This window comes from Neobacillus rhizosphaerae, from assembly GCF_050477885.1.
GTDB lineage: Bacteria > Bacillota > Bacilli > Bacillales > Cytobacillaceae > Neobacillus > Neobacillus rhizosphaerae_A.
The window spans coordinates 1-40,983 of sequence record NZ_JBCNAC010000083.1 but is presented as its reverse complement, the minus strand read 5'-3'; the positions used below and the strand labels follow the sequence as shown (position 1 = coordinate 40,983).

The window sequence follows — 40,983 nt, the reverse complement described above, 5'->3', positions numbered from 1 at the left end:
CGCCGGGGGACTGTCCCCTTCTCACTACTCTTCTCTGTAATCTCTTAAGTTAAAATAGCCAACATAGCTTACTGGTCTAAATTCTACTGCTTTATATACGGGGATCATCATCTGGTCAAATTGAAATAATTTATCCACATACTCATAATCCACCGAAAATCCTTGGTAGGTATTAGGAGTCAAGTCCCTGAAATATTCATTCTTCAGTTTGTATGCCGTCTCTAATTCCATTAAACTCTTACGAATTATACCGTGATACGGAGAAAGTTCAGAAGGTATCACCATCCCTTTGAGACTTCCGACAATCTCCTCCCCTTGCTTCATACTTTCCACACGATTCAATTCAATTTCTTCTTTGGGCTTTCCTGTCGCAATCGCTGTTAAAAAGGCGGTCTCTGATTGTTTTTGTTTGCTAACAAGCTTAATAATGTCATTTTGAAAATGGATTAAAGCTACCTGCTGTTGCCGAACGGTAGAAATGCTGGCTTGCTTGTTTTTTGGTACTTGGATAAAACTTTGTACCAGAAGGAAAAGGCAACCCACTGCTAGGACCAAACTGGCTGCATATGTAAACCTTTGGATGTGTTGAGATGTTCGGGAAGATTTTTTAGATTGCTTAATTATTTTCTTTTTAATGGTCTTGGAAAGCTCTAATTCCTTAAAATAGGTATCATCGAGGCATTCCTTTAATGAACGGAGCTCATCTTCCATCATCATCCCTCGTTTCTTTTCGAACCTTCTTTTGTAAAAGCTCTTTTCCCCTTTTTAATCGCGTCCGAATCGTGTTCTCATTTAGTTGTAAAAGAAGTGAGATTTCATCTACACGGTAATTTTCATAATAAAATAGAATAATCACTTCCCTGTACTTTACAGGCAAGTTAAGCACAGCTGCAGCTAATTCCTTTTTTTGCGATCTTTCTAAAACCTGATCTAATACGCTGTCCATCACTGTGGTTTGCTTAGGAGCAAAATCTAAATAAAGCAAATTCCTAAAGGACCAGCTCTTCAAATAATCCTTACAAAGGTTGATGGTTATCGAATAAACCCAAGTTTTCAAGGAGGATTCTCCTCGAAAATGATCCCAGTTCTTAAAACACTTCAAAAATGCTTCTTGCGTGAGATCCTCTGCAACTTTTTGGTCCTTAACATATGTAAACGCAAGCTTTAGGATCTTGCTTCCCATTGTTTCCACTAGTTCCTCTAGCATGGCTTCCTTATTAATGCTCGATACATCAATAGGAGCCGGCTGCTTCGGTTTATTTATTTTCATCGGGTCCCCCGTTCTATACTTTCTATCCTAATTTATTAGACGATACTTTACCGGTTTTTTATTCAATTTTTTTACGAAACCAAAATTTATAAATTTTCGAGTTTACGAGGGAACGTGGCGATTCTGTTGGTTGTCCATAAATAATTCTTTCAATCACTGAATAAAATGCCTATGACCCTAATATTATCTAATGAAAATGAAAGTAGGTATCTGCCAATGAAGCACAAAATACATCGATGTAATTGCAGAAAGGTTTGGTCGATCCAAAACAGAAAGACAAGGACCATTGCAACCTCATTACTTTTGGATGGTTCTTGGAAAGCAGAATTGAAACCTGAAAGAAAGTATAACCCCAAGGGCTTTGTTACCACGAGTAACAGTCAGGCTATTATTTTTAATCCTCCCCACGAACTTGTGGAACAATATGAAAGGATCTCCAAACTGATTTATGACAAAAAGAATGTAGATTTTAATGTCGACCACGGAGAATATTTATATTTCACTGAAGATGGTAGCTGTTATATTCTTAGAAAAATAGACTAAGAGGTACTGCTGATGACTTATCTCTTGGAGAGTGGAACGTGATTTACTGGCGGATGGACCCAAATTACTATCGGATAACTTTTGAAAACTGTCGGATAAGCATTCAATACTGTCATAAGGCTAATTTTGAAACACAAAATGAATTTAATCAAACGTTTAATTAGTTTTTTCATGCAGGTTTCTTGCCTTTCCATAAAGAATTTAGGAAGATATCATAATTTTGCAAGGTGGTCAGTTTATGTGAATGTCTGAGTATTATCAAAAACTACGAGAGAAAGTAGGCAATGAGTTAATTTTTATGCCGAGTGTGGCCGGAATAGTTCGGAATAAGGCCGGAGACGTTTTGTTACAGAACAAAGGGAATGGCGAAAAATGGAGTCTACCTGCAGGGGCAATTGAGCTTGGAGAAGCACCAGCTGAAGCGGTTGTCCGTGAAGTATGGGAAGAGACAGGATTACTTGTTGTCCCGAAGAAACTACTAGGCGTTTTTGGTGAAAAAGACTATCGTTACCAATATCCTAACGGTCATCAGGTCGAATATAACATCTTTATGTTTGATTGCGAGATTCAGAGTGGGGAGTTAAATCCAATAGATAACGAGACTGCTGAACTCCGCTATTTTAGCCCCGACCTCATGCCAGAACTGGCTCTGCCTTATCCTAAGCATTTATTTTCACTAGAAGGGAATGCTGAACTATATTTCCAGTGGGATGAACAGTGGTTAACTAGGATTTTTAAATAAAAATAATAGTCCCCCTCCAAGCTTTGAGAGGGGGACTATTGTTACTTAACAGGGAAAGTAACAATCTAGAGGAAAATCCTACAGGTTGAGTGAATAATTCTACAAAATTTGGGAGGAATTCTACAAAATTATAATTTATTCTACAAAATCGAGGAAGGATTCTACAAAGTTTGGAAATAAATCCCCAATTCTACCTCAAAAGGGCTGATTCCCAGAGTTATTCTACACAATCGAGAGCGAATTCTACAAAATTTCAACTTATTCTACAAATTCAAGAGGGAATTCCACAAAAGGTGGAAATCCACTTCCAATTACCAATAAAAATAAAAAAGCAGAGCTACACGCCTTGCTTAAGTAAACAATATTATCTCTTTATCTATGAATAGTATAATCTTCCTTTGTTAATGCATAGATTTCGTGGTCTTCCCATACTCCGTTAATACTGAGGTACCTTAATGCGGACCCTTCTTTGCGAAACCCGTTTTTTTCAAGTATTCTAATTGAGCCTAAATTTTTTGGCATTACTGCAGCTTGTATTCTATGGAGGTTTAATTCCCCAAAAGCAAAACCTATTATTAAGGAGACAGCTTCAGTAACATAGCCCTTTCCATTTTGTTCTTTATCTAAGTAATACCCTAAATTAGCATTTTGAAAGGGACCCCGAGCTATACCAGATAAGGAAATTCTCCCCATTAGCTTATTAGAGCTTTTTGAAAAAATACCCATAGTGTAACCATTATCACTTTCTGCATCTAATCTGTATTGATGAATTTCATTCAATTGTGTCTCATATGTAAAATGTATATCAGTTCTTACCGGCTCATATGCCTGGAAAAACTTTCGATTTTGTTTTCTTAATCTTAGTAATTCATCAACATCATTTGGTTCTAGATACTTTAAATATATTTTTCCAGTTTGCATTTTTTACCACCCTTTGCTTAATTATAGCCATCGAATCATTAAGTATTAATCTATAAACTAACCTTCCTTTTAATTTCTAGTTATTGAAGTTGTGAAATCCACTGCTTTATAACCTAAAGTATAATCAAGTACAATCACTCCACCAATGCTATGCCCCACAATAAAGAGGGGCAGTTTGGCTTCTAGTTCTCAAAACTATCAGTAATTTCGCAGAAATTATTCCTTTTTCTTTCATTCTATGTTACTGTCTTTAAAAAACAAAACATTTATAAAAAGAGGGGTATTTATGAACATACTATGGGATTTCGACGGGACTCTTTTTGATACCTATCCGGCACTTGTCGAGGGATTCATCAGCTTAAGCAAACAGAATCTAGATCGCACGGAAGTTTTGAGATGGCTGAAAAAGGATTCCAAGACTGCTTTTAAACACTATAGAATCGATGAAAGTCAACGTGAAGAATACACCAGATTACATAACTATTATTCAAAAAATGAGAGCCAACCGTTTGAGCAGTTAGAAGAGGTCCTCGCATCTGTTGAAAATAATATTATTGTTACTCACCGTGATAAGGAGTCAACGATCTTCCTTCTTGAAAAATACAATTTGAAAAAGTATTTTACAGAAGTGGTTTCTGTTGAAGAGCAAGGCTTCAATAGAAAACCCCATAGTGCTTCTTATGAGTATGTACTAAAAAGTCACCATATCGATTTAGTTGTAGGCGACCGTGACTTAGATTTGATTCCGGCTAGAAAGTTAAATATTAAAACGGTAGCCTTTCAAAACCAAGACATTGAAGCTGATTTTCATATAGACAGCTATGCTGATTTTACTCCAGTGGTTCTTAACCAGCTAAAAAAAAACCTTTGATCATTGAATCAAGGGGTCTAGTTTTATTAATTAAACGTTTGATTAGTTTCGCGAACCCTTACGTATCAAGTGCTCCTAGATTTTAATCAAACGTTTGATTAGTTTTTCACCATCATTAAAAGGACATAGTAATACAATTTATTCAGCTTACCGTGCTTGCTATTTCCTCTTGAGCTACAAGTTCACTTTGAGAATAATAGCGAACTGGCTTCCCAGCGTTTGTCGCATATTCAATTTCTTTTCTAGTACTACTTCCAATATAACCATTAACATCAATAATAAAAATTTCATCGGCCAGATCCATTTTACGAAAATGAATTTTGGCAAATAGCTCTTCTTGCTCCTGTGTTATTTCTATGCCTTCACTTTGCTCAAAGAAGCCTAGACTAATCACGACGTTTCCTTGCAGTGTCAGATAGGCATTTGCTTTTTCAAATTGCTCTTTAAATTTAGTAGAACCGCATAACGTTATGACCTTCACTAACTCCAACCCACTTTCCCGTATTCCCACCCTATTTTATCTGTGATTTTTCTATATTTCCAACTAAACACTAGGCTTTCTCAAGTACTTCTGCATGATACAAGGTTACGTCAGGCCCTTTTCGGTCAAACGTTGCCGTAGCATCCACCAAGAAGGTATTAAACCCTAGATTACTCTATAAAAAATAGACGTTTTATTTCCTATATAGTTTCAACAAATAAAAAACGCCACCCGAATAGGCGACGTCATCTCCATTTTTCCACTTTTTTCTGTATCAACAGTTGAAATCCATAAATAATGAAAGAATAGCTTATGAAGGTTAAAAATATGTGTACAGGTTTAAATTTGTTTAATTTAAATAATTTTCCCTTTTGATAAAGGTAGGTTAGTGGAAAGGAAAAAAGCGAATCAATTAGTAAGTTAACTAGAAAATATCTTTTTATATTCCCGAAGGTAAAATGGAAAATCCATAATGTACCTACGAAGAAAGGTCCAAAAATAAAACTGCTCTCGTTTAGCAGTCTTGTTTTCCAACCACCTTCACTATTCCACCATTTTAATGGACCTGCCAATAAACACATCCCGCATACAAGGACTGAAGCGAAAAAAGAAACAGGCAAATAGCGCTTAAAAGACCTCTTCGGGAGAAATATAATGGAAATCCACGGTAAAGTAAGCTGAAGAATCCTAATGATCATAGGCATGAAACTCATTTCCCCCTTTTCAGCTTACTTTTCCCTACCAGGATGGGAAAAATTCTTTATTTTTTTAAACTGACCAAAAATTTACTTAATAAAAAACGCACCAACAAACATCTTCCACACCCCTCTAAAGAAAAAGGGCTTATCAAGTAGTAAGCCGTTCTCTTTTTGAGGTACCAATTGCTTAACATTATTTGTTATTTGAAAGATTGATTTCTAATTTGATTTTACTTTACTACTACATATTTTTGCTTTGCACAAGAAGTTTGGATTTGCCTGTACGTTCCCATTCTTCTACTGTTTCATATGCTTTTTCAGGAGTATACCCTTTCCCTACAAGAACTCCCATTAGAATAAATTCTTGGAGAATATGTGTAGCATTTATTCCTCTTTTAACATCCTCTAATCCTTCTTTCACCAAAAATTCCGTATGCTGTATCCATTCATCTGGAGTCCTTCCAAAAACCTCTGTATTTCCATGGTCATGACTGTTGCCTTCTTCCGCAGCCATTGCATTTGCTTTGGTACCATGAACAGTACCAAATGGATGGTTAGGAGGAGCATAGATCGAATAAAGTTTTAGCGGAATATTACCTGTATTGGTTACATTATGCCATGTTCCAGCAGGTATCATTATGGCAGAATCATCATAGACATTTCTTTGAAAGTTTAAATCCTCTTTACTCTTGCCCATTTGAACAATCCCTTGGCCTTGTTCAATCCGTAAAAATTGATCAACATTTGGATGAATTTCCAAACCGATATCTTCGCCCACATTTAGACTCATCAAAGTAACTTGTAAATGTGCCCCTGTCCATAAAGCCGTACGATACGTATTGTTTTGCTTCGATGCTTCATTGATGTTAACGACAAATGGATTCGGTCCATAATCTGTTAAAAGAACACTTCCATGACCGTTGGAAGTGCGAAATGAATCAAATCTGTTAGACTGCTCTATCCCATAAGGATAAGTCCAATAAACAGACTGTCTTCCATAGTTAGACATTGGAACATTATCATAATAAGGTTTTGGATAAGGATACATATAGGGAACATAGTACATTTTTCTCAATCCCTTCACAGTTTATAAAATTATCCTATGCACTTGTGAAGGGAAGGTACTTGGATTCAAACTTCATTTGTTAACTCTACCATTTTTTTAGCCTGTACTTGGCTTTCCCGTCTACCCCCAAATTTAAAAACAACAACCCCACCGACAATTACCAGCACACCAATTAACTGCTTAAAAGTAAATGGAACTTTTTCTAACCCTAATAACCCGAGAGAGTCCCACAATAAAGCAAATGCGAGCTGTGAGGCAAAGACGATCGAGATGGCATAGCTGGGTCCAAGGTGCTTCATGCCCTGAACGATAAAGGTGACCACTCCTATCCCCAGTAAACCACTGAACCAATACCAAAGTTTCATATTTTGTAGATGAAATAATTCTTTTCCTTCAAAGAGCAGGCCGAAAACCATGGATGCTAAGAAACCTAACCCTAGTACTAATGTGGTCGTGGCCCAGGATCCCGCTCGTTCGTTTACCTTACTGTTGAATATATTTTGTACGCTGAGTAACGCCCCAGCGATCAATGAGAATAATAGACCTAGAATCATACTTCTACTCCCCTGTTAGTTCAATTTCAAATTTATTCGTAAATATTATCTCCTGCCAACATCCGTAATCGTTCCCTGTCTTTCACCAGGATAAGACCTTTATTCCGCTCAATCAATCCGTCTTCACACAATTGAGCAATCACGCGATTTAAATGACGATAACTGGTCCCAATTAAATTCGCCGTATCTTTTATATTAATCCTTATCTGGCTTTTATTAAGTGAAACGGATTCGTCTAAAGAGACCGACATGAGATAACTGGCCAATCGAACTTCGACGGGATACATGATAGTCAGACTCATCGATTTCGATTTCACATGAAATTTTTTCGTGATGATTTCCAATAAAAATTGCAGAAATGGTGCATGGTCTTTTGCATATTTTTTCAACCAGCGATGATGAATACCTATCATACTAACCGACGAAACAGCCTCTACTGTATTAACAAAATCAATCCCCTGTACGTATTCAAGATCACCTATTACTTCAAGCGGTGTCTTGAACGATAAGATGAGGGTTTTCCCTTCCGCCGAGTTGGTATAGATTTTAACCTTTCCCTTTACAAGGACGTACAAATACTCGGAAGGTTCTCCCTGAGAACAGATAAGTTCCCCTTCTTCAAAGCTGTATAGAGTCAAATACGGGATTAATTGTTCATTGAATATGGCTTCTATTTGATATGTCTCTATATACGTTTGTAATTGCTCACGATCTTTTATTTCCTTCATCACTGCCCCCCACCCTTCCGCCTGCAAACCATTCAAATGTTAAAATCTAAGAATCAATACCCCTGCAATCATCATTCCGATACCAATAAATTGCGGCAGCTTCATTTTTTGCTTCGTTAGGCCGAACCATCCGTTACTGTCTATTATAAAGGTTAGACATAGCTGAGCAATCAGGATCACAGCAACTGTAAAGGTAACACCTATATGCTGAATAGCCGTGACGTTACTAAAAACGACAACCGCCCCGAAGGTACCGCCGACTAAATATAACGGTTTTACCTGTTTAAATCCTTGCCATTTTCCTTCACGAGTGAACATTAGTATAAGCAGTGCCACAATAAAGCCAGTAAACTGAGTGATGGTTGCAGCTTGCCATGTACCTATATCATTACTAATCCGTGTATTCGCTACTCCCTGCAGGGTAATAAACGCCCCGGCTAAAAACGCAAAAAAGATACCTTTCATCGAGTTCACTCTCCCTAGTTGATTTAACTTAATTAAAATGCATTTTGAGCTGTCTAGGGAAGGACATATGTCCTAATTGTAAAAAAAGGTATTTATTTTAGTTAAAGGAATTGTTTTTTTGAAAAAGAAGGAAGTTTATGTAACTCATTTGGGTTCCAGTTGATGGGTTCGGTCACATATAGGCGGTTTACGTTACCCATTTGATCTCTGGATGGAGGATTCGGGTTCATAGAAGTAGGCTATGCGACCTTTTCTACCTCTGGCTTGAGAGTTCGGGCTCATAGAAGCAGGCTATGCGACCGAATCCACCTTTGATTGAAGCATTCGGGCTCATAGAAGGTGCCGATCGGTGTAAAATTACACTACAACAAAGTAATCACAAAGTTTATCAGCGAATTTTAGGCCGTTATCAGCGAATTTAGGCTTTTATCAGCGAATCTCAAATTTATCAGCGAATCCGAAAATCCACCAAAAAAAGACCTTCTCAAAAAAATGAAAAGGCCTAATGTTTCACCTTATAATGCATCTGCGCAAATTGGTTAAACCGCTTTACCTCAAGCAAAGTTAACGATAATTCCGGATTGGGAGCTTTAAATAACGGAACGCCTGAACCAAGTATGTGAGGCGAAAAAGTTATAATGATTTCATCTATCAATTTTTCTTTCATAAACGCATCAAGCAATTCAGCGCCGCCAACCATCCATATTTTCGCGCCATCCTGTTGCTTTAACCTTTTGGTAAACTCAATAACATCCTCATTTACAAATTCAACGTCACCATTCGACCCCTGCTCAGATCTCGAGAACACATAACACTTCCGATCTGAATGAGGAAACGTATCAGTTACGCTTACCACATAATCGTATGTTTTCTTCCCCATAATGATGGTATCAATCGATTCATACATTTCAGAAAAACCGTTATCCCCCTCACCCTCGGTTTCGTGTAACCAATCTAAATCGTCGCCTTCTTTTGCAATAAACCCATCTACGCTTGCGGCTATAAATAAAACAATCTCTCTTGCCAAAAATTCGTCTCCCCTTTCATACGCCATTCCTAGGCATTTAGTATAAACAAAAACGTATAGTTCTACTATTAATAGAAACCCTAATAATCGAGGTGAACCTACAATATGATGAAAAAAGAAAATCAACCCAACCAAATCAAATATAGCATTTGGGATACCAAAACAGAGGAAAATCTCGACCAAATGAAAGAGGAATTGGCTGAGTTCATGGAACAACCCACAAAACCACAGCTCCCAAATGACAAAACAAGCAGCCATTAGAGGTTGCTTGTTTTGTTAGTTGTAACAAATGATTAATATGTTCCTAACAAAAATGACATAGTTTATTAATAAATTGTGGGTATAGTAGGAAATAGTGGGGATAGCGCGTGTGGCTATCATGGTATATGGCGAAGGCGGAGCCAGTACTGATTTAGAAAAGAAAACATTCCCTTTATTTCAAAAAACGTACCCTTACTTTTCCCAATTTAAAACAAGGCTTATCCTATTGGAACAGGCCAACAGGTTATCCAATAAAATAGAACTAGCTGACATGTACGATTTTTCAAAAATTGGGAGTGTGCATATGGGAATTATTACGGGGAATCATTTTTTAGACCGATTAAATAACATGAAAACTGAAATTTGGTATGACGGTGAAAAAATTAAGGGAATGCTTTCTGAACATCCTGCCTTTAAAGGCATCCTGCAAACAAAAGCATCGCTTTATGATTTGCAGAATGATAGGGAGTTTATTAATAAAATGACTTACCTATCTCCAAAAACGAATAGCTTAATAGGCCTTTCCTTCTTGCAGCCGAAAACTAAGGAGGATCTAAAGAAAAGACGAGAAATGATTGAAATCTGGGCAAGGCACACGAATGGTTTGATGGGCAGAAGTCCAGATTATATGAACACAATCTTGATGAGCTTTGCCTCCTCTTCGGCTGCCCTCTTGAAGGGAAAAGAAAACTGCTTCCCCGAAAATATTCTAGCAGTCTATGAAAAAGCTAAAGAAAACGACCTATGCTTTACACATACATTCATTACTCCTCAAACTAATCGTTCCCAATACAATTTTGACTGTTCTACAGAACCCATTTCCGCAAAAGTAATTGATCGAAATGAAAAAGGAATCATCATTAAAGGTGCTCGGCTCCTTGCTACACAGGGTGGAATAACGGATGAAGTACTAGTCTATACCGCTCCAAAGAAATTCATGGACCCAGCTGAAGCATTTGCCTTTTCGATCCCTTCTGATACGGAAGGTCTAAAGTTTATCTGTAGGGAATCATTTGTAGGCGGAGACTCTCCCTTTAACCACCCCTTAAGCTCCCGTTATGAGGAGATGGACTCCATCGTGGTATTTGATAACGTGTTAGTCCCTTGGGACCGAGTATTCTTTTATGACAATGTCGAAGCAGCATCTGACTTCATGCTCCATAGCTCTTTCCATCATTTCGCCACGCACCAAGTACTTACTAGGCAAATTGTCAAAACAGAGTTTGTCTTAGGCATTGCGGAACTTTTGGTAGAGACGATTAATGTTAAGGAATACCAGCATATTCAAGAAAAATTATCTGAAATCATCATCGGACTTGAAACCATGAAGGCTTTATTGGAGAAGTCTGAACAGGATGCAAAACTAGATGAATGGGGATACATGCGACCTAGCCTTCTTCCCCTGCAAGTGGCCACTAACGTCTTTCCGCGAATTTATCCCCGTTTCAGCGAGATTATTCAATTAATTGGGGCAAGTGGAATGGTATCATTACCGACTGAAAAAGCATTTGAGTCTGGTATTCGGACGGACCTTGACCAGTATCTCCAGGGTGCAAGTAAGGCTGCTGAAGAACGGGTAAAAATATTTCGTTTAGCTTGGGATTTGACCATGAGCTCATTTGGAACGAGACAAACACATTATGAAAGATACTTTTTTGGCGATCCGATACGGCTGTCTAGTACTCTATACCAAACTTATCCAAAAAGTGAGCATGTAAAGAACGTAAGTGATTTTCTAGATTTACACTAAAATAAGAGCTGCAATAATATTAATAATAAGACTTTCTCTTTTAAAGTTCCCGCGAGAAAAAACAAGTATAAAAACATATAAAAGCAGTGAGATTTTGCTATTGAAATCTCACTGCTTTTAGCATTTTCACAAGCGAAATATGATAAAATTCAGGTGAAAAACTTCTTAAACTAACGAAGTTTTGAATAATAGGAAGCCCCAAAAAAGCCCAACAATTTTATGTTGGACTAAACATCTGTTACATATTTTCAAATTGAATGTATTCTAAAATATTTCCGAAGGGGTCTCTAAAACTTATATATTTTCCTGGAGGACAAGTAGTTGGTTCATCTACAATAAAATTCACTTCTTTTTCTTTTAAGAGTTTAACTGTTTCATAAATATCCTCAGTTCTTAATGCTAAAACTACACCTGAAATCTTATTATCTTGATTATAGGCTACATTTTCTTTTTCCTCTATTACAATTGGTATCTCTCCGTGAACGAGTGTTACAATCTTTGAACCATATTGTTTGTTTAATTGAAAACCTAACGTATTGGTATAGAAGTCAATTGCTTTGTTTAAATTTGGTACGTAAATGCCTATAACACAAACTTGGCTACCCATTTCCAGCCCCCTATTTTTGGTATTATTATAAATATTCTACACACTCTTATGATTTCCTTTTCTGTATGAAATTTCCACCTAAAAAAAGGGGTGTCGCCATCAAATATGCATCCGTCCTTATAAAACTGATATCCAGGCTCATTCTAAAAAGTTCCTCCATTAAGAGGAACATCCACTTCCGCAACTAGAACAGCTAGACCCGCTGGAGCAACTCGAACAACTGGAACCACCATCATGACCGCCACCGTGATGGCCGCCATCATGATGCCCACCGCCGCCTTTATCATGATCATATGAAGATGTCCCACAAAAAACTGCCGTTGAGCAGCCGCTTGTATGATTCACTGTTTTCGCATACGTATACTCACTCGCATACTTCCAATAATTATCAAAGTAAAAACTAGAGAAAAATACCATAGCAAGCCCCAAATTCGTCATTTCACCATAATGTCGCTGCTTCGTAAATTGACCTTTTGAATTCATATGATACGTTTCTTCCGCACTTATGACTTGGTGCTTCATTTGCATAACAAGATACTCAACCGTCCCCCTGTTATCCTCATTCATCTTAAAGTATCTATTAATCAACCATTCATTGCTTTCTTCCTTAAACTCTTGTAAAACCTTTTGATCTAAGGGGTATCTAAAAAAATTGCCCCACGACTTCCAACTATACTCGGTAATCGTGAACAAATGAGAAAATACCCAATCAAAAAACGCTCGTTCCTGTGGTGCAGGCGTTGGTTTCGTGTTAGGTGTATGATGAAGCATTCTTCCAACAAAGCGATCTGAGAAAGTTTGATATTTTTGCGTAAAAAGCAGCATGGTATGCCAGACTTCATCCACTTCTGCACTAAACATAGGCGTTTCTTTTAACATATTGGAAAGCAAAAAATACCGTTTTAATTCAAATAGACGCCATTCGAATTCATCTTCGTTCTGTTTCGGATGCTCCTGAAGAAAACGATACTTTACTTGTTCAATATAATCAGCATTCAGGGATGAATCTAATTTTGCAAGCAATGGTGTCACTGGAACATCGGTCAGCACACCCAACCGCTCAGGTATATTTTCTTTCGCTAATTTAGGTCGATCCTTTGTCGCTGATATCGCTACTCCTGTAACGATTCCTACCAGCACAAGAGCCCCTATCACAGCTCCAAAAACCAAATGAATCACCATCCTTCCTACATAATAGTGTACTACGTATTAAAATTGGTAAAAGTTCCATACTAGATAAAAAATGACGATCCCCTTAACCAAGGATCGTCATTTTTTCTTAAACTAAGAACGCCCCTAACGCCACCATCGCCTTCTTCAGGGCTTGCTCATAGGCCTTATCCTTACCAATGATGTTGCGAAAATCTGCGACATCACGAACCGTCGAACGTCCTTCTATTTCGTATCCATTTTTAAATATTAATAGACAAATAGTGGATTTATCACTCATTCGATGAAACTTCTTCTCTACAATCATTTCCTCTAACTTTGCCCGTTTTTCATCCTTTATCGGCTGGGTACGAGAATATGGGATCACTACATGGTCATACATATGTTTATTCTTGCACGTGACTAGAAGAATTTTTTCCCCTTTATGTTCTACTTGATTGATCTCCCCACATTTCGGACAAATACTATCGATGAACATACGAATCGCTCTCCCTTTACTTGAATGGTTTGTAGGATGAATTTTTCTAAGGCTGTGTTACTTTATATATTTCATATCCATAAAAAAATACCTTCAACAAATCGAAGGTATGTCAAATTTAATCTGATTTTAATTTTCCTTGTAAAAACTACCTCATCTCCAAATTCTTAGCCGTCTTGCTCGTTTCCACTTCTTTTTCCTTTCTAAACGTACCAAATAAATAGTCAGCAAAAGGCGTACTCACGCCGTACCAGTAATTTTCATTTTTATAGTGATGAAGAATATGAACCTTCTTCACCCATCTACCAAATTTCGTTTTCGGCTTCAATGGCCGGTGGGCTACGTAGTGCTTCCATTCATAGGTTAACAACATAGTCATCAATCCTATTCCAAACGTGACCGTTCCTGTAAAATCACCCATGATGAAATAGAAGATTGCACAAATAACAAAGAAGTTTGGCAGGCTGTACCATAACGGCAGAAACAAAAGCTTTAAATCATCGGGATAAATATGATGATCGTAATGAATTCTCTTGAGAAATTTCAAAAAGTGCGGATTCTTAGGGGTTTTCAAATGGAACAAAAAGCGGTGTGTCAAATATTCACTGAAGGCAAAGGTCAATAGGCCAAGTAAAAAGTAAAAAACAAATGCTGTTTCTACTCCCACACTAACCACAAAAATCACTCCGGATAGGACCAATAAGAACATGGTTAAAATGTCAAAATGTAAAAAGAAATCTCGATACACCTTCTTCATCACACACTCCCCTTTTACTTACACATCACTAATAATTTTATAATATTCTGAAAAAAATATCACTACTATTTATTTGATCTTATCTCTGAAAAAAATAGTTTGAAAAGTGCCTCAATTTGTGTTTCGATTAAGAATAACTAGGAGGGGTTCTACATGAACGGAAAAATGAGACTCATCATCACCATGCTCATTTTTGGAAGCATCGGGGTATTTGTCAAAAAGATTGATCATCTAACTTCAAGTGAAATTGCCTTTTTAAGAGGAGTCATCGGTAGTCTATTCCTACTTATTGCTAGTTTTCTATTCAAGCATAAGCCATCGCTTAAAGCGTTAAAACAAAATGCCCTTCTACTCCTGTTATCAGGCGCGGCTATTGGCCTGAATTGGATCTTTCTATTTGAATCCTATCGATATACGACCATATCCAATGCGACCATTAGCTACTACTTCGCGCCGATCTTTGTCATGATTTTAGCTCCATGGATTTTGAAGGAAAAGCTGACAAGTGTCAAGGTTGCTTGCATCGTAACAGCGATGATTGGGCTATTTTTGGTAGTTTATACGGGTGCTGGTGGCACAAGCGGCTCTCAGAATCATGCGGTTGGTATTTTGTATGGCCTACTGGCGGCGGCGTTATATGCCAGCGTGATTTTAATGAACAAATTTATTAAAAACCTATCTGGTTTTGAACTCACATTAGTTCAATTATTGGCTGGAGCCGTGGTCCTGTTTCCCTATATCCTGTGGCAGGGAGACCTTAATTTTTCTAGTTTAGATTCAACGTCGCTCATTTTTATCCTGATCCTCGGGATTGTGCATACCGGCTTAGCTTATTTCTTATACTTTACGTCTCTTCAGGAATTAAAGGGGCAGACGATTGCGGTTCTCAGCTATATTGATCCGATTTCCGCCTTCATTATCGCAGCAATTTTCTTAAGCGAAAGCATGACATGGGTGCAAATGCTTGGCGGTGTTCTAATCCTGGGCTCTACTTTTGTAAGTGAAAGGCTTGAAGTGAAATTGGCGAAGAGTAGTCAGACTCCTACTACTTCACCATAAATCTAATAATACAAAAAGGCTGTGGAAGGTGTCCTGCAGCCTTTTAGATGTTGGTTTTGGAAATAATTTACAAAATTTGTAGAATTCTTCTTCGATTTTGTAGAATAACTTGAAACTTTGTAGAATTCCTTTGATTTTGTGTAGAATAACTTGGAGTTTTGTAGAATTCCTTTGATTTTGTGTAGAATTCTTTTAAAAACAAACAAAACCGCCCCCCATTCACCTCCAGAAAGGCTGGCGGGGCTTTATTTTTTGCAGAAAGTAATAAATTATATACGATAACGTAAAAACAAGGAAGGCATCCAACAAGTTCCATACTAAATGATGAGAAAAATGCCCCAAACCGAAAGAATTAAACAAAATATCTACAATATCAATCAATAAAACATGGACCGCATAGATTCCCAAAGCATTTCCGCCTATTTTTGTGATCCATACTCCCTTTCCGAGCTGCGGATTATTGCAGGTAAAGAAAAACAAAACTACTGTAAGCAATATAGTCGATAAAAAGTATTCTCCATGCTTGGCAGTTAATACCTTTGTTAGAAAATAGCCTTCTGTAGCCTGTAGGATTAAGAAGAAACCAATCAAAGATAAGTACGTCCCTTTTTCAAATCTAAAAGACTGTAGGAAAGGCTGCCTGTTGGCAAACCAAAATCCTAAGTTAGTATAAAATAAACCAATGAATAGGGCATCCCGTGTGACTAGAGAAACTTCATAGAAGATAGAATACGACTGCCCAAAAAGACCGGCTATATTTAAACAAAGGCTAAGGATTAATAGGAGCGTGATTTTTTTCAACCGAAAGAATAGGTAGACAACAGAAGTGCTCCATGCCAGAGAAATTACAAACCATAATTGATAACCACTTGTTCCATGCCCATAATAAAAGAGATTTAAAGGTGTTAATACCTCCAAATACTTAGATAACTCGTGTTTAACATCCCCACCATTTAAAGACATCCGTAGCACATCATAACCAATATAAAATAAAAGCCAGCAAACATATATTTTTAGTATTTTTATTACATATCTTTTAAAATAGCCTGCGGGTTGGGAATTTTTTATCACTTTGAGACCGAACAAGTACCCTGAAGCAACAAAGAAAAACGGTACAGCAAACCTAGAAAAGTTATCCAGTAAAAAGAATCCAAGCTTGTCATCGCTAGGGAATGTATGAATGATGACAACTGCCACTATCGCAAAAAATTTTATGAAGTCGATCGCATAGTTTCTTTCCATTTTTCTGCCCTCTATCCCTGTTACTTTCTTGGCTGCCTCCCTTTATTATTTCCTATACGGATAGCATTATGTTTATTTAGGTATTTGTAAATACTTCTTATTTTCAAGGATTCCACATATTTATAGAGTAAAAACACAGGACAAGGTGATTGTTATTTTTCAGAAATTAATGGCTACTATTATTGGCAGTTTATTAGTAGGAATTGGGGTAAATGGATTTCTAGTACCTAATTATTTAATTGATGGCGGGATCCTCGGAATCGCATTAATTCTTCATTACTTCTTTGATTTTCAGACAGGCATCACAATGGTAGCTTTAAGCCTCCCGATCTGTATTTTCGCATCACTGAATCAAAGAGGATATTTTTTTAGCAGTTTACAAGGACTGTTACTCTCTTCTTTGTTCATCGATTTACTGGCTCCCCTTCGACACCAATTCTCTGTTTCCCACCTCACAGGTGCATTAATAGGAGGTGGGATTATTGGTACAGGAGTGGGATTAATGCTCCGATACAAGACGAGCACTGGAGGAACCGACTTACTTGCTAAAATCATTTCAGGCACCTTTTCCATGAACATAGCACTTGTCATTATTGTTATTGATGGACTTATTGTTTTAGCAGGTTTTACTGTACTTTCATTAGACAGTTTCTTCTACTCGTGCCTGGCCATTACTATAGTGGGGATAACCACTTCCTTTTTTGCCGGTCATCAACCGTAAATTCCAGGCTCTCTTCTTTTTGTAAAAAGTATCTAGGTAAATGTCTAATCCTAGGACAATCGTAATACATAGTATGAGATTGTGTTCGTTTTAAATGTGAATATGAGGATGCTTTTTAGAAAATTAAACTAACCCGGGTAAGGAGAATGTTTCGAAATGACAGAAGAGCAAAGACAGTACCACGAAGATTTGTTGGATTGGTGTCATAACATGTATGCGAATTGGAATCTTATGAAACCGAGGTTCTCTCAAATCTTTGATACGGAAAGCCTAGAGCAGTGGGAAGGCTCCTGCCTTCAATTAACAGAGAAGTTACAGGCAGAATCCATGTCGGACTACAGTGAATATCAAACTGCTTTACGTTTATTTGAACAGTGGGAAATGTTGCTAAGTGAAACAGAGGCACGCCAAGAGATGGAAGTCACTTTTGATCATCCTATGGAGTTGGACCAACGTGAAGAACTTTACGAATCAGGCCCTATTCAAGAAATGATTGAAGTGGAGCCTGAAACCTATATGGACCTAGAGGAACCGGCCCCCCATGAGATGACGGAGGTAGAATCCGAAAATGATATGAAGCTTGAGGAACCACACTCCCATGAGGACTCTATGGAAACAAGTACTTTCCCAGAGGAGATGGAATTCGAAACCAATTATGTTATGGAATTTGAGGAACCACACCGCTACCGTGATGAACTATTAAATTGGTGCATGAACCTTTATGCAAATTGGGAAAATATGAAACCACGGTTTTCAAAACTGTTTGATCTCGAAAGCTTAGAAGAATGGGAAGATTCCTGCCGTCAATTAACAGTAAAACTACAAGCAGATAATGAAGCAGACCAAGATGACTATCAAGCTGCCATTGGGCTTTTTGAACATTGGGAACAGCTATTAAAGGAATCGTCTGCCTATCAAGAAGCTTGACATACTAAATTGGGTGAACAATTTATTTGGGATTGCATAAGCAGTCCCATAATTATTTTCTATTTAAATGATCCTTTAAAAATTACTCATGGTTATTATCTCTTCTGAAGGCCATAAGGGTTGTTTTTAATGAAGCATAGGCACCAATGGCAGCAGATCCATAAAACCACCCCATGAAAACACCTGCGAATAAGTGATGTCGGTGACTTATGAATATGGAGATACCTAATCCTAATAGTTGAGCAACAGTTGGAATGAATTTTCTTGGTAACTTCAGAAATATTTTAATAAGTTGAGTGAGCAACATAACTAAGGGAACTGCAATAACAGCATCCCAAAAATTTGTATGTATAGTTGGAAAATCCATTGATTCCACACCTTCAAAAATGATTATATACCTTAACAATATTGTATCCATTCATTATCAATCTATAATTATTTGATCAGATAAATATATTCTCTTACCCGACTTTCTTCCGTTTACAAAGGGCATAACAGAATAAATTACTTGAGAAAGAACAAAATAACACAAACTAACAGTCGTCCGTTGCAAGGGAGAAAAGTGATGTCAGGATCTTTAGAAATAATCTTTAGAACCTTTACAGCCTTTATTATTTTATGGATATTTGTACATATGCTCGGCAAACAGACCATTTTCCAAAAAACATACCATCTTTTTATCGCTACTATTACAATGGGGACCATTGCAGGGAATTTAGCCTTTAATAATCATATTAGGTTCCTCTACTTTATCCTTTCATTTGTTATTATGGGCTTAGTTATTTTCACATTGAACATCCTATCTGTGAAAAACCACCGCTTAAGGGCATGGATTTCAGGAGAGCCTACTACTTTAATTCATGAAGGAAAAATAATGGAGGAATCGTTAAAGAAGATTGGGTATTCATTAGATATGCTAAAACAGGAGTTACGCGGAAAAGAAATTTTCAACATTGAGGAAGTCGAATGGGCGATACTTGAGGTAAGCGGCTCCCTGTCTGTATTAAAAAAAGCCGAGTACCAACATATCACACGAAAGGATTTAAAAATACCCACAGCACCACATAGGGTTCCAGTGGAACTAGTCATTAACGGCAAAATACTCTACGAAAATCTGACCAACTCCCCTTATAAGGAAGATTGGTTACATGCTGAACTCCAAAAAAGGAACATTCAGATAGCTGACATCTTATATGCTGTGGTCGGGACGCAAGGAAACTTGTACATAGATTTATATCAGGATCATTAAATAACGCAGCAGTCATTAGAGGATTGCTGCGTTTCGTATGGGGCCACAAAAGTGCAGTTACGGTATAATAATGAAAGGCTATACTATACTGGAGTTGATATAAATGAGCCAACCATGGTCTCCAGAGCGAGTCATTTCAGAACAAGAAGTCAGACGGATGATTGAAAAACAATTCTCGCGGCTGAAACCCGCAAGCCTGAAGGTATTAGGAGAGGGCTTCGATAATTCGGTGTTTCTCGTGAACAATCAATACGTGTTTCGCTTTCCTCGAAGAGAAATTGCAGCCAACTTGATTCAAACCGAGAACCGGCTTCTTCCAGTGATTGAACCATTGCTTCCCATCCCCATTCCGAACCCTAAGTTTCAAGGAATACCAGAGGGAGATTATCCGTGGCCATTTGGCGGCTACGAAATCCTACCTGGAAAAACACCTGCGAGGCTGACAAAGGAACAGCGGATGCAGTCCGTTGAACCATTAGCCCGTTTTTTGCGAACGCTTCATGATTTTCCTGTAATCGAGGCGCAAAAGCTGCAGGTTCCCTATGACCAGCTCGAACGAATGAATATTATAAAAAGAATGCCCATGCTTGCCTCCAATATTGAAAAAGCAAATCAAAAAGGACTAATAGACCAAAATGCTGTGGAATTGTTGCAATCCTTCCTCTCAACCATTGAAAAGCCATTAGAGGATGACACGAAGACACTTGTTCATGGTGATCTACATATCCGCAATATGCTGGTGGATGAGAACGGCCGGGTTTCAGCAGTGATTGATTGGGGTGATACCCATATTGGACATCCAGCCGTAGATTTATCGATTGCTTATAGTTTTTTACCTGCAGAAGGCAGGGAGCAATTCTTCAACTTATATGGTGATGTTCCATCTGAAGTAAAAAAAGTGGCAAGATTTAAAGCTATTTACTCGATCCTGGTGCTTCTTTTATATGGAGAAGATTTAAAGGATAAAGACTTGGTATATGAATGCCGTTCCACGTTGCTTTTGGCATTAGAGGGTTGAAAAATCAGGTTCACCTGCATACTAGATGAATTTAATTAAACGTTTGATTAGTTTCCCCCAACCCTTATGTACCCAGGGTTTCAGCAAAATGAAAATGGTTATAAGGCAAGAAAAAACAGCAAACCAGGATTTGCTGTTTTTTCTTGATATTTAAATATTGATTATCCTTTAAATAGTGAACCCGTCAAGATTTTCTGCTGTCCTCTTTTTTACCCCATCTAGTCTTTGTTTCTTTGCCTTTCTGAAATGGAACAATTCGTAGAACGTTGGGATGACAATCAGTGTCAGTAAAGTAGACACAATCAGCCCGAAAATAACCACGACGGCAAGCCCTTTGGAAACAAGATTCATGCTCATGGCTGATTCATGTCCAAATAATAACGGAACCATGGCAAATACCGTGGCAAGTGCCGTCATTAAGATAGGACGAAGACGGACACTACCTGCTTCCATAATGGCTTCCCGAATGGTCATGCTTTCTTCGTTATGGCGGATTCGGTCCACTAAGACGATCGCGTTCGTCACAACGATCCCCACTAGCATCAGCATGCCTATTCCCGACGAGATATCAATGCTTGACTTAGATACGACTAGTCCTAATAATGAACCAATCGCGGCAAGCGGAAGGGAAAGCAAGATGGCAAAGCTTGCACGGAATGATTTCAGGGTGACCAAAAGAATCATGAATACAATACCGATTGAGAACACGGCTAGTTTTGCGAGTTCCATCAAATCATCGGATGACTGCATGGAAGACCCTGTGATTTCTGCGCTTGTTCCATCTCCAAAAGCATTGTCTTTTTCCCAAGCTACTAATTGTTTACTGATTTCTCCGGTAACGTCGACCATTTTCTTCGGATCTATTGTTGCGCTCACCTGAAGATAGTGATGTCCATCCTTGGAATAAAGCGTGCCCGGCTGCTGGATTTGTTCTACCTTGGCCACTTTTGATAACAATACCGGACCGTCTTGTGACATAATTTCTAGGTTTTCTAAGTCTTTCGCTGTGCTGATTTCCTTCAAGGCACCGAGTTTTACCGTAGTGGTACGTCCGTCGATTTTCATGCTTCCGATAACAGCCGGTTGCAGCATCGCTTGAAGTGACCCAGAAATCTCCTCAGCGTTAGCGATTTTCGCATCCACCGTAATTTTAACCGTTGGCTTTTTGTTAGCATCATTGGTTGCCACTTTTTGAACACCTTTAATGGTGTCTAATTTTTTGGTGATGATATCAGCTGCTTTTTTAATATCCGAATCGTCTTTACCTAAAACATCAACGGAGACAGTGGTTTTGTTTTCACCCATTAGCCCCGCTGTATTCGCTGTTAATTCTGCTTTAGGGAACTGATCTTTGGCTTTCCGCAATTCTTGTACGATTTTAGCAGAATCGGCCCCTTCCTTCAAAAATACCATGAACTGGACTTGATTGGCGTCCTGAAGTTCCCCAAACTGCGCCGCATCGGCATTATTGCCGACCTGAACAATGTTATTTTTCACACCTTTTTGATTGGAAAGAAGGGTTTCCATCTTGGAAAGACCGTTTTGAATGTCATCAAATTTCGCCCCGTTTTCGTACTTTAATAGAACGGAAAGATAGGCACTGTCCTTCTGGTCTACCGAACCCTTCGGAATCATGGTGAATAATCCGACCGCTCCGATCACCACAACAACAGATAAGACAATCGGAAGCCATTTATGGTTCAAAGACCAACGAAGAATGGAAGGATAAAAGGTTCCTGGTTTGTGGTCTTTAGTTTTTACATTTTTCATCAATCGTCCACTGAGTGCAGGTACGACGGTTAATGCCACAAGAAGTGACGACATCAACGAACAAGTAATAGTAATCGCAAACGGCGCGATTAAATCTTTTAAACTACCAGAAGCAAGTAGCATCGGAAGAAACACCGCTACCGTCGTAAGTGTAGATGACGTAATGGCCGCCGCCACTTCTCTTACCGCTTCCACGATAAAGGATGGTGTGAGCTCGTTACCTTGTTTCCTTCGGAAGATGTTTTCCACCACCACGATACTATCATCCACGAGTCGTCCGACGGATACGGCAATCCCACCGAGTGTCAGAATGTTTAGCGTAACTCCAAAGAAGGATAGTAGAATCATGGTAATACAAAGAGAAAGCGGAATGCTGACAATCGTAATTAAGGTCATGCGGAAGCTTTTCAGGAACAGCCAGATAATCAAAGTGGCAAATAAGGCTCCTGTCAGCACTTCTCTTGTCATTGAATTAATGGAATCAAGAACCGTATCAGCTAAGTTAATAAATATGGTTGCAGTTAACGTTCCTTTATAGTCATCGTTAATTTTCTTTGCTAACTCCGCCACTTGCTTACCAAGGGTGACAGCATTGCTCGTTGAATCTTTCTGTACCACGATTTCAATAAAATTCTTTCCATTCATATGCGTAATACTGGTGGTATTCTTCTCCATCGCCACGTCAGCAACATCTTTCAATTTGGTGCTGCTATTTAATTGAAGGTTCTGAATGTCTTCAAGACTTTCTAATTTCCCTGTCACGATGATGCTGGTTTCTTGATTATTAAGGGTTTGTTCACCTACTGCAACGGATGCATTCTTTCCTCTTAGAATCGTATACAGCTTTTCAAGAGGAAATTGGGCAGCAGCAAGTTTTGCCGTATCCACTTTGATCGAAACCTGCTGATTTTTTCCGCCGTAGGTCATGACATTTCCGACCCCTTTAACGTCTTTAAAAAGAGGAAGGATGTCGTTGTCGACGAGGTTCAGTTCTTTATTTCCGATTTCTTTATCGAATGTTAGTCCTAAGTAGACAACTGGTATCTGCGATGTATTGAGGAGAACAACATACGGTTTCATGACTCCATTTGGAAGATTGACCATCGAGATGTTTTCTTGAATCTGCTGCTTTGCTTCCTTCAGATTTGTGTCGGATTCAAACGTCACCGTCATCTGAGAAAAGTTATTGCCTGTTTCAGCCACTACATTTCGTTTACCTTTAATACCGGTTAAGGCCTTTTCGATGGGCTGTGTGACTTGTTCGTCCATACTGACGGCGTCCAAACCGTTACCTACTACCGAAATCGTAACATATGGCTGGTCTGCAGCCGGCATGAGTTCCATAGGGATACTAGTATAATTAAAAATTCCGAAGATAATAGAGGCAATGACGGAAAAAACGAGAGCCGCTCTATTCCTCAAAGCCCATTTAGTGAACCATGTCATAATTAGCCACCTCCAATATACTTTTTTGTAAAACTAGGAAAATTATACCATTACTAACGAACTATTACATCACAATTTGGAAGATTCATAAACTTTTAAATATATTTTTCCAATTAAACGTTTGATTAGTTTTTTCAGCTCAACGTACCAGAGGGCCCAATTTTAATTAAACGTTTGATTAGTTTTTCCAGCCCTTACGCACCAAGGGTTTCAGCGTTTTAATCAAACGTTTGATTAGTTTTTTCAAATAGTAACTGTTCGCACCTAAGGAAAGACATTATGATATGATTAGGAAATTATCATCATAGGAGGATTCACCTTGAACAAGGATTTACTTACGGAAGCAAAGGAATTTATTTGTTCTTTTTATAAAGAAACAAATAAATCAGCCCAGGACTTAGAAAATCGGCTAAATGAAATCACTCAACAGATACAAGGCAATGGATTTTATGAACACGCCACAGAAGAACTAGAATATGGAGCAAAAGTGGCTTGGCGCAATAGTAACCGTTGTATAGGTAGATTATTTTGGAATCATTTAACCGTTATCGATAAGAGAAATTTACATACAGAGGAAGAAATACGGGATGCCCTATTTGAGCATATGGAATTCGCAACGAATGAAGGCCGTATTCGACCAACGATTACGATTTTCCCACAGGCACTCCCAAATAAAAGGATTCGCATTTGGAATCACCAATTGATTCGTTACGCTGGATATAAGACTGAACAAGGCGTTATTGGAGACCCGGGTTCCATAGACTTTACAAAGATTTGTATGAATCTTGGTTGGGAACCGAAGAATGGAAAATTTGATGTCTTACCGTTAGTCATTCAAGTGAACGATCACACTCCGGACCTATTTGAAATACCAGAACACCTAATACTCGAAGTTCCTATACGTCATCCGCAATTCAAGTGGTTCGAAGACTTACAATTGAAATGGTATGCAGTCCCTATGATTTCTGAAATGTGCCTTGAAATCGGCGGCATCACTTATACTGCTGCTCCCTTTAATGGATGGTACATGGGTACGGAAATAGGCGCACGAAACTTAGCTGATGAGTTCCGGTACAACCTACTGCCTCAGATCGGGTCGTTAATGGGATTAGATATAAAAAGTAATATCTCTTTGTGGAAGGACCGGGCACTATTAGAGTTGAATACTGCCGTCTTACATTCTTATAAGGAGGACGGGGTTAGCATCGTAGACCATCACACCGCTGCGCAACAGTTTAAGCTTTTCGAAGAAAAGGAAATGGAAAACGGTCGGCCAGTTACCGGGGATTGGACTTGGCTCATCCCACCATTAGCACCAGCCGCCACCCATATTTTCCATGGTCATTATAATAATGAGATTGTAAAACCTAACTATTTTTATCAACCTATACCGTATGAGTGATGAACAAAAGCAACCTTAAACAGCCTAAGAGATTGGCTCATATTTAAGGTTGCTTATTTTTGGTGGAGCAAACTTGAATTCTTTTGATATACATTGGTTACAAGATTACAGAAACAAGTTTCAAGCCATGATGTGATGTATCATGGGTTTTAGAGATTTAATTAAACGTTTGATTAGTTTCACCCACCCTTATGAATCAAGAGTTCCAGCGTTCTAATCAAACGTTTAATTAGTTTTTTGACCAATACTTCTTCGGACTACAGAAATTTAATTAAACGTTTGATTAGTTTTTTCAGTCCTTACGTATCAAGGGCTCCACCATTTTTAATCAATCGTTTGATTAGTCAATATCAAAAAAATGGAATATCCTTTTTATCTATATTTATCTCTGGCAATACTTCTACCATAAACCCAACCACAACCTTCCACTCAAGCTGCTTAAATTGATCATATGAAATCTCAGCTTCATTTTGCTCCAAATCTTTAAGCCTTTCATAATCAATCGTATACCACTTCGTCTTATCCAACTTCAACCTATTCCAATTCGCTGAAAGCAAATACCTCCGACTCTATAATGACCGAATCTCCCGATTAATCGTACTCTCCGACCAAAACGGCAGCTGCCTCTGCCACTACCTATAAGTTTTGTAAACCCACTTCCTCCCCTCAACCACATGCAAACTTATCTCAACCCAATAATGAATCTGCTGCAAAACTTCAAACCCTGCTTCATCGCCAAAGACGAAACCACCATCACCGGACACTCATTCACCAACAACTAACTCATCCTATCCAAATCTCCAGTTTCAATCATTTTTTTAAGGTACTTTACCTATTCTTCCATCCAGTATGGTCCTTCCATAAGGTTATTACACCTTCACTATCTATATAGAGAAATTAGTAGAAAATAGACAGGGTAAGATAATATTTTTTCAAAAAAATAACAGAGGGTTAAATACCTCTGCTAGATAATGTAATAAAAATATGAGCATTTAGTTTTCCATACATTTTTAATACTTTAAGTTATCTTTAATTTTCTGTCTAATAACTAGAGCTAACTCTTGTGCTTTTCTCATATCCTCATGAAGCCTCTCACAGTTTTTCCAATGTTCTTCCCAAGTCTCAGACTCTACAATACTTTCAAAGTCTATTGGAACTACATTTCCCCACTTTTCATACTTTGCTAGGCGCTCAATCCTTTCCGCTAAGTCCTCAACCATTCTAGTTTTCGGAGAAAGAACAGCATCACTTACAATCCACTCATACCAAAGCTTATTTCCTTTAGATTGATTACATTTGCCACAAGCAGGAACCAAATTATATATATCTGAAATATATCCGGTGGGCTTTTTATTTTTAACAATAGGACGCAGATGATCCCATTCAGTGGATTTATCTCCACAGTATGCACAACGCAAGTCTTCTGCATTTAAGGCTAATATTTCAAGGGCTTTTTTTACCTCTAGTTCTGTCGGAAAAATATACGGAATAATCCCGTTAACAAATGAATTGGTAATACTTGAACTTCGTGCTGCAATGTTTACTTGCTTTGGCATTTTAAAAGCTTTTAGTAAACTTTCTTTTTCACTCAATGCTCTAACTCCTTTATCCACTTAATAAACTTTTGTTTATTTCTTTCAAACCATTGACTACAAACAAGATACCTTTCTCCGTTAATCAGTTCTTCATCTGCCCAATATCTGTTGTATCCATTTATTTTTCTTTGTTCTGAAAGTGGTGAATCCCAGACGGCCTTTTTCAAAAAAGGATAATTAATGTCGAATGTTATTTTACTATACCTTGTATTCTGTAATAATTTTACCTTTTCGTCCGTTAGTAATTGTGCTTTAATTATTTTTCTCAATGTTGTCCGTACTAAAATACCCACTTTAATAGAATCTTGAGTTTCTATCTCCTCGGATGTCCCATGATGTTCTTGTTCATAATCTCTTATCCACTTTTTCATGTACTTAATTTTATTCTCTGATGTTAAGTCAGTTACATCTTGTGCTAGTAAATTTAATACCTTTGCTTTAAATAGTTTTTTATCCATGATTACTCATCCTATTCATTGATATTCTTTTAGGAGGACTAATTTCCCACTTTGATTTACACATATTCCTGCCCAAACTAATATACAAGCTATTGGTGTAATTCTCCGAAAAACATTCTGGCCTAATTGCTTCCCATAAACCTTAAATGCGATTCTCCCTTCAATAGAATCAATCGGTAACCCCGTCTCACCTAATTTATAATTCATAGCGTCACCCTTAAGAGCACATCCATTTTGTTCTTTTAATAATCTAATAGTCTCTTCGAACACTTCCCACGGTAAAAAAGATTGAGTGGCCAAATTACTTACACTAATCCCTTTTTCATTTAAAATAGCTTTAAATGTTTTTTGTCCTCTAATTAAAGGGATGTCTACTGAATTATTATTCTCTAAAAATTCACCTTTTATTTTTTCTAATGCATTTATTTCAGTCAAAATTTCATTCCTCCACCGTTTTCATTCAATAATTATATGATAGAACATGAGGATTTTTTTTCCAATAACATTCTCATTATGATTGATAAACATAGGAACAAATGCAAACCATAGTAATTTTTTTCGAAAGGTAAAATGAATTGTAGATTGCAATTAGCTATTATGATTTACTTCCATAAAGAATCTTTCAGCCAATAGTGATATAGTATGACTTGTATATCAATCATCAAGGAGGGATCACAATGAAAAAGCTCATAAAAGTTGTAGCAGCAATCATTGAAAATGATAAAAATGAAATTCTTTGTGCACTTAGGTCCCCTGAGATGGCTATCCCAAATATGTGGGAGTTTCCAGGTGGAAAAGTGGAAGCTGGTGAGGATATTTTCTCTGCCTTAGAAAGAGAAATTCAAGAAGAATTAGATTGTAAAATTGAAACATTAAAAGAGGTATTTAACGACAACACCCATGAATACGAAACTTTTATTATCAATTTAATCTCTATAAAATGTAAGGTTGCCGAAGGAACTCCAACTCCAAGTGAACATTCCAAGCTAATTTGGCTAAAAAGAGAAAATCTAAATTCACTAAAGTGGGCCCCGGCGGACATACCTGTAGTAGAACAATTAATAAACGAAAAATAGTCTTCTCAAAATGAGAAGACTACACTTTTTTAGTAAACTCAGTATATAATGTGGCTGGTATTTCATGCTCTAACATGATTTTGACAGTAATAGGTTTCTCGCCCTCGTATTGGACTGTATCTCCTTTGCCAATATAAATAAAAGGCTCGTTCTTCCCATCTATTTCCCTGTACTTCCTCACGAATAAATGAAGATTAACTCCACGCGACTTATTGTGGATAATATTTTGCCCTCTTTCAGATTGCTGTGTCGTACTATTTTGTGACTGCCACTGAAAGTACCGTTCATTAATAAATTTATCTTTATAATTAATACTTTCCTTTACATCCTCTTCCTTATGCAAATCTATAAATAGAAAGTATTCCTTGCCATTTGCAAGCAACCCTGAACCTCTAAAGGAACTATGGATCTTTCGATAGTTGGAAAGTAAGGCTGCGTCCATCATTGGATATTGCTCATAAAGTTTAAAATGTGGGACACCGTAGTACTTTGACTTAAATTCTTTTTCGTAACGGAAAATACCATAGGTGATGATATCCTCAATATATTTCCTATAGTCCTGATTTTTCAATTGCTCTACAAAAATTTGAGTCTTTGTCAGTTTTCCATCCATATAATTAAATAATTTTGGCTTATTCTTTAGCTGGCCGCTATCATAATAGTTTTGATTTAAACATTCAAAGGCATGAAGCACACTATCTTCATCTACATCATTGATCATCTTTAAAATTTGGTGCTTTGCGACTTCTAGAATGATTTCCCCATGATCTATTAGGTATCGAATGATTACAAACTCATAAATCCTTTTAACCGGAAGCTTACTTGATAACTCTTTCAAGGTTGCCTCAAATGCTTCGTCCTGTAAAATACCCTTTAAATATTCATCCTTCTCCACTTTTGCTACAAAAGATAAGTATGTTTTTTCACGATTTATGAATTTAACTGGATCAGGTGCTCCATCATACTTCAGATAATCTAATAATAAATATGGAATCCGCCCCTGGTTGAGCTTTTTAAACTCAGAGTATTCTTCCTTTAGATACTTCATCGAGTTGAAGTTTTCATTGTCAATTTGAGCCAAGATTCTTTCTTGTGAGATTTTATCCATCTGGATATGCGTACACCCAGGAATATTCGCAAAGCCGGTTGCAATCGAACCTTCAAGCTTTCTTTATCATAGTAGCGACTTCCGTTTAGCGCCAATGCAATGAGAAAGGTTTTATTATGGTTTCCAATAAAATCAAGAACTGTTAAAAAGCTTTTATTCGCATGCTTACGTAATCCCCGACCGAGCTGTTGAATAAACACAATTGGAGAGTTGGTTGGTCTTAGCATTAGAACGGTGTTAACAGAAGGTATATCTACACCTTCATTAAATATGTCTACTGTAAAAATAAATTCTAAGTCGTCATGGTCTCTCTCTAAGCGATTAATAAATAATTCCCGTTTTTCTGGTGAATCGGCTCCATATAAGCAAACACTCTTATATCCTCTTTTATTAAATTCACTTGCCATATACTGTGCATGCTCAATACTCACACAGAAACCAAGGCCTTTTCTTTTCTCACCGTCATATCCATAGAAGTCCATTTTTTCAATAATAAAATCGACCCGCTCATTAACCTTTAATCGTTTTGTGATCTCATTAATATCGTCAATATCCACATCACTCAAATCAATGCCTTCTATATCTGTTATCCCGAAGTAATGGAATGGAATGACCAACTCGTCCTCTAACGCCTCATGCAATCGTACTTCTAATGCCACATTATTATCAAAAAGGTCAAATACATTATATCCATCACTCCGTTCTGGAGTAGCCGTCATTCCTAAAGTAAACTTTGGCTCGAAATAGTTTAAGACAGTTTGATAAGTTGGGCTTGTTGCATGATGGGCTTCATCGATAATCAGATAATCAAACTCATCTTTTTCAAATTCATGAAAGCATTTAGAAATCGTTTGGATTGTCGCAAACACATAATCCACATGTTTTTGCTTATGGTTACCTGTGATTAGTCCAAAAGAAAGACCTTCATTAGGTAAGAGCATTTCAAACGTATCCTTAGCTTTTTTTAATATCTCTTCCCTGTGCACAATAAATAGAAGCTTCTTGGGTTTCACGTTCTTCACATCAAAGGCAGACATATACGTTTTACCTGTTCCAGTAGCTGCAATTACAAGTGCTTTTTTCTCCCCAAAACTTCTGAGTCGATCTAAATTCTCTGTAGCACGATTTTGCATTCTATCGGGAACGATATATTGTTTATTCTCATAGATCATTTGGTGCGTTATTTGCGTACTCTTGAAGCTCTTAAGGAATTCTTCATATCTACTAATAAAATCAGGATCCGCATCCTCACTCATATGCCACAGATAATCATATTCCTTTAATACATCCTGGATAAACCGGCCGTTATCTTTCGTGATAATTTCAACATTCCACTCAATATTGCTTTTTAAAGCACTTTGAGTGATATTCGATGAACCAATAATTACCTTGTAACAGTCTTTATACTCAAATATGTATGCCTTCGTATGGAAACCAATCTCTTTATCCGTAACAAAAACCTTTAAATCAACATTATTAAATTCTCTTATTTTTTCTAATGCTTTTGCATCTGTAAAATTAAGATAAGTGGAAGTAATGATCTTACCCTTAATCCCCTTCTTTCAGCTTCCTTCAAAGGATCAAGAAGAAGCTGCAGCCCACTAAAATTAATAAAGGCCACACTAAAGTAAAACCGTTCACACTCACTCATCGATTTTACTAATTCTCTTAATAGATTCCCCTTGCCGGAATTAACGATTAGTTTCTTTTCTACCGCTTCCATTGGTTTGCCCCTGACTATAAAACGAATATCGCTCTTGATATTGTTATTTATTGGATATACAAAATTGTACAATATCTGGGGGTAAATAAAAAAATCCTCTATTCTGGAGAAAATGAGGATCCAAATAAATATTAGTGATTTGTTGCTTTAGTTCCAATTACTAGAAATAATATTATTAAAATTTCACTAAATGAATTAAAATTTTATATTCATCCAGTCAAAATTTTTCTTTTTTACATTAGATTTGAGCTTCAACAACCTATGAGTTTCGATATAAAATTTATTATCCCTTTCCAGCATGTTGCTATTTATCCCTAAATATCCGGCTATTGAAAGAATGGTTAATATAAAACTTAAACTAATTTGAAATATATGAGCTAACATCCAATAAATTGATGGAAAACTTGTAAAAGAGAAATTAAACATAGAAACCGAAAAACTATAAAATAAAAAATTAATAAAGTTACTGTACTGTGTTGCAACCATATTATGACTTAAATATTCACCACTAATAAACCTTGAAAGAAAATAATAATTAACAGAATATAAGAATATAAATTCTAATAATGTATGAACTGCTAAAGATATCCTTGAAGACTTTAACAACAAGGAATTTTTCCAACCGTGTACATAGTATGTCCTATTACCTTTTTTATTAGAAAAAATTTTATCATTCACATTAGCAATATCTTTATAAAAAGCGTATATTACTTCTATTCCCCTAGATATTGTTCTCAAAATTATTAGTAAATAAATACTGTATAGTAGCCAATCAATAGATAGTCTATACAATATTGAAGATATTAATAAGACTATTGAGATTATAACGTTACCCCAGTTTGAAAACTCTATAAAAAATTTATTTTTTATTTTAATGTAATCCCAAGCTTTTAAGCAAATTCCAAATCCATCATTATCTCTCAAACAGTAATCGTTACACCAGTTTTCGTTACAGTTTTTATTATTTTCCTTTATTGTATTTTTAAACAATAAGGCATAAAAATAATCAGGTGAAAAGAGTAAAAAAACTATTTTACTTAAACCTCTAACATAAAAATATTTGTAAGGTTTGTTTTCCACGTTTTTATATGCAAAGAAGTGAAGAAAAAACGAGATAATATGGTTAGTAGTATATGCAATCAACAAACTAAGAATATAGCGTTGATTACCTATGGTATTTTCAAATATATAAGAGTTATCATGATAGGTTTGCCAAACAATAATAGCCAAGAACGAACCCAAAGTAAGTAGTTTAATATTATTTAATGTTTTTAGCCTTCTTTGTAATTTTACGTACAATTCGACGGCTTCTTTATCAAAATTTCGATATCTCGAATCAGTATAAAGAGAATTATAATCATCCATATTTATTTTCCTTGTCTAAAATTAATAAATGCATGTGGTGAATTAATTATCCAAGATAATACCTTACAACCTTAGTAGAACTCGCCCCACTCGGTGTATCATGAATAATTTCAAATCGATAAACACCTAGTGAAACCATCGCATTGCAGACAGGTGGCATTCGATTTTCTAACTTAAGGATTTTATGGATATCACCAGACTTAAGGTCAATTGAAGTAATTCCATCTTCTTTTGCCTTAATCAATCTACTAATGATATACTCTCGAATACTATCCGTTAATCCCGGATTTTTAATAGATTTGGGCATAACTAATCCTCCATTTTTGAATTTCCGAATTCTATTGTTAGCATATGTAGAAGCAAATTCCTCAATCTTTACTAGCTCACTATTATTTTCATCAATAGTATCCATCAAAAAGCCAACCTGCCAAAAATACATATCAATCAACTTCATTGGAGTATAGTAAGTTCCGTCTTCACTAAATAATTGGTGACATTTTTCGAATTCATCTCTATTAAAATTGTAGAAGTCAACCAATTCATTTAATGAAGCTTCATTAAACTGTGTGCTAATTCCATGCAGCTTTAAGGCATCTTTTAAATAGCGATCATAAGCAGGTACATTGCCGTATACTCCAAGTAATATTTTTGACGCAAGCGTGTCAGTAACACTTACTAATGTGTCCTCTCCATTAATCTGAGAAATATTACTTATGTATGATTCAGTTGTTTCCTTGATAAGTGGATCAATTCCAACAACACTATCCCTATTCATGTTTAATTGGAACTCACGGTCATAGTATCGAGAGAATTTAGTAGCCATTACAACATTATTCAAAAAATACTCATGTATCCGATAATCCTTTTGGAGTAAAAATGCTCCACCTCTCAGCATACCCCAGCTTGCTAGATAGAAGGCCAAATGAAGACAGCCATGGTCAAATATTTTCTCATCTTTTAAGGATTTATAGTTAGTACTAAAAAATTGAAAGCAGTGCTCCCAAGATTTAAATCGATGATGCTTATCGAATCTTGAAAGTTTGTGATATTTTGAGATCACTTCGTAGATCATGAATTGTCCACCTTTTAGGATGCTTTAATGATTTTTGGGTTAACTAAATACTTTTGATCATTCCCTTGCACTTGAATATGCTGCTCCCAAACAAATAGTTTCCAATGTTCACCAACCGCATAATTGTTAAGTGTGATGTCAGATGTCATTAGTTTTCTTAGTTTTTTAAAGTTAATGATATAAACCTTATTCCCCTCAAGGCGAATAGCTAGAACCGCAGTATCTGCACCATCTAGTAAATCAACTTGAATTGTAGTCAAATCAAACCAACCATTACCATTAATATGGATTTTAGAAGAAGGTGTGCAAACTACTACTCTCTCTTCATTTCTCCTACCTTCATACATTATTTGTTTTCTCTTAATAGGTAATAGGGTACACCCTAGCTTCCTACTTAACTTTGCCATAAGTTTCTTTTTATCAGGAATAGTCAACACAATCCCTCCTAAAGATTGTAATCTTCTTCCATCCTATCATATGAGTATGTTGCCTGCACTTAGCAATTTAATTACTAACAGCCGTTAATAACTTATTATTATCAACATGACACAACCGTAAAGGGCTGGCCACTATCTAAGTTTAAAACTATTTGAGTTTTAACTAGCACTGCTTATGGGCAAAATAAGCATATTCTCTCTTGTAAACTTTCTAAAACTTCTTCTGGCACTTCCTTGACCTTGATATCACCACCTAGGAAAAGTAGCCAATTTGTAATTTCGGCCAATTCTTCGGGATTAGTAACATTGATAAAATTCTTTAGAATGGCTGTGGTTTGGTAAGGGTCCATATAGGAGATTGAAAATTTTAAAGGATGGTATTTTTTGAACTGGGCAATCGCTTTTGGACCAAGTTCAAGGACAAGGTTAATCTCTTCTTCCTGCTTACTTAGTTTTTCTAAAATCTTTTTCTTCCGTAATCTTTTTTTCGTCGGGTAGGGTTCGACATTGGTAAGGTTGTCGACAGGAATTATCTGTTTCTTTTCTGCCTCTAAGTTGAAGCCTTCAATTAACCAAAGGCTTTTTTCACGATAAAGGTGTAAGAGATAAATGGGATAAGACTTTATTAGATTCTCTTCTATGATGGTAATCAATAAATAGCTATCCAAAAGAAGGATTTGGATGAGCTTTTCTAACATGGGATGGGGGAGATCTGACAGATCAAGCAGGTCAGGATTATTCGGGTTGGTCCCTTCAAACAGCAAGATTTGGTTTAAATGAACAAGGTCCTCTTGCTGATTTTCTGTGATGAGGCCTAGTAATTTTTCAGCTAAAGACTGACGACTCTTTAGATAAGGGAGTTGTTGATTTCTTGTGGCCATAAAGGCAATAAAAAGAGCTTTAATCTCATTATCGGTAAAGCGGACAGTGGGCAGGACAGAGTTGTTCATGACAAAATAACCCCCATCCCTTCCAACCTCAGCGACAAGTGGCATTCCCATGGCTTCAATTTCTCTGATATCTCGAATAGCTGTCGAACGAGAGATGTTAAACTCTCGCATGATTTCAGAAATGGTAAAGTTGGCGCGGTTGTTGATATACCGCATGATGGTATTAATTCGTTCAACTTTTTTCATCGGGATCTCCTAAACAGTATCATTTTTTGACATGATTAAAGACTATTATAAACTCATCAAGTGAAAAGACAAATCATTTGAAAAATTAATAAAAGAGGATGGTTTGAATATGGCAAATTATACATTAGAAGAAAAAGATAGCTTTACCGTTTTAGGTATTGGAACTGAGCTTAAGAGCCACTACACAGACTATGCTGGCATAAACAAGGAAAAGGCAGACTTTTGGTCGGCCGTCAAGGAAGATGGAAGGCTTGATAAGTTAAAATCTGTTGCCACAAATGACTATATTTTTGTCGTGAATGAAGCGGTGAATAACAAGATGATGCATTATGCCGGAGTCATGACAGAGGCTTCCTTACCAGAAGCATCCAGAGTGATTCAATTTCCTAAAGGAGATTACCTGGTTGTAACAGGGGAAGCAGAGACAGCTGAAGAGTTGAGTAATATGGTTACTGGCATTGCCTTTGGTCAAGTCCTGCCGGAAGCAAAGAATTTTGCCTATGTTGGCGGGCCAAATACAGCGGTTATAATGGGGCAACGAAACGGTTTAGTATTTGGTGAAATGTGGATTCCTGTTGTTAAGAAATAAAAGGAGCGATGGAATTGTCTTATATGGTTGATTTTAAAAATGTGTCTACCGTTGGTTTAGAGTCTTCACCTGTAGCAGAAGCGCTTGCTGGTCTACGGGCGAATGAAGCCCGATATTTTATGAACAAATACAAGCATGAATTTACGGTTGTTCCAGCTAGCGAAAGTCAGGATACCCTTGAATATGTGAACCGAATTTTGAAAGAAGAACGTGATATTGAGTTTGCGGCTAAACCTTTAGAAACATCGCGTTTTCAAGTGGAAAATATCAATTGGACTTACGTCTTTTATGAGGATGGTCTATCAGTCAACGTCTTGTATACGATTGATGGTCCTAAGCCGAAGCGGGCAGTTGGTTTTAAGCTTTCTGATGGTATGGAGGTACCAAAGGAGTTAGAAGGGAAGTTTAAGTTTGCTAGGCAGAAGTCTAAACTAGCTGGAACCATTCGGGGATCGTTTTTTGTCATTAAAGGTGAATATTAACGAAAGTCATTCAAATAACAAAGCAGCACCTCTCCATCAAATTAGAGGGTGCTGTTGTTTTTTTTCGCAAAAACCTCATTTACTTATGATACGGTTCACCGTGTCTATTCTTAATGAGGTTAATAGTTGATTTTTTTATATTAAAATGAAAAGTCTTAAGAAATTTTTAAACGAATAATTATTTTAATTATGGTTTGCCACATATTCCATAAAAGAAGATGTGGAGCATACTGTCAATTAAATCCAAATTATTACTTTGGCCAACCATATCCATTAGTTCTTCATAATGCTGTAAACTAAAATTGATATACATTAAAAAAGCTTTGGAAGAAACTTTAGGTGAAATTTCCCCACTTTTCTTCCCATCCTCTAGTAGTTGAAGCATCATAGGAATCACTTTTTCATTGGTTTCCTTTTGGATATAATCCGCCATTTCTTTATCTTCAACGAGTAATTGTTTAATGATTTTTGGCGAAAAGGTATACAATGCCTCCTTATCCTGCAGAATCATTCGTTCAATTTTTTCTTTAATCGTATAATCCCCTTGCATATATTCCTGAAAATGTTGAAAGGATGAATCGATATACTGTTTCATAACCTCATGTAATAAAGCTTCTTTGCTCCCAAAATAATTGTAAATCGTGACTTGTGAAACATCGGCCGTCTTTGCAATATCTGCAATCCGGATCTTGCTTGGCTCCCAAGTCTTTAGCATTTCCTGTGTTGTTTTTATGATCTTCTCTTTTATTAATGCAGCTCGTTTCTCAAATCCGTTCATTTTCTTCACCCTACTACTATCTAATAATGAAATTATAACATAAATTTATTTCATTATTATATTGACTCTAGTATGACCAAAAAGTAAGATTAATTATGAAATGATATTACTTAAATATTTCATAACTTTTGTTGGAGGGGTGAATCATGCTAGAAGTCCACGATTTAACAAAGAAATTTAAAAATAACAAAGGAATATTCAATGTCTCTTTTTCAATAAAAAAGGGGGAAGTTTTTGGATTTTTAGGACCTAATGGTGCAGGGAAATCTACCACCATCCGGCATATTATGGGATTTATGAAACCAGATACCGGCTATATAACAGTAAATGGATTAGACTCCTGGAAAAACCAAGGAGAAGTTCAAAAATATATTGGCTATTTACCAGGGGAAATTGCGTTTATTGATGGGATGACAGGAAAAGGATTTCTTGATTTTATGGCTAAAATGCAAGGAATAAAAGATTTATCAAAACGCAAGGAACTGATTGATCGGCTTCAGTTTGACGTCAATACCCCCATCAGAAAGATGTCCAAAGGTATGAAGCAGAAGGTTGGTATTGTCGCAGCCTTCATGCATAATCCCGAAGTCCTGATTCTCGATGAACCAACATCAGGATTGGATCCGTTAATGCAAAAGGTATTTATTGAACTTGTGCTTGAAGAGAAAGCAAAAGGAAAAACCTTTTTAATGTCCTCTCACAGCTTTCCTGAAATTGAAAGAACCTGCGACCGGGCAGCCATTATCAAAGACGGGATCGTGATTACAGTAAAAGATATTCATGTACTGCAATCGATGCAGCGAAAGCTATTTGAAATCACCTTTGAAAGCACTTCGGATGCCGAGACTTTTCTAAAGTCGAATATGCCAATTGAATTTCATGAAAAAAACAGGGTAAGGGTGGCGATTCAGGGTAATTTCGATCAATTTTTAGCGGAGACAGCTAAATACCATGTTCGAAATATCGATGTGTTTACGCAAAACCTCGAGGAGATATTCATGAATTACTATGACAAAACGGGGGGTTCGAAATGAATTATCCACTCTACAAGCAGATGATGAAGGTTAACCTCAAAGGAATGATGAATTATGCGATTGGATCCGCCTTTTATATGATTCTGATGGTTTGGGTGTATCCTAGTATAGCAGAAAATACAAAGGCGCTAAATGATTTTATGAAGGTAATGCCTGAGGGTATGTTAAGGGCATTTGGCTTTGAAGGTGGATTTGGCAGCTTTGAAGCATATGTATCAGGTGAATTCTACGGAGTCATCTTAACGATTATTTTAACTATCTTTTGTGTCATGCTTCCTACACAACTCATGGCGAAACTAGTGGACCAGGGTTCAATGGCTTATTTATTATCTACTCCTACAACAAGAGGAAAAGTGGCCTTTACGCAAGCAATGGTTTTATTTACAGGGACTTTTCTCATTATGGTCATTACGACCCTTTCTGGTTTTATTGGATACGGATTATTTATTAAAGATGAAAATGCCTTTCATGCGCTAAAATTTATTCAAATTAATATAGGCGCCTTTCTCCTGTTTTTTGCGGTAGGCGGAATTTCCTTTTTCATTTCATCCGTGGCAAATGATGAAAAGAAAGCACTAGGCATTTCAGGTATCATGGCCATTGGTTTTTTCTGTTTAGATATGATAGGAAAGATAAGTGAAAAAGTCGATTGGCTAAGAAAACTCACGATCTACTCTTTGTTTAGACCAAGTGACATTGTGAGTGGAAAAGAAGAATTGATGCAAGCATGGACCATCCTTGCAATAATCGGCATTGTTGCCATTGGTTTAGGAATTTCAATATTTAAAAAACGTGATTTACCATTATAAGCGTCATTAAAAATCCCTCCAATCAGTTTCTTAATGGAGGGAAACTACTAAGGTACCTAATTACTCCGGTTAAGAACAGTGCCTGTCACAATCCGAATAATGTCGATGAAATCGACAAAATATGGGTTGTGACAGTGGCACTATTTAGAAAGTAGTGTTAACACAGCAAAAAAACACATAATTGAAGCAGCAATCATAAATAAGTGCCCTATGGCATTATGCTTCACTTCAATTAAAGACTAACTTATTTTCTTTAGTTTCTGCTTTTCAGTACCCTCTAATTTTTCATATTTTCTATACATTAGCCATGCAATAACTGAGAAAATAACAGGTCCAGCTACACTCCAGATGGTTGTTTGAATATCTCCTTCTATAGCTGGCTGTATGATACTAAAGAAATTTGCTAGTCCAACTGTCAGAATAACAATCCAAGCCCATATATTTGCACTCCATTGGGATTTATAAACGATAAAAGGCTTATTGATTTCCACTTTTTTCTTAAAGTACGGGAATGCAAGTGCTATAAATACATAGGGTAATGTCATAGCGACGTTTGTCATTGAAACGAGAATGTTAAAGAATGCGGCCATTGTGCTTCCACCGAACGCGATAAGTGCGATCATGACACAAACTATAGCAGCTTGAATCCACATAGCATTAACAGGTAGCCCATTTTTTGTTTCTCCGATTTTTCCCGGCCATAATATCTTAGGTGTTCCTTCAATCATCTGCTTTAAAGGTGAAAACATCAAGGTAAAGAAAGCACCCGACAGTGCTAGGAACATGGAAAGTCCAATGTATCTTGCAACCCATAATCCTAAAGCCGTAGCTGTAGCATGGCTTGCTCCAAAAGCGGTACCTAGTGAGTAGCCTAAATTGGACATAACGATATAACTTGCATTTCCAAGGTTCACATTCTCAATACCCATTACAGATGCCCAGTTTGTGAATATTCCAATTAATAGGATTCCTAAAGAATATCCTACTGAGATAATGATTGCAGATATAAGAATTCCTTTTGGAAACGTTTTTTCTGGTTTTTCTGTTACATCCACTAAACCGCCTACTGCTTCAAGCCCGCCATAAGCGAAAATGGCATATACAACAAATGCTAGCGAAGCGATAATATCTCCTGCATATATAGGATTTGGTGTTTGAGTGAATGATTCCCATCCTGTAATCGGCTGTGCCAATTGTCCATGATTCCCTATAAAGACGGCAATTGCACCAATCCAAAGAAATACATTCACTAACAAAACTGCAGTCCCACCTACTGAAGTTACTTTCTTAATCTTATCCAGACCCTTTGTTGATATATAGGTTACGATAAGTATCCATAGAATTCCTAAAACCCCCAGTACCTGAGGCCCTTGAAGATTAAATAAAGTCCAGCTTTGTGTTGTATCTTCTCCAAAGATAGCATTTGACACCGGAACCCACATACCGGATGCGACATTAACCATCCAAGTTACATAAGAAAAATACCACATGAACGTTCCTATAAATGCAAATTTGGGACCTATGGATTTTTCCATCCATGAGTAGATTCCACCCTTTTCTTCTTTAAAGGCGGCACCAAATTCAGCTACCATTAATGCAAAAGGAACAAAAAAGGTTATAGCAGCAAATATGTACCATGGAATAGCGGCATATCCCATCTTATAAAACGATCTTGGAATGTTGTTGAATCCATAAACAGATGTAAAAATCATTAATACTAGGGAAATTAAAGTTAACTTTTTGGTTATGTTTGTGTTTGACACACAAATTCCTCCCCGCTTCTAGTTATCATCTACCTTAGACAAGGAATGTTTACTTCGTTTTGCCAAAACTGATATATCGATTCCTCCTTTAGTCATACTTAATACTACTTTTTTAAAATAGGGAAGTATCCCCAGCCAACGTAAGCAGTAAAATGAAAACGCTTTCTTTACTTGCTTTTTTATTATATAGGATTTGTTCTATAGCTACTCTAATCCACTGTTACAATCATATGAACATTTTAAAATGGCGGAAGATATTAGAATTAAGTTTGTTTACAATGCGTTTGTTCAGGATGGCGAAAAGGTACTTTTAATAAATGGCTCTGTTAAACTTG

Annotated in this window: 45 protein-coding genes and 1 pseudogene; 16 read left to right on the top strand and 30 right to left on the bottom strand. The window is 36.9% G+C overall.

Going from position 1 to position 40,983, the window contains the following annotated elements; genetic code table 11:
- Positions 1 to 24 precede the first annotated feature (24 nt).
- Positions 25 to 717 (bottom strand): hypothetical protein, encoded by a 693-nt coding sequence (locus tag ABES03_RS11195; RefSeq protein ID WP_430117368.1) that lies wholly within the window; start codon positions 715 to 717, stop codon positions 25 to 27.
- A complete protein-coding gene (locus ABES03_RS11190) occupies positions 701 to 1,270 on the bottom strand; it encodes a sigma-70 family RNA polymerase sigma factor (protein WP_430117367.1) in 570 nt (189 codons plus the stop codon). Before ABES03_RS11190 ends, ABES03_RS11195 begins: the two co-directional genes overlap by 17 nt.
- A gap of 216 nt (positions 1,271 to 1,486) precedes the next feature.
- Between ABES03_RS11190 and ABES03_RS11185 the strand changes: the two genes are divergently transcribed.
- The gene (locus tag ABES03_RS11185; RefSeq protein ID WP_430117366.1) at positions 1,487 to 1,813 is read left to right on the top strand and encodes a hypothetical protein; all 327 of its coding nucleotides are present in this window, start codon (positions 1,487 to 1,489) and stop codon (positions 1,811 to 1,813) included.
- Positions 1,814 to 2,057: 244 nt separating this feature from the next.
- Positions 2,058 to 2,555: an NUDIX hydrolase gene (locus ABES03_RS11180; protein ID WP_430117365.1), complete on the top strand. Its 498-nt coding sequence runs from the start codon at positions 2,058 to 2,060 to the stop codon at positions 2,553 to 2,555.
- Positions 2,556 to 2,927: 372 nt separating this feature from the next.
- Here the strand turns inward: ABES03_RS11180 and ABES03_RS11175 are convergent, their stop codons facing one another.
- Positions 2,928 to 3,476, bottom strand: a complete 549-nt coding sequence (locus tag ABES03_RS11175) for a GNAT family N-acetyltransferase (RefSeq protein ID WP_430117364.1) — start codon at positions 3,474 to 3,476, stop codon at positions 2,928 to 2,930.
- 286 nt (positions 3,477 to 3,762) lie between these two features.
- Between ABES03_RS11175 and ABES03_RS11170 the strand changes: the two genes are divergently transcribed.
- On the top strand, positions 3,763 to 4,347 hold the full coding sequence (locus tag ABES03_RS11170) for an HAD-IA family hydrolase (RefSeq protein ID WP_430117363.1): 585 nt from the start codon (positions 3,763 to 3,765) through the stop codon (positions 4,345 to 4,347).
- A gap of 142 nt (positions 4,348 to 4,489) precedes the next feature.
- On the opposite strand, the gene ABES03_RS11165 is transcribed toward ABES03_RS11170, so the two are convergent.
- From ABES03_RS11165 to ABES03_RS11140, 6 genes are all read right to left on the bottom strand, one after another.
- Positions 4,490 to 4,828 (bottom strand): hypothetical protein, encoded by a 339-nt coding sequence (locus tag ABES03_RS11165; protein ID WP_430117370.1) that lies wholly within the window; start codon positions 4,826 to 4,828, stop codon positions 4,490 to 4,492.
- Between the two features lie 939 nt (positions 4,829 to 5,767).
- On the bottom strand, positions 5,768 to 6,592 hold the full coding sequence (locus tag ABES03_RS11160; protein ID WP_430117362.1) for a cupin domain-containing protein: 825 nt from the start codon (positions 6,590 to 6,592) through the stop codon (positions 5,768 to 5,770).
- Positions 6,593 to 6,657: 65 nt separating this feature from the next.
- Positions 6,658 to 7,146, bottom strand: coding sequence for a DMT family transporter (locus ABES03_RS11155; protein ID WP_430117361.1), 489 nt, complete (start codon positions 7,144 to 7,146; stop codon positions 6,658 to 6,660).
- 32 nt (positions 7,147 to 7,178) lie between these two features.
- A complete protein-coding gene (locus ABES03_RS11150; RefSeq protein ID WP_430117360.1) occupies positions 7,179 to 7,874 on the bottom strand; it encodes a Crp/Fnr family transcriptional regulator in 696 nt (231 codons plus the stop codon).
- 39 nt (positions 7,875 to 7,913) lie between these two features.
- On the bottom strand, positions 7,914 to 8,339 hold the full coding sequence (locus ABES03_RS11145) for a DMT family transporter (protein ID WP_430117359.1): 426 nt from the start codon (positions 8,337 to 8,339) through the stop codon (positions 7,914 to 7,916).
- Between the two features lie 502 nt (positions 8,340 to 8,841).
- Complete coding sequence (locus tag ABES03_RS11140) at positions 8,842 to 9,366, bottom strand: dihydrofolate reductase family protein (protein ID WP_430117358.1); 525 nt, start codon at positions 9,364 to 9,366, stop codon at positions 8,842 to 8,844.
- A gap of 105 nt (positions 9,367 to 9,471) precedes the next feature.
- Here ABES03_RS11140 and ABES03_RS11135 point away from each other — a divergent pair, with 105 nt between their 5' ends.
- Together ABES03_RS11135 and hpaB are read left to right on the top strand one after the other, a co-directional pair.
- Entirely contained in the window at positions 9,472 to 9,627 is a 156-nt protein-coding gene (locus tag ABES03_RS11135) for a hypothetical protein (protein ID WP_430117357.1), read from the top strand.
- 304 nt (positions 9,628 to 9,931) lie between these two features.
- On the top strand, positions 9,932 to 11,377 hold the full coding sequence (gene hpaB, locus ABES03_RS11130) for a 4-hydroxyphenylacetate 3-monooxygenase, oxygenase component (RefSeq protein WP_430117369.1): 1,446 nt from the start codon (positions 9,932 to 9,934) through the stop codon (positions 11,375 to 11,377).
- A gap of 238 nt (positions 11,378 to 11,615) precedes the next feature.
- On the opposite strand, the gene ABES03_RS11125 is transcribed toward hpaB, so the two are convergent.
- The 4 genes from ABES03_RS11125 to ABES03_RS11110 form a co-directional block, all read right to left on the bottom strand.
- Positions 11,616 to 11,984: a VOC family protein gene (locus tag ABES03_RS11125; RefSeq protein ID WP_430117356.1), complete on the bottom strand. Its 369-nt coding sequence runs from the start codon at positions 11,982 to 11,984 to the stop codon at positions 11,616 to 11,618.
- A 159-nt stretch (positions 11,985 to 12,143) separates the two neighbouring features.
- Positions 12,144 to 13,154, bottom strand: coding sequence for a hypothetical protein (locus ABES03_RS11120; RefSeq protein WP_430117355.1), 1,011 nt, complete (start codon positions 13,152 to 13,154; stop codon positions 12,144 to 12,146).
- Between the two features lie 109 nt (positions 13,155 to 13,263).
- Positions 13,264 to 13,632 carry a Gp49 family protein gene (locus ABES03_RS11115; protein WP_430117354.1) on the bottom strand — a complete coding sequence of 123 codons (369 nt, stop codon included), beginning with the start codon at positions 13,630 to 13,632 and terminating at the stop codon, positions 13,264 to 13,266.
- A 148-nt stretch (positions 13,633 to 13,780) separates the two neighbouring features.
- On the bottom strand, positions 13,781 to 14,389 hold the full coding sequence (locus tag ABES03_RS11110; protein WP_430117353.1) for a sterol desaturase family protein: 609 nt from the start codon (positions 14,387 to 14,389) through the stop codon (positions 13,781 to 13,783).
- Between the two features lie 153 nt (positions 14,390 to 14,542).
- Here ABES03_RS11110 and ABES03_RS11105 point away from each other — a divergent pair, with 153 nt between their 5' ends.
- On the top strand, positions 14,543 to 15,448 hold the full coding sequence (locus ABES03_RS11105) for a DMT family transporter (protein ID WP_430117352.1): 906 nt from the start codon (positions 14,543 to 14,545) through the stop codon (positions 15,446 to 15,448).
- Positions 15,449 to 15,667: 219 nt separating this feature from the next.
- Here ABES03_RS11105 and ABES03_RS11100 read toward each other — a convergent pair whose 3' ends face one another.
- Positions 15,668 to 16,690, bottom strand: a complete 1,023-nt coding sequence (locus ABES03_RS11100) for an acyltransferase (RefSeq protein ID WP_430117351.1) — start codon at positions 16,688 to 16,690, stop codon at positions 15,668 to 15,670.
- A gap of 145 nt (positions 16,691 to 16,835) precedes the next feature.
- Between ABES03_RS11100 and ABES03_RS11095 the strand changes: the two genes are divergently transcribed.
- Together ABES03_RS11095 and ABES03_RS11090 are read left to right on the top strand one after the other, a co-directional pair.
- Positions 16,836 to 17,411: a YitT family protein gene (locus ABES03_RS11095; RefSeq protein WP_430117350.1), complete on the top strand. Its 576-nt coding sequence runs from the start codon at positions 16,836 to 16,838 to the stop codon at positions 17,409 to 17,411.
- Between the two features lie 156 nt (positions 17,412 to 17,567).
- Positions 17,568 to 18,338: a hypothetical protein gene (locus tag ABES03_RS11090; protein ID WP_430117349.1), complete on the top strand. Its 771-nt coding sequence runs from the start codon at positions 17,568 to 17,570 to the stop codon at positions 18,336 to 18,338.
- A gap of 82 nt (positions 18,339 to 18,420) precedes the next feature.
- On the opposite strand, the gene ABES03_RS11085 is transcribed toward ABES03_RS11090, so the two are convergent.
- A complete protein-coding gene (locus ABES03_RS11085) occupies positions 18,421 to 18,705 on the bottom strand; it encodes a hypothetical protein (RefSeq protein ID WP_430117348.1) in 285 nt (94 codons plus the stop codon).
- Positions 18,706 to 18,903: 198 nt separating this feature from the next.
- Here ABES03_RS11085 and ABES03_RS11080 point away from each other — a divergent pair, with 198 nt between their 5' ends.
- Together ABES03_RS11080 and ABES03_RS11075 are read left to right on the top strand one after the other, a co-directional pair.
- Complete coding sequence (locus ABES03_RS11080; protein ID WP_430117347.1) at positions 18,904 to 19,587, top strand: DUF421 domain-containing protein; 684 nt, start codon at positions 18,904 to 18,906, stop codon at positions 19,585 to 19,587.
- 103 nt (positions 19,588 to 19,690) lie between these two features.
- Entirely contained in the window at positions 19,691 to 20,605 is a 915-nt protein-coding gene (locus tag ABES03_RS11075; RefSeq protein WP_430117346.1) for a phosphotransferase, read from the top strand.
- A gap of 168 nt (positions 20,606 to 20,773) precedes the next feature.
- On the opposite strand, the gene ABES03_RS11070 is transcribed toward ABES03_RS11075, so the two are convergent.
- Positions 20,774 to 23,821: an efflux RND transporter permease subunit gene (locus tag ABES03_RS11070; protein WP_430117345.1), complete on the bottom strand. Its 3,048-nt coding sequence runs from the start codon at positions 23,819 to 23,821 to the stop codon at positions 20,774 to 20,776.
- A 319-nt stretch (positions 23,822 to 24,140) separates the two neighbouring features.
- Between ABES03_RS11070 and ABES03_RS11065 the strand changes: the two genes are divergently transcribed.
- Positions 24,141 to 25,223 carry a nitric oxide synthase oxygenase gene (locus ABES03_RS11065; RefSeq protein WP_430117344.1) on the top strand — a complete coding sequence of 361 codons (1,083 nt, stop codon included), beginning with the start codon at positions 24,141 to 24,143 and terminating at the stop codon, positions 25,221 to 25,223.
- A 350-nt stretch (positions 25,224 to 25,573) separates the two neighbouring features.
- Here ABES03_RS11065 and ABES03_RS11060 read toward each other — a convergent pair whose 3' ends face one another.
- The 4 genes from ABES03_RS11060 to ABES03_RS11045 form a co-directional block, all read right to left on the bottom strand.
- Complete coding sequence (locus tag ABES03_RS11060) at positions 25,574 to 25,750, bottom strand: hypothetical protein (RefSeq protein WP_430117343.1); 177 nt, start codon at positions 25,748 to 25,750, stop codon at positions 25,574 to 25,576.
- A gap of 483 nt (positions 25,751 to 26,233) precedes the next feature.
- On the bottom strand, positions 26,234 to 26,815 hold the full coding sequence (locus ABES03_RS11055) for an HNH endonuclease (RefSeq protein WP_430117342.1): 582 nt from the start codon (positions 26,813 to 26,815) through the stop codon (positions 26,234 to 26,236).
- Positions 26,812 to 27,276, bottom strand: coding sequence for a hypothetical protein (locus tag ABES03_RS11050; RefSeq protein WP_430117341.1), 465 nt, complete (start codon positions 27,274 to 27,276; stop codon positions 26,812 to 26,814). Before ABES03_RS11050 ends, ABES03_RS11055 begins: the two co-directional genes overlap by 4 nt.
- Before the next feature lie 15 nt (positions 27,277 to 27,291).
- The gene (locus ABES03_RS11045) at positions 27,292 to 27,711 is read right to left on the bottom strand and encodes a hypothetical protein (protein ID WP_430117340.1); all 420 of its coding nucleotides are present in this window, start codon (positions 27,709 to 27,711) and stop codon (positions 27,292 to 27,294) included.
- Positions 27,712 to 27,953: 242 nt separating this feature from the next.
- Here ABES03_RS11045 and ABES03_RS11040 point away from each other — a divergent pair, with 242 nt between their 5' ends.
- Complete coding sequence (locus ABES03_RS11040) at positions 27,954 to 28,352, top strand: (deoxy)nucleoside triphosphate pyrophosphohydrolase (RefSeq protein ID WP_430117339.1); 399 nt, start codon at positions 27,954 to 27,956, stop codon at positions 28,350 to 28,352.
- A 19-nt stretch (positions 28,353 to 28,371) separates the two neighbouring features.
- Here the strand turns inward: ABES03_RS11040 and ABES03_RS11035 are convergent, their stop codons facing one another.
- The 8 genes and pseudogenes from ABES03_RS11035 to ABES03_RS11000 form a co-directional block, all read right to left on the bottom strand.
- Positions 28,372 to 29,460 carry a DUF3427 domain-containing protein gene (locus tag ABES03_RS11035; protein WP_430117338.1) on the bottom strand — a complete coding sequence of 363 codons (1,089 nt, stop codon included), beginning with the start codon at positions 29,458 to 29,460 and terminating at the stop codon, positions 28,372 to 28,374.
- Positions 29,397 to 30,716, bottom strand: a complete 1,320-nt coding sequence (locus ABES03_RS11030; RefSeq protein WP_430117337.1) for a DEAD/DEAH box helicase — start codon at positions 30,714 to 30,716, stop codon at positions 29,397 to 29,399. Before ABES03_RS11030 ends, ABES03_RS11035 begins: the two co-directional genes overlap by 64 nt.
- Positions 30,717 to 30,779: 63 nt before the next feature.
- Positions 30,780 to 30,998: pseudogene (locus ABES03_RS11025) on the bottom strand (phospholipase D-like domain-containing protein); the annotation flags it as partial.
- Entirely contained in the window at positions 30,956 to 31,183 is a 228-nt protein-coding gene (locus ABES03_RS11020; protein ID WP_430117336.1) for a hypothetical protein, read from the bottom strand. The pseudogene ABES03_RS11025 and the gene ABES03_RS11020, both read right to left, overlap by 43 nt.
- A gap of 195 nt (positions 31,184 to 31,378) precedes the next feature.
- Positions 31,379 to 32,548 carry a hypothetical protein gene (locus ABES03_RS11015; RefSeq protein ID WP_430117335.1) on the bottom strand — a complete coding sequence of 390 codons (1,170 nt, stop codon included), beginning with the start codon at positions 32,546 to 32,548 and terminating at the stop codon, positions 31,379 to 31,381.
- Between the two features lie 46 nt (positions 32,549 to 32,594).
- A complete protein-coding gene (locus ABES03_RS11010) occupies positions 32,595 to 33,620 on the bottom strand; it encodes a hypothetical protein (RefSeq protein WP_430117334.1) in 1,026 nt (341 codons plus the stop codon).
- 14 nt (positions 33,621 to 33,634) lie between these two features.
- Positions 33,635 to 34,054, bottom strand: a complete 420-nt coding sequence (locus ABES03_RS11005; RefSeq protein ID WP_430117333.1) for a hypothetical protein — start codon at positions 34,052 to 34,054, stop codon at positions 33,635 to 33,637.
- 176 nt (positions 34,055 to 34,230) lie between these two features.
- The gene (locus tag ABES03_RS11000) at positions 34,231 to 35,193 is read right to left on the bottom strand and encodes a helix-turn-helix transcriptional regulator (RefSeq protein WP_430117332.1); all 963 of its coding nucleotides are present in this window, start codon (positions 35,191 to 35,193) and stop codon (positions 34,231 to 34,233) included.
- Positions 35,194 to 35,302: 109 nt separating this feature from the next.
- Between ABES03_RS11000 and ABES03_RS10995 the strand changes: the two genes are divergently transcribed.
- Together ABES03_RS10995 and ABES03_RS10990 are read left to right on the top strand one after the other, a co-directional pair.
- A complete protein-coding gene (locus tag ABES03_RS10995) occupies positions 35,303 to 35,782 on the top strand; it encodes a GyrI-like domain-containing protein (RefSeq protein WP_430117331.1) in 480 nt (159 codons plus the stop codon).
- Positions 35,783 to 35,796: 14 nt separating this feature from the next.
- Positions 35,797 to 36,264: a phage tail protein gene (locus ABES03_RS10990; protein ID WP_430117330.1), complete on the top strand. Its 468-nt coding sequence runs from the start codon at positions 35,797 to 35,799 to the stop codon at positions 36,262 to 36,264.
- A gap of 187 nt (positions 36,265 to 36,451) precedes the next feature.
- On the opposite strand, the gene ABES03_RS10985 is transcribed toward ABES03_RS10990, so the two are convergent.
- Complete coding sequence (locus ABES03_RS10985) at positions 36,452 to 37,042, bottom strand: TetR/AcrR family transcriptional regulator (protein ID WP_430117329.1); 591 nt, start codon at positions 37,040 to 37,042, stop codon at positions 36,452 to 36,454.
- Between the two features lie 146 nt (positions 37,043 to 37,188).
- Here ABES03_RS10985 and ABES03_RS10980 point away from each other — a divergent pair, with 146 nt between their 5' ends.
- Positions 37,189 to 38,076 carry an ABC transporter ATP-binding protein gene (locus ABES03_RS10980; protein WP_430117328.1) on the top strand — a complete coding sequence of 296 codons (888 nt, stop codon included), beginning with the start codon at positions 37,189 to 37,191 and terminating at the stop codon, positions 38,074 to 38,076.
- A complete protein-coding gene (locus ABES03_RS10975; RefSeq protein WP_430117327.1) occupies positions 38,073 to 38,885 on the top strand; it encodes an ABC transporter permease subunit in 813 nt (270 codons plus the stop codon). Before ABES03_RS10980 ends, ABES03_RS10975 begins: the two co-directional genes overlap by 4 nt.
- A 239-nt stretch (positions 38,886 to 39,124) precedes the next feature.
- Here the strand turns inward: ABES03_RS10975 and yjeM are convergent, their stop codons facing one another.
- On the bottom strand, positions 39,125 to 40,648 hold the full coding sequence (yjeM, locus tag ABES03_RS10970) for a glutamate/gamma-aminobutyrate family transporter YjeM (protein WP_430117326.1): 1,524 nt from the start codon (positions 40,646 to 40,648) through the stop codon (positions 39,125 to 39,127).
- Between the last annotated feature and the right edge of the window lie 335 nt (positions 40,649 to 40,983).

Bases quoted from the DNA above. Each gene is read 5' to 3' on its own strand.
- ABES03_RS11070 (WP_430117345.1), bottom strand. From the start codon at position 23,821: ATGACATGGTTCACTAAATGGGCTTTGAGGAATAGAGCGGCTCTCGTT.
- ABES03_RS11085 (WP_430117348.1), bottom strand. From the start codon at position 18,705: ATGGATTTTCCAACTATACATACAAATTTTTGGGATGCTGTTATTGCA.
- ABES03_RS11050 (WP_430117341.1), bottom strand. From the start codon at position 27,276: ATGGATAAAAAACTATTTAAAGCAAAGGTATTAAATTTACTAGCACAA.
- ABES03_RS11015 (WP_430117335.1), bottom strand. From the start codon at position 32,548: ATGGATGATTATAATTCTCTTTATACTGATTCGAGATATCGAAATTTT.
- ABES03_RS11135 (WP_430117357.1), top strand. From the start codon at position 9,472: ATGATGAAAAAAGAAAATCAACCCAACCAAATCAAATATAGCATTTGG.
- hpaB (WP_430117369.1), top strand. From the start codon at position 9,932: ATGGGAATTATTACGGGGAATCATTTTTTAGACCGATTAAATAACATG.
- ABES03_RS11170 (WP_430117363.1), top strand. From the start codon at position 3,763: ATGAACATACTATGGGATTTCGACGGGACTCTTTTTGATACCTATCCG.
- ABES03_RS11195 (WP_430117368.1), bottom strand. From the start codon at position 717: ATGATGATGGAAGATGAGCTCCGTTCATTAAAGGAATGCCTCGATGAT.
- ABES03_RS11185 (WP_430117366.1), top strand. From the start codon at position 1,487: ATGAAGCACAAAATACATCGATGTAATTGCAGAAAGGTTTGGTCGATC.
- ABES03_RS11110 (WP_430117353.1), bottom strand. From the start codon at position 14,389: ATGAAGAAGGTGTATCGAGATTTCTTTTTACATTTTGACATTTTAACC.
- ABES03_RS11100 (WP_430117351.1), bottom strand. From the start codon at position 16,690: ATGGAAAGAAACTATGCGATCGACTTCATAAAATTTTTTGCGATAGTG.
- ABES03_RS11000 (WP_430117332.1), bottom strand. From the start codon at position 35,193: ATGAAAAAAGTTGAACGAATTAATACCATCATGCGGTATATCAACAAC.
- ABES03_RS11090 (WP_430117349.1), top strand. From the start codon at position 17,568: ATGACAGAAGAGCAAAGACAGTACCACGAAGATTTGTTGGATTGGTGT.
- ABES03_RS11125 (WP_430117356.1), bottom strand. From the start codon at position 11,984: ATGGGTAGCCAAGTTTGTGTTATAGGCATTTACGTACCAAATTTAAAC.
- ABES03_RS10985 (WP_430117329.1), bottom strand. From the start codon at position 37,042: ATGAACGGATTTGAGAAACGAGCTGCATTAATAAAAGAGAAGATCATA.
- ABES03_RS11190 (WP_430117367.1), bottom strand. From the start codon at position 1,270: ATGAAAATAAATAAACCGAAGCAGCCGGCTCCTATTGATGTATCGAGC.
- ABES03_RS11145 (WP_430117359.1), bottom strand. From the start codon at position 8,339: ATGAAAGGTATCTTTTTTGCGTTTTTAGCCGGGGCGTTTATTACCCTG.
- ABES03_RS11080 (WP_430117347.1), top strand. From the start codon at position 18,904: ATGTCAGGATCTTTAGAAATAATCTTTAGAACCTTTACAGCCTTTATT.
- ABES03_RS11020 (WP_430117336.1), bottom strand. From the start codon at position 31,183: ATGGAAGCGGTAGAAAAGAAACTAATCGTTAATTCCGGCAAGGGGAAT.
- ABES03_RS10975 (WP_430117327.1), top strand. From the start codon at position 38,073: ATGAATTATCCACTCTACAAGCAGATGATGAAGGTTAACCTCAAAGGA.
- ABES03_RS11180 (WP_430117365.1), top strand. From the start codon at position 2,058: ATGTCTGAGTATTATCAAAAACTACGAGAGAAAGTAGGCAATGAGTTA.
- ABES03_RS11010 (WP_430117334.1), bottom strand. From the start codon at position 33,620: ATGATCTACGAAGTGATCTCAAAATATCACAAACTTTCAAGATTCGAT.
- ABES03_RS11175 (WP_430117364.1), bottom strand. From the start codon at position 3,476: ATGCAAACTGGAAAAATATATTTAAAGTATCTAGAACCAAATGATGTT.
- ABES03_RS11115 (WP_430117354.1), bottom strand. From the start codon at position 13,632: ATGTTCATCGATAGTATTTGTCCGAAATGTGGGGAGATCAATCAAGTA.
- ABES03_RS11150 (WP_430117360.1), bottom strand. From the start codon at position 7,874: ATGAAGGAAATAAAAGATCGTGAGCAATTACAAACGTATATAGAGACA.
- ABES03_RS11105 (WP_430117352.1), top strand. From the start codon at position 14,543: ATGAACGGAAAAATGAGACTCATCATCACCATGCTCATTTTTGGAAGC.
- ABES03_RS11035 (WP_430117338.1), bottom strand. From the start codon at position 29,460: ATGGATAAAATCTCACAAGAAAGAATCTTGGCTCAAATTGACAATGAA.
- ABES03_RS11075 (WP_430117346.1), top strand. From the start codon at position 19,691: ATGAGCCAACCATGGTCTCCAGAGCGAGTCATTTCAGAACAAGAAGTC.
- ABES03_RS11155 (WP_430117361.1), bottom strand. From the start codon at position 7,146: ATGATTCTAGGTCTATTATTCTCATTGATCGCTGGGGCGTTACTCAGC.
- ABES03_RS11160 (WP_430117362.1), bottom strand. From the start codon at position 6,592: ATGTACTATGTTCCCTATATGTATCCTTATCCAAAACCTTATTATGAT.
- ABES03_RS11030 (WP_430117337.1), bottom strand. From the start codon at position 30,716: ATGAGTGAGGATGCGGATCCTGATTTTATTAGTAGATATGAAGAATTC.
- ABES03_RS10980 (WP_430117328.1), top strand. From the start codon at position 37,189: ATGCTAGAAGTCCACGATTTAACAAAGAAATTTAAAAATAACAAAGGA.
- ABES03_RS11040 (WP_430117339.1), top strand. From the start codon at position 27,954: ATGAAAAAGCTCATAAAAGTTGTAGCAGCAATCATTGAAAATGATAAA.
- ABES03_RS10995 (WP_430117331.1), top strand. From the start codon at position 35,303: ATGGCAAATTATACATTAGAAGAAAAAGATAGCTTTACCGTTTTAGGT.